This window comes from Aeromonas sp. HMWF016, assembly GCF_963878195.1.
Classification (GTDB): Bacteria; Pseudomonadota; Gammaproteobacteria; order Enterobacterales; family Aeromonadaceae; genus Aeromonas; species Aeromonas lacus.
Map to the genome: position 1 here is coordinate 1 of NZ_CAWNWX010000074.1, position 41,970 is coordinate 41,970.

Sequence of the window (41,970 nt, forward strand, 5' to 3'; positions counted from 1 at the left end):
ACGCTGCGCGTCACACCGTCAAGCACAACCGCGCCGAGATCGCCTTCTGGAACGACTACGTCAAGGGTCTCAACTACATGACCGATGACAAGGGTACCAAGGGTGGACTGGCCAAAAACGCCAAGTTCGTCATCGCAGGGGATCTCAATGCAGACCCACTCACCGGCGATGGCGATCTGAGAGCCATTCAGGATCTGCTAAACAACCCGCTGATGAATCAGGCCATCGCCAATGGCACCCTGATCCCGGTCAGCGAAGGGGGCCCGGAGTGTGTCAGCAAGGGGACCGGCTGCAAACGCAATCTGAATCGTCCCAACCCGGAGCGGATCACCAACACCAGCGTACTGCAGCTGGATCACGTCATCCCCTCCGCCAACCTCAACGCGGTGAAGAGCGGTGTCTACTGGCCGGCCAGCTTCGAGGCGGGTTACCACCTGGTCTATGATGCGAAACTCGGCATCGCCAAGGGAGTCAGTTCGGATCACCGCATGGTCTGGGTCGATCTCAAACTCGATTGAGCCACCCACTGACTGCCAATTCGGGGGCCTTCTGGCCCCCTTTTTGTGACCGAAATATCGCCATGTCTGCCACTGGCTCAGGCTCCATGCTGAGTAACCTGACAGTTAGCGCCCGCCACTGCGGCAGAGGATGCTGCAAATCGTGCGCTACGCCACCATTCCGATAACCCTGCCTTGCAAGGGGGTATGGGGTTTGCTAATACTCCGCGTCCATTAAATGACCAACCATTACCGGGGCAACGAGCCGTGGCGTTTGAACAATTCACTCTGGTGATCTCGCTGTTCCAGCAGCTCTGCGTCTATCTGGTAATCGCCTGGCTGCTCTCCAAGACGCCGCTGTTCATGCCGCTCACTCAGGTGACCCTGAGCTGGCCCCACAAGATCCTCTGCTATCTCATCTTCTCCGGCTTCTGCGTGATGGGTACCTACTTTGGCCTGAGGGTCGAGGATTCCATCGCCAATACCCGCGCCATCGGCGCCGTGCTGGGGGGTATAGTCGGCGGCCCGGTAGTGGGACTGCTGGTGGGGCTCACCGGCGGCATCCATCGCTACTCGCTGGGGGGCTTTACCGCGCTGGCCTGCACCTTCTCCACCATCGCCGAAGGGCTGCTCGGCGGACTGGTGCACCGCCACTTCGTCGCCCGTCACCGGCTCGATCTGCTGTTCAGCCCCTGGGTGGTGGGGTCGGTGGCGCTGGTCGCCGAGCTGATGCAGATGGGGATCATATTGCTGGTGGCCCGCCCTCTCGATGACGCCATCCACCTTATCGAGAACATCATCGCCCCCATGCTGGTGGCCAATACCCTGGGGGCTGCCATGTTCATGCGGATGATCCTCGATCACCGCGCCATGCTGGAGAAGTACTCGGTCGCCTTCTCTGCCCGCGCCCTCAAGATCGCCGAGCGGGCGATGCGGGTGCTGGACAAGGGGTTCACCCAGCAGGCGTGCCAGCAGATGGCGCGCATCCTCTACGAGGAGACCGGGGTGGGCGCGGTGGCCATCACCGATCGGGAGAAGCTGCTCGCCTTTATCGGCATCGGTGAGGATCACCACCTGCCGGGCACCGCCATCAACTCTCAGCACACCTTCAAGGCGATCCAGCACAACGAGGTGGTCTATGCCGACGGCAACCTCATCCCCTACAGCTGCACCATCCACCCGGGCTGCAGGCTCGGCTCCTCGCTGGTCATTCCGCTGCGGGGGGAAGAGGGCTCCGTGGTGGGCACCATCAAGCTCTACGAGCCCAAGCGCAAGTTCTTCTCCTCCATCAACCGCACGCTGGGAGAGGGGATCGCCCGGCTGCTCTCCGGCCAGATCCTGGCGGGCAAATATAACGAGCAGAAGCGGCTGCTGGCCCAGTCGGAGATCAAGCTGTTGCAGGCGCAGATCAACCCGCACTTCCTGTTCAACGCCCTCAACACCCTGTCAGCGGTGATCCGGCGCGATCCCGAAAGTGCCCGCACTCTGGTGCACAACCTCTCCACCTTCTTTCGCAAGAATCTCAAGCGCCAAGGGGACGAGGTGACCCTGGGCGACGAGCTGGAGCATGTGAACGCCTATCTGCACATCGAACAGGCCCGTTTCGCCGAACACCTGAGCGTGCAGATCCACATTCCCGAGTCGCTGCTGGAGTACCGGCTGCCCACCTTCTCCCTGCAGCCCATCGTCGAGAACGCGGTCAAGCACGGCATCTCCCAGATGTTCGAACCCGGCCTGCTGACCCTGACCGCCCGGGTTGAGGCACAGCAAGTGGTGCTGGAGGTGTGCGACAACGCCGGGCTCTATCAGACGAAACAGGAGGGGCGCGGCCTTGGCATGAACATAGTGGATCGGCGCATCAAGGCCCGTTACGGCGCCGAGTACGGGGTCGCCATCGACTGCGTCCCCCATCAATCAACCCGGGTGAGGATCACCCTTCCCCTGCAGGAGAGCCCATGCTGACCGCCCTGATCGTTGACGATGAACCTCTCGCCCGCGAGGAGCTGCGCCTGCTGCTGGAGCAGGCGGGCAATATCCGCCTGCTGGGAGAGTGCGCCCACGCCATGGAGGCGCTGCCCACCATCCATCGCCTGAAACCCGACCTGCTGTTTCTCGACATCCAGATGCCGCGCATCAACGGGCTGGAGCTGGTGAGCATGCTGGACCCGGACTTGCGCCCCCACATCGTCTTCATCACCGCCTACGACGAGTTTGCCCTACGTGCGTTCGAAGAGAACGCCCTCGACTACCTGCTCAAACCGGTCACGGCAGAGCGGATGAACCGGGCGCTGGAGCGCATCCACCGGCTGCTCTCTCCAAAAGGTGAGCTGGCAGGCCAACCGCTGCCGGACCCGACCCGCATCGCCCAGCCCCTGCGCAGCATTCCCTGCACCGGTCACAACCGTATTCTGCTGCTGCCCCTTGGTGAGGTGGAGTTCATCCACAGCGATCTCACCGGCAACCGGGTGATCAGCGGCCAGCAGCATGGCACCACCGAGCTGACCCTGCGCACTCTGGAAGAGAAGACCGGCTTCGTACGGTGTCACCGCCAGTACCTGCTCAACCCGGGCCAGATCCGCGAAATCCTGCTGCTGGACGGCGGGCTGGCGGAGGTGGTGACTCAGGGCGGCCACAAAGTGCCGGTGAGTCGCCGCTACCTCAAACCTCTCAAGGAGCTGCTCGATATCCCCTGATGGGGCGGGACGCATCACCCCGCACCTGCTCTGCCAGCGGCCACTCACCCGCTTACCACGCCCGTCGGCAAACCCGCCAAACCACTCGGGGCCGCTTTTCTGCCACTCGCGGGCAGAACCCGGCCACTGACCTTTTCTTCGCTCCCCTTTCCCCACCGCATGGGTAGAGTGCAGCCTGAGCCCGGCCAGACTGGCCACAGGAAAAGGAAACTCCCCCATGCAACACGCAATCACTTTTGTCATTGCGGCACTCTGCATCCTCGCCATCGCATATCGCCTCTACGGCGTGTTCTTTGTGCGCAAGGTGCTGCAGGCTGACGACAAACTGGTCACCCCCTCCCACCAGCTGGAAGATGGCAAGAACTACGTGCCGACCAACAAGTGGGTCAACTTCGGTCAACACTTTGCCGCCATCGCCGCCGCCGGCCCGCTGGTCGGCCCGGTACTGGCGGCCCAGTACGGCTACCTGCCGAGCTTTCTCTGGCTGCTGATCGGCTGCGTCATCGGCGGCGCGGTGCACGATACCGTGGTGCTGTTCGCCTCCATGAAACATCAGGGCAAGTCCCTCTCCGAGGTGGCGAAGGCCGAGCTCGGCCCCATCGCTGGCTGGTGTACCGGGCTCGCCATGCTGTTCATCATCACCATCACCATGGCGGGTCTCTCCATGGTGGTGGTACACGCGCTGGAGCGTAACGCCTGGGGCGTGTTCGCGGTGTTCATGACCATCCCCATCTCCATGGTGGTGGGAATTTGGCACAAGCTGACCGGCAACCTGCAAGCCGCCTCTTGGGTGGGCTTCATCGCCGTGCTGGCCTGCGTCTTCTTCGGCCCCTATGTGCAGGAGAGCGCCTTCGGTGCCTGGCTGACCCTGCGTGCCGAGACCATCAGTCTGGCGCTGCCTATCTACGCCTTCTTCGCCACCGCGCTGCCGGTCTGGCTGCTGCTCACCCCGCGCGGCTACATCTCCAGCTTTATGAAGATCGGTGTATTCGGCGCCCTGGTCATCGGCGTTATCTGCATCAACCCGGAGATCCAGTTCCCCGCCATGACCCAGTTTGTCCACGGCGGCGGCCCGGTACTGGGCGGCCCGGTATGGCCCTTCATCTCCATCACCATCGCCTGTGGCGCCATCTCAGGCTTCCACGCCTTTATCGGCTCAGGTACCACCCCGAAACTGGTGGACAAGTGGAACGACATCCTGCCGGTCGCCTTCGGTGCCATGCTGGCCGAATGCGTGGTGGGCGTGATGGCGCTGATCGCCGCCACGGCCCTGCACCCGGCTGACTACTTCGCCATCAACGCCACCCCGGAAGCTTTCGCCAAACTGGGGATGCAGGTGGTGGATCTGCCCTTCCTCTCCCAGGAGATCGGCATGGACCTGAACGGTCGCACCGGCGGCGCCGTCACCCTGGCGGTGGGCATGTCCTACATCTTCACCAAGGTGCCCTGGTTCAGTAACCTCGCCTCCTACTTCTTCCAGTTCGTAGTGATGTTCGAAGCTGTCTTTATCCTGACGGCTGTCGACTCCGGCACCCGGGTCTCCCGCTATCTCATTCAGGACTTCTTCGGCGAGTTCTACCCACCCCTCAAGCGCATCGACTGGATGCCGGGTGCCATCGGCGCCAGCGTGCTCGCCTGTGTGATGTGGGGTTACCTGCTGATGTCCGGTGATATCGGCTCGGTATGGGCGCTGTTCGGGGTATCGAACCAGCTGATGGCCTCGGTGGGCCTCATCATCGGTGCCACCATCATCTTGCGACTGGCCAGCAAGCGCCGTTACATGCTGACCTGCCTGATCCCGCTGGCCTACCTGTTCGTCACCGTCAACTACGCCGCCTACTGGATGATGAGCAACGTCTACTTCAACGCCGCGGCCAAGGGTTACAACCCGATGAATGGCATCATCTCCCTCATCATGCTGGTGCTGGGAATGCTGATCCTTCTCTCTGCCCTGCGCAAATGGAGCGAGCTGTGGAAGCTACGCCAACAGCCCTCCTACAAGGTGGTCGAGGCAACCGCCTCCTGATCATCACCACCATGAACAAGGCCCCGCACAAGCGGGGCCTCTGTTTATGTGGTGATTTTTATGCGGACTCATTGAGGGATGACTCATTAATGAGCCCCCCGATCACAGAACCGTCTATCCGAAAGTGGTAGTATGGCCGCTCCTGTCGCCCTGCTGTCCGACGGCAAACCGGGGTGGCCTCTCCTCCGCTTTCACTTTTTGAGGAACGATTTGATGGAACTGCTTCTGCTTAGCAACGGTAAAGCCAACGAATTTCCGGGTCTGCTCGGCTGGGCCCGGGATCGGGTTCAAAGCCTGCTCGCGCGCAAACAGGTCAAGCGCATTCTGCTCATCCCCTACGCGGTGATCCGCAGTGACTGGGATGCCCGCGCCAACGAGCTGCAGGAGAGTCTGGGAGTCGATGCCATCAGCATCCACCACTTCGATGATCCGGTCGATGCCATCAATCAGGCCGACGCCATCTTTATCAGCGGCGGCAACACCTGGCGCCTCAACCAGATGCTGCACGAAAACGGCCTGATCGTGCCAATCCAGCGTGCCGTGCGCGAGCGGGGCGTCCCCTATGTGGGCTGGAGCGCCGGTTGCAACGTGGCAACCCCGAGCATCCGCACCACCAACGATATGCCGGTCTGCAACGCCGCCGTGCTGCCTGCGCTGGGCCTGTTCCCGCTGCAGATCAACCCGCACTATCTGGACGCCAGCATCAGCGGCCACATGGGCGAAACCCGCGACGAACGTCTGGCCGAGTTCTGCGCCATCAACCCGAGCGAATATGTAGTGGCCCTGCGCGAAGCAAGTCTGCTGCAGGTAAGTGGTGAGCGTCTCGAGTACTGGAGCGCCCGCGATCAGGACTTCAAGATCTTCAAACACGGCCAGGAGCCGCAAGCCTTTATGGACGCAGCCCCGCTGGCCGAGCTGACCCCCTTCAAGGTCGGCTGAGCCACGCAGAGCCCGTGCCACTGGCAAGCGGGTAGCTCACCAAACCGTAAAAACAAAAGAGGGATGGCTCGGCGCCATCCCTCTTTTTATCTTGGTCTTTTTACTCAGCACCGACCTGACTACTCCCCCTGCAGGGTTACCAGCACCTTGCGGGCGCCGCCATCGACGCGATGCTCGCCAAGCCAGATCCCCTGCCAGGTGCCGAGCGCCAACTGACCATCGCGAACTGGCAGCAGCAGGCTCACCCCGAGCAGGGAGGATTTGATGTGGGCGGGCATATCATCCGCCCCCTCATAGGTGTGGCGATAGTAGGGGGCATCTTCCGGCGCCAGCCGGTGCAGATGAGCCTCCATATCGCTGCGCACGCTGGGGTCGCAGTTCTCGTTGAGAGTGAGTGAGGCGGAGGTGTGTTGCAGCAGCAGATGCACCATGCCGACCCGGTAATCCGCCAGCATCGGCAGTTTGGCCACCAGCTCGTCCGTCACCAGATGAAAGCCCCGCGAACGGGGCTTCAGAGTCAGCAGGCACTGCTGCCACATCAGACGTACTCCATAAAGACGCGGGAGGTGAGCTTGGTGATGAGCTCGTAGGGAATGGTACCAATCTCGTCGGCCACCCGCTCCACCGGCAACCCCTCGCCCCACAGCACCGCCTCGTCACCCGCCTTGTCGGTGGCGCCCGGCCCCAGATCGACGGTGCTCATATCCATGGAGACACGCCCCACCAGCGGCACGATGCGACCGTTGATCAGCACGGAAGTGCCGTTGGGCGCCATGCGCGGATAGCCGTCACCGTAGCCGATAGCAATCACCCCGAGCCGGGTATCGCGATCCGCCACCCAGTTGGCACCGTAGCCCACCGGCTCGCCCGCCTTGTGATCCCGTACCGCAATCAGCTGGGTCTTCAAGGTCATCACCGGCTGCAGGTCATAATCGGCCGCCACCGTATTGGGGAACGGAGAGACGCCATAGAGGATAACGCCGGGGCGCACCCAGTCGCAGTGGGAGTCCGGCCAGGCCAGAATGCCCGCCGAGTTGGCCATGGCCCGCTCGCCCAGAAGCGGCTCGGTCAACTTGCTGAACAAGTCGATCTGCTCGCGGGTGGTGGGCTGCTCCAGCTCATCGGAGCGGCTGAAGTGAGTCATGATGTTGAACGGCTGCACCACGTTCTTGCACTTGCCGAGTCGTTCGATAAAGGCGGGCATCTCGTCGGCACGTACCCCGAGGCGGTGCATGCCGGTGTCGAGCTTGAGCCATGCCACCACGGGGGCAGGCAGCTCGGCCTGCTCCAGCGCTTCGAGCTGCTCCCAGGTGTGAACCGCCGTCTGCAGGTTGTTGGCCGCCAGCACCGGCAGATCGTCGGCGGAGAAGAAGCCCTCCAGCAGCACGATGGGCTTGACCACGGCGCAGGAGCGCAGCATCAGCGCCTCTTCGATACGGGCCACCGCGTAGGCATCCGCATCCACCAGGGTGCGGGCGACCGGCAGCAGTCCGTGACCATAGGCGTTGGCCTTGACCACAGCGATGATCTTGCAAGCGGGAGCGTGGCGCTTGACCACGGCGAGGTTGTGGCGCAAGGCCGCAGTGTTGATTTGGGCAGTAGCCGCTTTCATGGTTTTCCCTTACGAGGGCACAAATGGTCTCCCCCTCATCGGGCCGAAGACCGCCACTCACTTATCGTCGTCGAAGGCCGGACCGGCATAATTGTCGAACCGGGAAAACAGGCCCTGAGCGGCAGCCAATGACTGGCTATCGATCAGGGCAGTCGTGGTGATGGCTAATCCCCCATCACCCTGGGTTTACATCAATAATCATCATCAAATGCAGGACCGGCATAGTTGTCGAACTGGGAGAACTGCCCCTGGAAGGTGAGGCGCACCCGGCCGACATTGGCACCGTTACGCTGCTTGTCGGAGACATCTGACATCTTTCAGGGCACTCTCGGCAATCACTATCCGGACGGCCTTATCCATTACTTATCAATAATCATCATCAAACGCCGGGCCAGCATAGTTGTCGAACCGCGAGAACTGACCCTGGAAGGTGAGGCGCACCCGGCCAATGGGGCCGTTACGCTGCTTGCCGATGATGATCTCGGCAATCCCCTTGTCCGGGCTGTCATCGTGATAAACCTCATCACGATAGATAAACATGATCAAATCCGCATCCTGCTCGATGGAGCCCGATTCACGAAGATCCGAGTTGACCGGACGCTTGTCGGCACGCTGTTCCAGGCTTCGGTTCAGCTGGGAGAGTGCCACTACCGGGCACTGCAGCTCTTTCGCCAGCGCCTTGAGGGAGCGGGAGATTTCACCGATCTCCAGGGTACGGTTGTCAGAGAGCGCCGGCACCCGCATCAGTTGCAGGTAGTCCACCATGATCATCGAGAGGCCGCCATGCTCGCGCGCCACCCGGCGGGCACGGGAGCGCACATCGGTCGGGGTGAGGCCGGAGGCGTCATCGATATACATCTTGCCCTTCTCCAACAGCAATCCCATGGTGGAGGAGAGGCGGGCCCAATCCTCGTCGTCGAGCTGACCGGTACGCACCTTGGTCTGGTCGATGCGACCGACCGAGGCGAGCATACGCATGATGATCTGCTCGGAGGGCATCTCCAGCGAGAAGATCAGCACCGGCTTGTCGGCAGTGAGGGCCGCGTGCTCACAGAGGTTCATGGCAAAGGTGGTCTTGCCCATGGAGGGACGGGCGGCGACGATGACCAGATCCGAGCGCTGCAGGCCGGCGGTCATCTTGTCCAGATCGTTGTAACCGCTGGAGACGCCGGTCACCCCGTTGTGGGGGGTCTTGAACAGCTCTTCAATCTTGTCGACGGTCTGCTCGAGGATCAGCTTGAGCGGCTGGGGCCCCTCGTTGGCGCTGGTGCGCTGCTCGGCAATCTTGAATACCTTGCTCTCGGCCAGGTCGAGCAGATCGCCGGAGGTACGGCCCTGTGGCTCGTAGCCCGCTTCGACGATCTCGTTGGCGACCGAGATCATCTCCCGCACCACCGCCCGCTCGCGCACGATTTCGGCGTAAGCGTTGATGTTGGCGGCACTCGGGGTGTTCTTGGCGATCTCAACCAGATAGGCGAAGCCACCTGCCTCTTCCAGCTGTTCGGAGCGCTCCAGCTCCTCCTGCAGGGTGATAAGGTCGATGGGGTTGCCCGCGTTGGAGAGGCGGGTCATGGCCTGGAAGATCAACCGGTGCGGACGGCTGTAGAAATCCTTGTCGATCACCCGCTCGGCGACCCGATCCCAGGCGTCGTTATCCAGCATCAGGCCGCCCAGTACGGACTGTTCGGCCTCAAAAGAGTGGGGGGGAACTTTCAGCTGTTGTGTCTTGGCGTCTTTTTTCGCCGTCACTTGCTCTGCCATACACATAAAAACCGCAGCGGGAAGGGGACGGGAATTTTACAAAAGAAAGCCAACTACGGCGAGCCCTATCTGGCGGCTCATATCATCATAAAGGGCCAGACCAGGGTTTGTTCGTTCTTGCTGCTTCTGGTTTTGCTGCGCATCTTGCGCTCTTTACGGCTCAATCGTCTGCTTTTCATGCTGCACACTCCTGACATCGAGACCCACGCGAGGTGGTAATTCGTTCATGAATAATTCATGCCTGTCATGGTACTTATCGGCACAAGCTGCGACACATTTAGGGACAGGCAGCCTGCCATGCGCCTTGCTGAGCTTGCCTAAGCAGAGCATGCCCCAACTACAGACGAGAGTGAAAGAGTCAAAATGAAAAAGATGCTGACCCTGTTTGCCATGATCCTGGCCATCGGCCTGGGGGCACCGCACGCCGAGGCCAAGAAGTTTGGTGGCGGCAAATCCTTCGGCAAAAGTTACAAGACAGCGCCGGCACAGCCTGCGGCCAAACCGGTCGACAACAAGAACCCGACCCTGGGTGCCCAGACCCCGCCGAAGAAGAGCGGCATGATGGGTGGTCTGCTGGGCGGTCTGCTGGCCGGTGGCCTGTTTGCCTACCTGCTGGGCAGCGGCGCCTTTGAAGGTCTGCAAGGGATGGACTTCCTGCTGATCGCCCTGCTGGCACTGGGTGCCGTCTTCCTGTTCCGGGCCATGCGTCGGGGCAAGATGGGAGCGCCACAACCGCAACAAACGGCCTATGCCGGCTATCAGCCGCCCCAGAGCGCGGCCCCGCAGCAGTTTGAGCAGAGCCACAGCGCCCCGCAAGCGACCGGCTTTGCCGACAGCGATGTGCCGTTCCGCCTGCCGCCGGGCTTTGACATGAACGGCTTCCTGGCCGGTGCCCGCGACCACTACCGCACCCTGCAAGAGGCGTGGAACAAGAACGATCTGGAAAAAGTGCGCGAGTACGTCAGCCCGGAGCTGTTCGAGCAGCTCAAAGCCGAGCGAGCCGAACTGACTGGCGACCAGCATACCGAAGTGATGTATGTGGATACCCAGCTGGTGCGCGCCGACTACGGCAGCGACTGGGCCCAGGTGAGCGTGCGCTTCAGCGGCCGCTACATGGACCGTCAGGAGCAGGTCGAGGAGGACATCAAGGAGGTGTGGCACCTCGAGCGCGATCTGGCCAAGAACAATGCCCCCTGGCATATCGTTGGTATCGAGCAGCTCTAATCGCAGCGCTCATAAAAAACCGCAGAGGCAGCCATCCGGCTGCCTCTTTTTTTGCCTCACGGTCTGGCCGCCCAAGTCGGAGGAAGGCTTGTCAGGGCAGGTAAACGGCTATGGCAAGGTCCCTCTCCTGAAACCGGCTTGGCATAAGTCAAAATGAGGCCATTTCAGCAAAACCTATAAATTAAATTTATAGTGGCAGGATGCGCATCTCCTTGTGCCTTTAGCGCTGCCAGCGGCCCCTCAAGGGGATATGGCCGATCCAGCCAAGAGGTCGCAGAGCGGAAAGCGACGAGTATGGACGGCAGGATAAAGGGAAAGAGCGGCTTATCGCCGGGATGCCAAGCGCCGGGCAGCAACAGCACAAGCGGCTCCAGTCATCGTCACAAGATAAAAAAATCCCCGGGCAAATCCCGGGGATTTTTTTGAATGGAGCCGCCAAATACGGCTCCTGTGATGGCTGTGCAAGGATGCTTAGTTGCACCCTTCAGTTGGAGTAGTGGTGTTCAGATAGCTCACCTCGTTGGCAGGCTGATAGCCAGCAACGTTGATGGTCTTATTGACCTCGATATACTCCTTCAGCACTGCAGCATCGACCAGGCCGGCGTTGATGGTATCGATCTTCGGATAGCCATCGCCACCGGAGGCACTGAAGCTCGGGATAGCGAAGCTGTAAGTAGCTGCCGGGTCAAACGCCTTGCCACCGATGCTGGTGATATTCACGCTCTTGGCCTGGCAATCCACCGCCATATTGATGCCGCCAAACTGGGCATAACCACCGGTGTTGCGGGTTTTGGTTGCAACCTGACCCAGATAGGTCGCCAGCTCGCTCCCCTTCATCACCGCCTTGTTGACCGTGTTGCCAAAGGGGTGCACCAGCAGCACGCTGCGATAGGTTATATCGCCAGCCGGGATGCTGTCACGCACACCGCCGGAGTTGACGATACCAAAGTCAACGCCCAGCTTGCCGGTGGTCGCCGTCGTGATCAGGCGGCCAAGGTTGGTCTGCTTGTTACGCACCGAGTTGCGATCCCCTACCAGCAAGCCATCTGCCGAGCCAATGACGACATTCAGCTCTTGCTGACCCTTCTCCTGATAGGTGAGCAGGGTGTTGTAGAGCTCGGGATCCTTCACGATCTCGTCCTGTACGAACTGCATCTTGGCCGGGTCTTTGGTCACGACACCGTTGGCATCGATCGCCTCGCCTTTGGCATTGCGCTTGATGAGGTTGACCGGGATCAGCTCATAGCTGGTCAGGGTCAGCTTGCCATTCTGGTAGTCAAACTGGGCACGACCCACATATTTGCCCCACTCATGGGCTTGCATGATCCAGGTGCCGTTCTGCTGATCCGGCAGGCAGGAATCACCCGGCTTGAAGTTGGCGTACTTGTTCGCACTGCCCGGCTCCATGCAGACCGGATTCTGGGAGTGACCGCCGATAATGGCATCCAGGGTACCGGCTGGCAGCTTGCGAGCCATCTCCACATCGCCCGGCGCGTTGCTGCCGTGCTGGCCATCGGCATAGTGGCCCATGTGGGTGATGGCGAAGACCAGATTGGCCTCCTTCTTGGCACGGATCTGCTTGCCCAGCTTGGCCGCTTCCGTGGTCGGATCGCGAAACTCCAGGGTTTTCACGTTGTCGGGATCCACCAGCTGGGCGGTATCCTCGGTGGTCAGGCCCAGCACGGCGACCTTGAGACCGTTCTCCAGCTTGAACACCTTGTAGGGGTCGAAGTAGTGCTTGCCGCTCGCCTTGTCATAGATGTTGGCGGAGAGCATGGGGAACCTGGCCCACTTGCGCTGCTTCTCGATCACGCTGAGGGGGTTGTCGAATTCGTGGTTGCCCACCGCCATGGCGTCGTAGCGGATGCTGTTCATCGCCATGAAATCAGGTTCGGCATCCTGCAGATCCGACTCGGGTACCCCGGTATTCACGTCACCGCCAGAGAGCACCAGCACAGTGCTGCCAGCCGCCTTGGCCTCGCTACGCAGCCGCTCGACCAGCGTCTTCTGGGCGGCCATGCCATATTCGTTTTCCGCGTTGTTCCAGAAACGGCCGTGGGTATCGTTGGTGTGCAGAATGGTCAGTTTGCAGACATTTTCGGTGCAGGGTGCAACGCTGTCGTTTTTGGAGATATTGCAACCCGTCAGTGCCGCCAGCACGGCCAGGGCCACGCCGCCTTTGATAACGTTATTATTCATTTCCATATCACCTTGATTGTTTTGTTATTTAGCGACCCCATCCAGCAGGTCGGGCCCAAATATAACAAACAACGAAGAGGAAATTTTCATCAGCGACTCACAAATGTTGTTAATTGTGATCGATGGCCAAACTTACCCTTTGCTACTGATTTTTAAATGCTTTTATTGAGGTGTTACTCATTTGCGGCCATGCCGGGCCAAGCCCCACGAAACGCGGTTTTGTGGCATACTCCCTCCCCCATGCCCGAGGAGTGTGTTGATGGCCAAGTACGACAAGATTTCCCCCGAGACCCAGCAGGAGGCGATGAAAATTGCCCGTGCCAACCAGAAGCCGGGGCAGACCAAGGAGCAGACCCAGCTTATCGCTCAGGGGATCCAGAAAGGGATCGACGAGTATAAAAAGCAGATGAAGGCGCGGGCTCGCGAAGCCAGTCGCCAGAAGAAGCTGCAGACCAAAGCGAAACAGAGCCAGCAAGCGCAGCAAGACGGCGAACAGGATGAAGCCCTTGAGGTCATCGAGGTCACTCGCCACCATCCGCTGCCATGGGCCCTGCTGGCCGCCAGCTGGCTCGGCTTTGTCGCCGTCTGGTTGTGGCTGCACTAAGAGGCCGCAAACCTTTGTCCGGGATCCGCTTCACAGAGCAGGGCCATCAGGCTGGCCAAGCTAATTGATGGCTGATTAAATCCCGCCTCTGTTTGCCCCAGCCCAAGCTGTTGCTAACCCAGCTATTGCCAACCCAGACTGTCTGGTCATCTGTTTTCAGGAAATTCGTTATGAACCCCGCTCCGCTCTACCTGCTGGCCCCCTTTGTGCTCTTTCTGGTGACTATGCTGCTCTATCGCATCTCACCGCTGCGGGCCGTTGCCGTCGGCACAGTGCGTTGGTTTATTCTGCCCGCCTTTACCCTCTTTATTCTGCTGATCATCATCAATGGCGCCGCCGATCCCGCCCTGCGCAATCCCGCCTTCCACTGGCTGATGCCGGGCCTTGGCTTTGCCCTGAGCCTGTTTCCGGGTCTACCCAAGGCACTGGTGCCACGTCTGGCCATCAAGGAGGGGGCCTTTGCCGCCCTCGGCCTGATGCTGATGAGCCTGGCCATGGTCTACTGACCGGCTGGCTAGTGACGTTGACATGACTCAAGGGGCGCTCTGTAACGAGCGCCCCTTGTGCAATCAATAACCTGCAGGCATCTTGGTGCAAGGATCGCCAGCCAGGAGGCCAGATGGAGAATCCGCCCGATTTCATGGCGCTATGGGACTATCAGGATCCCGTCGCCACTGCCCAGCGCTTCGATGCCCTGCTGCCCGCAGCGCGCGCCGACCACGATTTGCAGCTCGAGCTGGAGCTGCTGACCCAGATTGCCCGCACCCACGCCCTGCAACACCAGCCAGAACAAGCCAGACAGACCCTTGATGACGTAGAGAACCGACTCACCGGGGCAACCCCCAGAGCCCGAGTCAGGTTGCATATCGAGCGTGGTCGCCAGTTCCATGCCGCTGGCGATCAGAGTCAGGCCAAAGCGCAGTTTGAGCAGGCCTGGCAGCAAGGGCTCAAGAGCAAGGAGCTCTATCTCGCCATCGACGCGGCCCAGATGGTGGCCATGACGGTGCCGCCGCCAGAGCAGAGCCGCTGGCATCAGCTGGGGATGGAGCTGGCCGAGCGCAGCCCGGATGAGCGGGTGCGCAGCTGGCTACCCGCCATTTACCACAATCTGGGCTGGACCCTGTTCGAGCTGGGGCGATTTGACGAGGCGAAAGCGCTGCAACAGAAGTGCCTGAGCTGGCATGAAGCGCATCAGGAGCAGGGCAAGGCTTTTATCGCCCGCTGGAGTCTGGCCCGCCTGAGCCGGGCCATGGGTCTGCATCAACAGGCGATGGCCGAACTGACCCAGCTCAAGGCCGATATGAGCGAAGCTGGCGCTGCGGAAGATGGCGATCTGTTCGAGGAGCTGGGGGAGAATGCGCTGGCGCTGGATGATCCGGCGGCGGCCGAATACTTTGCCCGCGCCTGGTTTCTGCTCTCGCGCGATAGCTGGAGCAAGAGCCATGAGGCTGAGCGGCTGGCCCGGCTCAAACGCCTCGCCAAACTCTGAACGACTCAAAAGACAAGGGCGGCACTCTGGCCGCCCTTCTCTTTTGGTAAGCTGGTTCAGGCCAGATTGGCCTCTTCCCAACCCTGCTTCTTGCGATAGATGGTGGAGGGGCTGATCTCCAGCAACGCCGCCGCCTTGGGAATATTGCCATCACAGCTGGCGATGGCCTGCTCTATCACCTCTTTTTCTACCAGCCAGAGCGGCCGGATCGGCCCGCCAGCCAAGGGAGTGGCGGCTGTTGCAGCAGGTTGCTGGGCAGCTGCCGCTGTGACAGCCAGAGCCCGCAAGCCATTGAGGGGAGGCGGCAGGATATCCGGGCTGACCAGCTCCTTGTCATTAAGCACGACGATATTGCGCACCACGTTTTGCAACTCGCGCACGTTGCCGGGCCAGGGGTAGTCGAGCAGCACCCGCGCCGCGGCGGCATCGAAGTCGCGAAAGCGCTTGTTCTCCTCCTTCGCATAGTTCTGCAGCAGGCTGCGGGCCAGCAGCAGAATATCCTCGCCCCGCTCCCTGAGCGGCGGCAGATAGAGGGGGATGACGTGAAGCCGGTAGTAGAGATCCTCGCGAAAACGGCCTGCCTTCACCTCCAGCAGCGGATCCCGGTTGGTTGCACAAATAAAGCGCACATCCACGGTCTCCAGTTTGCCACTGCCGACCCGCTGCAGAGTGCCGGTCTGGATAAAGCGCAGCAGCTTGCTCTGCAGGTCGAGATCCATCTCGCAGATCTCGTCGAGAAACAGGGTGCCACCATCCGCCAGACTGGCTGCCCCTTTGCGATCGCCTTGGGCTCCGGTAAAGGAGCCCTTCACATGGCCGAAGATCTCGCTCTCCATCAGATCGTGGGGAATGGCGGCGCAGTTGAGGGCGATAAAGGGCTGCTCGCGGCGCGGGCTGCACTGGTGGATCGCCTCGGCGCACACCTCCTTGCCGGTACCGCTCTCGCCGGTGATAAAGACGGTCGCCTTGCTCGGCGCCGCGCTCTCGATGATGCGATAAACCGCCTGCATCGCCATGGAGGCACCGATAAAACCGAAGAAGGATTGCCGCTCGAAGTTCTCGCGATAGTGGGCAACCAGTGAGCTCAACTGCTGGTGTTTCAAGGCATTGCGGGCTGTGGCGCAGAGCCGCTTGCTGTCAAACGGCTTGGTCAGAAAATCGAAGGCACCGAGACGCATCGCCTCCACCGCCACATCCACCGAGCCATGGGCGGTGATCACTACCACGGCGCAGGGGAGCTGCTGTTCGGTGATCTGTTGCAGGATCTCCATGCCCGACATGTCGGGCAACTCCAGATCAAGCAGCACCACCGGAGGGGGGCTCGTCAGCAACACCTCCAGCGCCTGCTGTCCGCAATCGGCCAGCACCACCTCATAGCCATCCTGGCGCAGGTACTGCTCATAAACTACAGCCAGACTCCGGGTATCTTCCACCAACAGGACACGGGGTGCGTTCTCAGCCACAGGATTGATCCTTGTTAATTGATTTTGTTCTTTATTTTTAGCGCTACCGCTGATATCCACATGCGCAATGCTCTCAGTTTATCCCGCGAAACGAGAGGATGCGCAAGTAAAAACGGCTCCTTAAGGAGCCGTTTTCATCGATACAAAGGAATTACTTCTTGGCGTCTTCTGCAGCCGGCTTCTCGATAGCCAGCAGCTCGACGTCAAACACCAGCACGGCGTTAGCCGGGATGGAGCCAGCACCGTGCTCGCCGTAGGCCAGCTTGGACGGCAGGAAGAACTTGAACTTGGAGCCAACCGGCATCAGCTGTACGCCTTCGGTCCAGCCCGGGATAACCTGGTTGAGCGGGAAGGTCGCCGGCTCACCACGGTCAACGGAGCTGTCGAACTTGGTGCCATCGGTCAGAGTACCGGTGTAGTGAACCTTGACGATGTCGGTCGCCTTCGGCTTGGCGCCAGTGCCCATCTTCTCGACCTGATACTGCAGGCCGGATTCAGTGCTCTTCACGCCCTCTTTCTTGGCGTTGGCGGCCAGGAACTCTTCGCCTTTCTTCAGATTCTCAACGGCATCTTTCTCGGCTTTGGCCTTGGTCAGCTCGTTGATCTTGGCGTCGTACTGCTGCAGTACTTTCTGGATCTCTTCGTCGGTCATCTTGGCTTCTTTGCCCAGACCATCGGTGACCCCTTTCAGGATGACGGCGTTGTCCAGCTTGATACCCAGCTCCTGCTGGCGCTCCAGGGTGTTGGCAATGTAGCGACCCATGGAGAGGCCGATGGCGTAACCGGATTGCTCTTCAAAGCTCTGCGCCTTGGTAGACGCTGCCGGTTTGCTGGCCTCTGCCTTCACCTCGGCGCTATTGGCAGCCGGCTTCTCGTCTTTTTGGCAAGCAGTCAGACCTACGGCAACCGCCGCAGCCAACAGGGACACCTTCAGAAATTTGTTCATCAGTTTCTCCAAACTCCAAATACCGCTCTCGGTTCCATCGTGAAATGAGAGGTTTATCGTGATAAGCGCCTTATACTAACGCCGTGATTGCAGGTAACAAAAGCGTGAGACATCAAAAATGATAAAAAGTGCCATTTATCTGCTAGGGCTCTGCCTCATGCTCACCGGCTGCGAGCAGAGTGCCCGACCAGACCGGCAACTTTCCCTCGCCAGCTCCGGTCTGCTCGCCGCCGATCTGGCCAGTGACAGCAAGCAGGCCATCGTCTCCAGCCTCGGCCAGGGGGTCGTGGTCTGGGATCTGGAGCAGAACCGCCAGCGCTGGCGCTGGAAACAATCCGACTCCCCCGATGACCTAGTCTCCATCGTCCGTTTTGCGCAAGGGGATAGTCACGCCGTGACCGCCACAGCCACCACCTTTGCCATCTGGCAACTCCAGAACGGCCAATCGCAAGGCTACTACTCGCTTCCTGAATCCAGGCTGAGGGACATTGCTCTCTCGGCAGATGGACGCTATGTGCTGATCGGACGTGAAGATGGCAAAGCGGAGTGGGTCGACACCCAAACCGGACGGCGCTTGCAGTTTCTCGGTCACACCGAGCAGATCAATACGGTGGATCTCTCCGCCAACGGCCGTTATGCCCTGACCGGTGGCAACGACTACAGCGCCTATCTGTGGGATACCCGCAGCGGTCAGGTAGTCTGGCGCTTCAACCATGGCGGCCGGGTAGTGATGGCACGGCTGGAGCCGAGCGGTCGCTACGCCTTCACCGCGGACAGCAGCCGGGGCAGCATCTGGGATCTGAAAACCGGCAAAGAGGTGAGCCAGCTGCAATTCGGGCACAGGTTCGAGGTGTACACCAGCGCCCGCTTCGCCAACGACGGCAAGTGGCTCATCACCGGTGCCCCTTCCCGCCAGCTCTCGCTATGGCAGGTGAGCGATGGCGCCCTGTTGCAGAGCTGGCTGGTTTCGCCCCATCCCAAGGTAAAACCGCCCAGTGCAGTGGTCTACGGCGTGGCTTTGCGCGACAATAGCCACCTTGTCAGCGCCAGCTCCAGTGGCCTGGCCGAAATCTGGACCATCAAGTAAGGACCCGCAGGCCCATGAGTCAGCATTTAAACGAACGCATCGAAACCCTGGAAACCCGTCTCGCCTATGCGGAGTACACCATAGAGCTGCTCAACGACGAGGTGACCACCCAGGGACGCGAACTCGACCGGCTCAAGCACCAGATCCAGCTGCTGATCGACAAGCTCAAGAGCGTGCAACCGAGCCAGATCGCCAGCATGGCCGAAGAGACCCCGCCCCCTCACTACTGATGGGTGGTGCCTGTCCGGCAAATGTTGCCCAATAAAAAACCCGCGATAAATCGCGGGTTTTTTATCATCGGCGTGGCCGTGATCAGTGGTGATGGCCCTTGCCACCACAACCGCCACCACCGCAGCAACCGCCATGACCATGGTCGTCGCCGTGGTCATGATCGTGGCTGTGACCAGCACCGCCACAGCAACCGCCGTGAGCGTGCTCTTCGTCGTGGTCGTGACCGTGACCACCGCAGCAACCGCCATGGCCGTGATCGTGGTCATGACCATGGTCGTGACCGCAACCGCCGGCACCGTGAACGTGACCGTGAGCCAGCTCTTCGGCAGTGGCGGCACGCACGTCCTTGATCTCGACCTTGAAGCCCAGCGTCACGCCAGCCAGCGGATGGTTGCCATCTACCTTGACGAACTCTTCGGACACTTCAACCACGGTCACCGGACGATGACCGTCGTCGGTTTCAGCCACGAAAGTATCCCCTTCGGAGACTTCCATACCGTCGAACAGCTCACCCGGCACTTCCTGCACCAGAGACTCGTCGTATTCGCCGTAGGCCTGGCTCGGGGTCAGGGTCACTTCGAAGGCTTCACCTACCGCACGACCTTCCAGCTCGGCTTCGAGGCCGGAAACCAGATAACGGGTGCCGTGCAGATAGACCAGCGGCTCTTTGCCGACAGTGCTGTCGATGACTTCACCGTGCTCGTCGGTGACTGTGTATTCCAGCGTAACCACGCTCAGAGGAGCTACTTTCATGTCAGGATCCTGCGGATAGAAAAAAACGGGCCCAGAATAACCTAAAAAGCGGGCCGCGCATATGCCATGCCCCGTCAGCGGGCGATGAAAAAATCGGCGATGCCACCAGTTTGGGCAACAACTCCCTGCACTCTTTATGGCTATCAGGGACGAAATACGCCGATCACCTCTTCGGCTTCACGGGTTACCCGCTCCACCTCTTCCGGCGTCTGCACCTGGGTATCACCGCAGGCGACGCAGGTCACCTTCTCGACTCCATGCTCCATATACAGCATCATGTTGTCCAACTTGCCGCACGCCGGGCAAACCGCACCGGCAATAAAGCGTTTTTTACGTCTGGTTTCCATATTTGTTACCTCCAGGCAGCATCATATCAGGGTTTTTACATGCATCACGCCATCGAGTATCACCATTTTTCCTGTCACGGCCTGCAGGCTGGCAACCGCAAACGCACGCCGGTCGGACAACTGCTGCGGATCAACCGGGGCGCGGCGCTACTGAGACTTGGCCAGCATGAACTCCTGCTGCCGGCTGGCAGCTGCTTCTGGCTCTGTGCCGATGCGCTGGCCGCCTTCAGCCCGCTCAGCGGTTGTGATTACGATCAGCTGAACGTCTCTTTGCGCGTGACCCAGCCGCAGCAGGCAGGCTGGCTGCAAGCCACGCCCCTGCTCGATGCCCTGCTCGACTCCCTTGCCCTGTGGCAACGGCCGCAAGAGTGGCAAGGGGCCTATGGCCACCGCCTGCAGGTGATCCTCGATGAACTGCAGCAATGCACCATCCAGCCACAGGATAATGAAGCGCTGCAGCAATGCTGGCAGGCTTTGTCCCGCGGCGAAGCACAAGCCCTGACTCAGTGGCAGCGACTTGGCGACGTACCGCTGGCAGGGGAAGAACTGCAACAACAGTGGCAACTGCTGCAGGCGCTCAGACTGCTCAAGGGGGGCTGCAAAGCCGATCAGGTCGCCAACAAACTGGGTTATGGCGATGCAGCCACTCTGCAAGCTGCCTGCCAACGCTGGGGAGTGGTACAAGATAAGGGGGAATAGGGCCGTCCGGGGCCAATGAGCTAAAATCTTGGCTGATTGAGTCCAGCTTTTTGCCAGATGGCCGTTAACAAAGGGGCCATCGCCCCCGCAATCCTTTATGCTAGAGGCCAGAAATGACAGCCACCGTTTCGACCAACAGGACACCTGCCATGACGAGCAAAGCCAATCAATCACAGGGCATGTTGCTGTTTCATCTCTCTGCCAAGCAATCTTTTGCCATCGGCACTCTCAAGGTGAAGGAGATAGTGCCCTATACCCAGCTGACAGCCATGCCCCACTCTCACCCCACCGTGCTGGGGGCGGCCAACATGCGCGGTTCCACCATTCCGGTGATCGACATGGCGATGGCGGTGGGCTATCGCCCCATCAGCAAGGAGGAAATGCCGCACTGCTTTATCATCATCACCGATTGCCGCCGCACTCTGGTCGGTTTTCTGGTGCGCGGCATCGACAAGATCACCGAGTGCAACTGGCGCGATATCGAGCCACCTCCCACTTCGCTGGGTCACAACGTCTTTGTGACCGGGGTAACCCGGGTCAACGATCAGCTGATCCAGTTGCTGGACGTCGAACTCATCCTGTCGCGGGTCTACCCCGATGACCCGAGCCACCTCTATCCGGTGCTGACCGATGTGCAGCGCGAGCGGATCAAGCCGATGCGGATCCTGCTGGTGGATGACTCCTCCGTCGCCCGTCGCCAGCTGATGGCGGCGCTCGACTACATCAATATCCCCTATGAGGTGAGCACCAATGGCAAGGACGCGCTGGCCCTGATGCAGGAGCGGGCAAGCCAGAAAACACCGATCGACATTCTGGTGAGCGATATCGAGATGCCGGGGCTCGATGGCTACGAACTCGCCTTCGAGGTGCAAAGCGACAGCAAGCTGGCCGGCGCCTACATCATTCTGCATACCTCTCTTTCGAGCGAAATCAGCGTCGAACGTGCCCATCAGGTGGGCGCCCACGAGGCGTTGACCAAGTTTGAGGCCAACGAGCTGATCCAGGCCATGCTGCGCGGTGCCGAGCACCACGAAAAACTGCTGGTCTGATCCCCACCGGCGGGCAGCCCTGCTCGCCGGTTTGTCATCATATCTATCGCTGTAGCGGATCATCGCCATGCTCACAGAAAGCCACTTCCACGCCCCATGGTGGGCGCGCAATCCCCACCTGCAAACCATTCTGCCCAAATGGCTGCGCCGGACTCCGGCACGATTTGTGGCCGAGCGCTTCGAACTGACTGACAGGGATTTTGTCGATCTCGCATGGAGCGGCGAGATCACGGCTGATACGCAGCCGCTGGTGGTGGTATTTCATGGCCTGGAGGGGAGCATCCACTCCCACTACGCCAAGGGGCTGTTTGGTCATCTGCAACAACAGGGGATGGCGGCGGTACTGATGCACTTTCGCGGCTGCAGCGGCGAGCCAAATCGCCAGCTGCAAGCCTATCATTCCGGCGCCATCGACGATTCCCAAGAGGTGATTGCCGAGCTGAGCCGGCGTTTTCCGGACAAACCATTAATCGCCATCGGTTTCTCACTGGGGGGGAATATGCTGATCAATCTGCTGGCGCGCGCCTGCCCTGCGGTGCTGAAGGCGGCGGTGGTGGTCTCGGCCCCGCTGCAACTGGCCAGCTGTGCCGAACGGGTCAATCAGGGATTTTCCAAGGTTTATCAGAACTACCTGCTGCGCACCATGCGCCGCAATCTGTTGAACAAGATCAGTCAGCAGCAAAAAGCGGGCGAGCGCTGGCAACCAAAGCAAGTGGAACAAATTGCCACTCTGCGCGACTTTGACGAACAGGTGACCGCGCCGCTGCATGGCTTCAATAGCGCCAGCCACTACTACCAGAGCTGCTCGGGACTACCACTGCTGGGCCAGATCCCCATCCCTACCCTGATCCTGCACGCCGCCGACGATCCCTTTATGTCCGACGCCGTCATCCCGCGCCCCGAACAGCTCTCGCCCAATGTGCGCTATGAATTGAGCCGTCGTGGCGGTCATGTCGGCTTCCTGCACGGCACCCCGTGGCGCCCCCGCTTCTGGCTGGACGAGCGGATCAGCCACTGGATCGCCGAACAGAGTCAGGCCGCGACACAGAACTGATTGCGCCCCGACTCCTTGGCCCGATAGAGCGCCTGATCAGCCCGCTCCAGCAGCTGGCTTGCACTTTCACCGGGCAGTAGTGTGGCAATCCCCTGACTCACCGTCACCCAGGAGGCGATATCGGAAGCCTGATGCTCCAGCTGCAGGCTGGCCATCCCGTCCTGCAGCCGCCGCGCCACCTCACGAGCCCCCTGCTGATCCGCATCCGGCAGCAACAGGACAAACTCCTCACCGCCATAACGGGCAACCAAATCTGACGGGGTACGAACCGAATGGGTGAGCTCGGTTGCCACCTCCTTGAGACATATGTCCCCGGCCTGATGACCATAGCGGTCGTTGAAACGCTTGAAGTAGTCCACATCAATGAGAATGAGAGAGAGAGGCATGCCGCTCTCACTGCTATGGGCAAGCCCTCGCTCCAGTTCGACATTAAAGTGACGCCGATTGGCCACGCCAGTCAGCGGATCCTGCTTGGCCAGCCGGTCAAGGCGGCGCAGCAGAGCCAGATTCTCGTGTTCGCGCACGATCGCCAGCTCGAACCAGCGGTTGAGCATTCGTCGTCCCACTTCCAGTGCGATAATGCCGAACAGCACGCCAAGCAGGTAGACTTGGGGAAAATCGACCTGCAAAAAAAGCGCGAGTCCCACGCCAGCGGTCAGCGGCCCCAACAGATAGCCGTAAAACACCTTGCGATCAGGATAAAACGCGATGAGTGCCGCCAGCAGGTTGAGCCGCATGATCCCGTGGGCATAACTGAGGCCACCACGCAGCTCGACCTGACCAAGGGTGTAGATATGCAGGGTCCAGACCCCACCCCAGATCACCATCACCAGCGCCGCTATCCGCAACCAGGTGCGATCCTGCAGATGGTCACAAAACAGGCTGATAACAGGTAGCAACAACAACGCCACCATCACCAGGGCCAGCTCACTCTGAAAACTCCATGGCAGCATGTGATCACTGGCAAGGCCAGCCTGGCTGTAGACCTCATAACGAATCGCCAGAAACAGCACCACCAGCCAGTTCAGCAACCAGAACCACGCCATGCCGCGACCAATGGCCTGCCGGCGCGCCTGATCCAGATGATCCGCCAGGGTTAACGGCGCACTGCGCTGCTCTTCAGACAACATCTCTCGGACTCCGGCGAAAAAAGTAGAAATTGGTTGCACTCGCGCAATTCAACACAACAATAGCTCGGTGGTTATATCTTTTTGCATCGAGATCCCTTCATGATAATTCCCTGGCAAGAGTTGGATGCCGACACCCTGACCAACCTGATCGAACATTTCGTACTGCAGGAAGGAACCGAGTATGGCGAACAGGATGTATCACTGGGTACCAAGGTTGAGGAAGTGCGCAACCAATTACAGCAAGGCAAGGCGGTGATCGTCTACAGCGAGCTGCACGAGTCGGTCAATATTGTGCCCAAAGATCGCTTTGACGAGTCGGCTTGACCGAACCCAAAGCCTGCCTTTATAACGGAATTTCCAAGGAAGAGAGAATTCTATGTCGGCCAAGCACCCCATTATTGCCGTCACCGGTTCATCCGGTGCCGGCACCTCCACCTCCACTATCGCCTTTCGCTCCATGTTTCATCAGCTTGGTTACCAGGCGGCAGTGGTCGAGGGTGACAGTTTTCACCGCTACACCCGCCCCGAGATGGACGTAGCGATCCGCAAGGCCCGTGAACAGGGACGCCATATCAGCTATTTTGGCCCCGAGGCAAATGATTTCGGGCTGCTGGAGAGTTTCTTTCAGGGCTATGGCCAGGATGGCACCGGCCAGTACCGTCGCTATCTGCACAGCTTTGATGAAGCAGTGCCCTTCAACCAGATGCCCGGCACCTTCACCCCCTGGCAGCATCTGCCGAACGATACCGATCTGCTCTTCTATGAGGGGTTGCACGGCGGCGTGGTCACCGAAGATCATAATGTGGCACGCCACGTGGATTTTCTTATCGGCGTGGTACCCATCGTCAACCTGGAGTGGATCCAGAAGCTCATTCGCGACACCTCGGAGCGGGGCCACTCCCGTGAGGCGGTAACCGACTCCATTGTTCGTTCGATGGATGACTACATCAACTTCATTACCCCGCAGTTTTCCCGCACCCACATCAACTTCCAGCGGGTACCGACAGTGGATACCTCCAACCCTTTCAGCGCCAAGGTGATCCCGAGCCTGGACGAGAGTATGCTGGTGATCCGGTTTCGCGGCATCAAGCAGGTCGATTTCCCCTATCTACTTTCGATGATCGACGGCTCATTCATGTCGCGGATGAACACAATCGTTGTTCCGGGCGGCAAAATGGGCTTTGCGATGGAGCTGATCCTCAAGCCGCTGATCCAGCAACTGCTCGAAACGGGCAAAATCACCTGATACAAAGGAGCTTATGATGCGCTTTGCCTCTCTCTCTGTGGTGCTGCTCGCCCTGCTGGGTGGCTGCAGCAGCGGGCCGTCAGCACCAACGTTTGAACCCGGCACCATGGTGGCTCGCTCGCTCGGTGACTGGACCTTCGGCGCCACTCCGCGCTACGCCCTGGCCGAACAGTATCAGTTTGCCGGCGATCAGGCGGAAGGGTGGCTGGAACCGCTCCAGATTGCCGTCAGTAAAGAACTCAATGGCAAGGGGTGGCAGAGCGCTCCCCTTGATGAAGCGGACCTCTGGGTCGCTATCGGTGTGGCGGGTGACAAGGATATTAGCGATGGCCAGATTTTTGCCCGCCTGGGCATGACACCCGGGGTGCAGGCCGCACCGGATCAGCGCAAGGGCACCCTGGCCATAGTGCTGCTCGACCGCAAAACCCAGAAAGCCGTCTGGAGCAGCGCCATCTCGCTGGCCAGCGATGCCGCCATTGCCGATAACCAGCGCCAGGCTCTCAGCCAACAGCTCGCGGCCAAACTGCTGGCACCTGTACCAACCCACTGACGTCCTCATCATTTTCTGCCGATGATTTGAATAAAAAAGAGCGGCTTGTCAGATGACAAGCCGCTCTTTTTGCTGGCACGCGCCGGGATTACTTCAGCTTGCAGGTGAGCAGGGTCACCCCTTTCTGAGTCAACAGTGCCTGTTTGTCCTGATTCCAGAAGGTGGTCACGCCGTCGGAATATTTGGCACCGTTATCCGACTCGACTCGGCCCAGCTTGTGATACACCCCGGCATAGGGGAACTGCACCATGTCAGCCTGAGCATCATAAGTAATGGCCAGCAGCTCTTCCCCGCACTGGTACTGACTGTACTGATACTTGGTGGGTTGCGGGCTGGTGCACGCAGCCAGACCCAACAGGGGAAGCAGAGCGATCATTTTTTTCATTGCACTTTCCTTATGTCATGGCGTTATCGATGGAACAACGCTTCGGTTATCAAGCCTCAAGAATTTGATAACTATGGGTAATTTGTACCGCTTTTTCCAACATCAGGGAAACAGAACAATATTTCTCCATCGACAACTCGACCGCTCTGGCGACCTGCTTTTCTGCCAGCCCCTTGCCGGTCACCACAAAATGGAGATTAATCTTTTCAAAGACCCGGGGCACGCTGTCAACCCGCTCACCGTCCAGTTCAACATGGCAAGCCGTCACGACCTGACGCGCCTTCTCCAGAATGGATACCACGTCGATGGCGCTGCAACCACCCACGGCCAGCAACACCATCTCCAGCGGGCTGGCCCCCTCGCCCGGGTTGGCGCCATCCAGGATCACCTTGTGCCCGGATTCGCTCTCCCCGACAAACTTCATCCCTTCAACCCAGCTGACCTTGGCTTTCATCTCGCATCCTCTTTGGTTAAGCCTGTGCTCATGATGCTCCTAGCATACCCCAGCCATCACAGCTTCGGCATCTCTTCACCCGACCGGGTAACCACAGGGGCAAGATGATTGGGAGGTTAATAGATCAAAATCAACATATCCCCTCCCTATCTTCCCTAGAATGGCTGAAGCGGCGCAGCAGGCATTACTCAAAGGGCTCTATTCAAAAGGGCGCAAAGCCTTGTCAGCACAGACAAAGGCTCTTATCCTACTGCGACTAATACAAGGAATGGCAAGAGTTGGCTGCTTGCCTGGACGCTCGAGTCCATAAAAAGACACTACAGAGGAATTCTCATGGTTATTGGCAAACCGCAAAGCGATCCCACCCTGGAATGGTTCTTGTCGCACTGCCACATTCATAAGTACCCCGCCAAGAGCACCCTGATCCACGCGGGTGAAAAAGCGGAAACCCTCTACTACATCGTCAAGGGCACGGTTGCCGTGCTGATCAAGGACGACGAGGGCAAAGAGATGATCCTCTCCTATCTCAACCAGGGGGATTTCCTCGGTGAGATGGGTATGTTCGAAGAGAACGAAAATCCCGAGCGCTCTGCCTGGGTGCGCGCCAAGGGCTCCTGCGAAGTTGCCGAGATCTCCTACAAGAAGTTCCGTCAGCTGATCCAGGTCAACCCGGATATCCTGATGCGCCTCTCCGGCCAGATGGCCAAGCGCCTGCAGCACACCAGCCAGAAAGTGGGTAACCTCGCCTTCCTGGATGTAACCGGCCGGATTGCCCAAACCCTGCTGAACCTGGCCAAACAGCCGGATGCCATGACCCACCCGGATGGCATGCAGATCAAGATCACCCGTCAGGAGATCGGCCAGATCGTCGGCTGCTCCCGTGAAACCGTTGGCCGCATCCTCAAGATGCTGGAAGAGCAGGAGCTCATCTCTGCCCACGGTAAAACCATTGTGGTATTCGGTACTCGCTGATCCACTGGTCCCGGACCACTGGCTCCAAAAGGCTGCTACGGCAGCCTTTTTTGATCACCTCCCCTATAATCCCGAACGCCCGTTCCAGCTTTCGCCAAGAGAATCGCTATGCACCTTCAATGTCCCCGTTGCCGCAGCCAGCTTCATCTGCATGAAGCCTCCAATGGTCGCTACTGCGACAACAAGCACCACTTCGATCCCGCCCCGGAAGGTTATCTGGATCTCATCCCCGGCAAGAAAAAACCCAAGGACAGCGACAGCCGGGCGTTGATGCGCGCCAAGCGTCACTTTCTCGAGCAGGGCCACCAGCTGCCGCTGGTCGAAGCAATGGCCAGCCTGCTCGCCCCTCTCGAGCCGTGCGAGCTGATCCATCTGGGCTGTGGCGAGGGCTACTACTGCCGCGCGCTGGCCGAACGCCTGCCGGGCTGGCAGTTTGCCGGCGTCGATATCGCCAAGAATGCCATCTTTGCCGCCACCAAGGCGCAGCCTGACGGCAGTTTTGTTATTGCCGATCCAGCCAAAGCCCCGCTTATGCCAAACTCCGCTGATTTGCTGCTGGTCAACGACCTCAAGCTCAAAACCGAGCAGCTGGTCAACTGGCTGGCACCGGGCGGCTATCTGCTCTATCTGCAACCGGGCCCCCGCCACCAGTGGCAACTAAGAGTCAGCCTCAACCCGATCAGCATGGAACACCCGCTCAGCTGGCCAGCCCTCGCAGGCCTGACCAAGATTGCGCAGCAACGTGCTCAATTCTCCCAGACTCTCGATCAGGGACTGCGCAGCTTTATTCTGGAAACCAGCCGCCTCGGCTGGCGAGCCACGGGTGAGCAGCGCCACGCGTTCACCCATCAGGGCCCCGACGAACTGGAACAGGATCTGCTGCTGACCCTGTGGCAAAAACCGCTCTGATCACAGTGCGAGAGCAGTCCCCCTGCTCTCGCCGACCCCCTTTGAACATCAAAACGTGATTTGGTTCACACGCTCAATCATTGCTCTCCCCTTTGCCCTCCCCCCAGCCAAAGTCAGATTAAAAAACTAACAATTTGAATTAACTAGACTTTTAAACTGTGCAAACCTGACACACTCAACACATTCATCTCCTTATGGAGCCAATTAAACGCGGATAGATTCAGCGCCAGTCAAGGTTAGGGCGCCTACCGTGTGGCTATCGGACCATTTCCGATTTAACAGAACCGATTACAGGTTCGGAAGTGTTTACATCAGAGGAATAAGCATATGAAGAAGTCTGCACTGACTATGGCCATCTCCAGCCTGCTGCTGGCGAGCGGTGCCCATGCTGCTACTGTGTACAACCAGAACGACACCAAGCTGGACATCGGCGGCCGCGCTCAAGGTGCTTACTATGGCACTGACAACAACAGCGCCGAAGGTGACCAAAGCTATTTCCGTCTGCACGTTGCGGGCGAAACCAAAATTGCTCCGGAAATGAAAGCGTTCGGTTTTGCTGAATACAACCTGCCGACTTCCGGTTCTGACAACGATGAACTGCGTTATGCCTACGCCGGTATCCAGCACGACCGCTTCGGTGCCTTCAGCTACGGTCGTCAGGATGGTCTGTTCACCAAAGCCGTTAACAACTACACCGACGTACTGCCCGAGTGGGGCGGTGACGGCCTAGGTAAAAATACCGAAGTATTCGGTACCGGCCGTACCAATGGCCTGGCCCAGTACATCTACACCTATCAGGGTCTGACCCTGGGTGCCCAGTTCACCGGTAACAATGATCCGCAGAACTCCGGCCGCAGCGAAATCAGCGAATCCTTCAACGGTAACAACCCGTATGTTGCTGGCACCAACTGGAACAGCACCGGTTCCAAAGAAGGCTTTGCCTTCTCCGCCAACTATGACTTCAACATGGGTCTGAGCCTGGGTGCCGTATACAACCAGGCTGGCAAGACCGACGAGCAGGCCAAATACGCAGCCTTCGGTGGCGAGAAAGATGCCAAGCTGATGGGCTTTGGTGCCAAGTATGCTGCTGATAACCTCTACCTGGCCGCTACCTACTCCCACGGTGAAGATCACCTGTTCGTCAAGAACGGCTACGCCGAGAAGATGGATGGTTACGAAGCCGTTGCCCAGTACACCATCGGCAAGTTCAAGCCTTCTCTGGCCTACCTGCGCACTGACGTGAAAGATGGCGCTCACGGTATCGATGATACCTACACCGAGTACGTATCTATCGGTGCCTGGTACAACTTCACCGACAACTTCAACGCTTACATCGACTACAAGCTGAACCTGCTGGATTCCGTGGATGGCAAGTCCATCAACTCCCTGGGTCAGAACACCGATGACGTTGTTGCTGTAGCCCTGCAGTACAACTTCTAAGTTTTTAGAAGTCAGTTATACCTGTGAAATCAATGTCTACTGTTTGAATTTCTTCCGGCCGCTTGCGGCCGGTTTTTTTATTGCGCCTTTTCAGCACCTTGCATATAACTATCGAGCGGAGAGTCGCCAAGTGCCGATCTCTGCATACAAAAATGGTGCACAGAAGGACATTCACGGATGAAACGACTGTTCTGGAACAAGATCTGGTGGCAGATGTGGTTGATACTGTCGCTGCTGTTGGGAAGTCTTGGTTTGGCCGCCCCCGCGCAGGCAAGCTGGGACAAGAGCCTCTACCGTCAGCTCGGCCTCGCCGGCAAACTCGATCAGCAAACCTTTCGCAAAGCGCTCAATAGCTACCAGAGCGTGCGCCATAAAAACAAATCCATTCTGACCATCATCGATTACAGCAAACCATCCACTCTGCGTCGGCTGCTGGTTATCGATATGAAACGCTACAAACTGCTCTACTACACCTGGGTCAGCCACGGTCGCAACTCTGGCGAACTGGCCGCCCATCAATTCTCCAACCAGCCCAACTCGATGAAAAGCTCGCTCGGTGTCTATCGCACCGCCGAAACCTATCTTGGCAAGCATGGCTACTCATTGCGGCTGGATGGTCTGACTCCGGGTCTGAACAGCAATGCCCGCAAGCGAGCCATCGTGGTGCACGGAGCAGACTATGCCAGCCCGCGCCATCTGCTCAAATATGACAAGCTGGGCAGAAGCTGGGGTTGCCCTGCCCTTCCCCAAGAGCAGGCCAGAGCCATCATAGATACCATCAAGGGAGGGAGCGTGATCTACGCTCACGGATAAAGAAAAGGGCCAGCAATCGCTGGCCCTCTTCTTGAACATCTGTTTTTAAATAACGGTACTGCTCGTTTCATTGGCGAACGACCAGCACCGGACAGGGGGCATGGCGCACCACAGATTCGGCAACGCTGCCCACCAGCAGGTGGCTGATGCCGGAACGGCCATGGCTCCCCATCACGATGAGATCCGCCTCATCATCATTGGCCTGAATGACGATCTCATCAGCCGCGCGGCCAAAACGGATGTCAAACGTTGCGGGAATAGGCAAGGTAGCCACCAGCTCCTTGAGCTGGGCCCTAGCCTGACGCTCCATCTCGTGAGTAATCTCGACAGCAGTCATGTGCAGGATCTTGTAGCTGTCAAAACCATGCAGTTGATCGACGACGTGAACCAGCTTTAACCGGGCGTCATGGCTTTGCGCCATGAATACGGCATAGTCGAGAACCGCTTTGGACATTTGAGAAAAGTCGACGGGACAAAGCAGTGTCTTGATCGATGGCATAAGCAGTCTCCTCTACTGATTGGGGTGCTATTGAATCTCAACGAGATCATATCAACCCGATTGCAAATAACTCTCGACCCTGTCGCAAAACGAGCATTCGAAGGGATGGTTACCGCACCTTCCGGAGAGAGCATGGTGTAAAATAGGGTATCAACTCCTCCTTTTTAGCTGCCCTCGAGAGGCCGATTGTGACCATACTGCGTATCGGTTGTCTGTTGGTCTGTTATCTCTGCGCATCTCTCTTCTGCCGCGCAGAATCACTCCACGTCTATTGCGACAACTGGCCCGGTTTCTGTCAAACCGATGGACAAGGACTCTACCTTGATTTGGTCAATAGCATCTATCAACCCCATGGTTACACCATCGTCCCCCATATTGTTCCCTACAAGCGGGCCCTCGCCATGGTGACCCGTAACAAGGGGGACATGGCACTGGGAGTCTATCAACATGAACTGGACGATGTGCGTATGCCGGAATACCCAGATTCAGCTGACGATCTCTCTGTCATCATGCTCAAGCAGTGGCAACCGAAATGGCAGGGGGAGCAGAGTCTGGCTGGCCAGCAGGTGTTATGGCAGCGGGGCTGGGCACTGGACAAATACATATCAGTACCCATGAACTGGCATGAAGTGGACAGCTACGAGATGGCCATCCAGCTGCTTGAGAAGGAGCGCTATCGCTATTACATGACCGTCGGTGTGTTGCATGTCGCCAATCCGCCCCCCACCAGCATGAGCCGCATATTTTTGCGCTGGATCCCCACCTACCCTGTTTTTAGCGACAGCGAGCGAGGGGAAACACTGCAGCAGCTTTGGGATAGGGAGATGGTCAATCTGATCCGCAGCGGCGAGCTGGTCAATATCTATCGACGCCATCAGCTCTACGACTATTACCAGGGCTTTATCAAGGAGATGGAGCAGAAGGCAAAAGTAGCCCCCATCCGTTAAATCTTCCTACTCTTCCTGGCTGTTATGGCAATACCCCTTGGCCAGTCGGTCATAGAGGATCACGTTGACCGATGCAGCCAGATTCATGCAGCCCTGAGTCGGTACATAAACCACATCTTTCACCGCTCCATAGAGCTTGGGATCCAGGGTGCCATCCTCCGGCCCGAAGATATAAAAAGCGCGTTCCGGATGGACATAGTCGGGAAGCGGCGTGGCGCCATCGATCAGATCGACCACCACGGGCACGCATCCCTGCGGGATAAACGCCATCAGGTCATCCACCCCGAGCAGCGGGATCTTCTCCACCATCTGCTTGGTATCGGTGGCAAAGCGGCGCGCCAGCTCGAAGCGGTTGCCGGTGTAGTAGACCTCATCCACCCCGTAGCAACCCGCAGCACGCATCACGGCACCAACATTTTCCGGGGATTTGGGATTAACCAGCCCTACGCAGCAGAATGCTCTCTTTTCCATCATCTCTCCTCATCTTGCGGCGACCATTATAAGCCGCAGCGGAGTCACCGACCCGTTAAAAGTACCTCGCCAGGCTCAACGACTCGTCGCGCCATCACGGATGCCGATTTTTTGTGCGCAAACCGACAAATTTTGTACAAGTTGATAGTCAGCAAACGTTTCCCAGCAATAATGGACAAACGTTTGCAAATGGATGTTTGTCTATGACTGAGCGTGAACAAGAGATCCTCGCCCTGCTGCGTCAGGATCCCATGATTGCCCAGCAGGAGCTGGCCGATCGCCTCGGCATCAGCCGCTCTGCGCTGGCCAGCCACATCTCAAGCCTGATCCGGCAGGGGTATGTGCAAGGCAGAGGCTATGTACTGCGAGAGGGTCCCTACGTGGTGGTGATCGGCGGTGCCAATATGGATATTTGCGGCACCAGCCACGACAACCTGCTGCTCGGCGACTCCAATCCGGGCAAGGTGCGCACCTCGGCGGGTGGTGTTGGTCGCAATATCGCCGAGAATCTGGCGCGGCTCGGCAGTGATACCCGACTGCTGACTGCAGTCGGCAACGACCAGTATGGTCACCATCTGCTGGAGGTAAGCCAGCGGGCCGGCGTCGATGTGCGCCAGACTCTGGTGCTCGATGGCCACACCACCTCCTGTTATCTCAGCCTGCATGATGGCAGCGGCGAAATGAGCTGCGCCATCAACGACATGGCCATCATAGAGCAGCTCACTCCTGCCCGCCTGACCCCACTCGGTGGCTTTCTCGGCGGTGCCCGGCTCTGGGTGCTCGATACCAATCTGGCTATCCATACCCTCGACTGGCTGTTCGAGCGGCAAGGTGAGCACGCCATCTTTGTCGATACCGTTTCGGTGGCCAAGGTGGAGAAGATCCGCCCCTGGCTCGGCAAGATCCACACCCTCAAGCCCAATCGCAGCGAGGCAGAACAACTGTGTGGCATGACCATCGCCGGGCCCGAAACCTGGCCCATGGTGGCCGCCTGGTTCCACCGCGCCGGGGTCAAGCGACTGTTCCTCAGTCTGGGTGAACAGGGGATCTTCTACAGCGATGGCGAGCAGCAGGGCCACCTGCCGGTGCTGGGCAGTCCGGTGCTCAACGTGACCGGCGGCGGGGATGCCTTTATGGCTGGTCTCGCACACGCCTGGCTGCAAGAGCTCGACATTGCCCAGACCACCCGCTTTGCCCTGGGCTGCGCCGCCCTCACCGTCAATTGTTCCGATACCGTTTTTTCCGGTCTGAGCAAGACCGCCGTTGACCGCATACTGGAGGAGTACTCATGCTGAACGCTTACCTCGATATCCAACCGGAAGTTGCCGCCGCGCTGGCCGCGGGCAAACCGGTCGTCGCCCTCGAATCCACCATCATCTCCCACGGCATGCCCTATCCGCAGAACGTGGAGACGGCCCGTCAGGTGGAGCAGGTGGTGCGCGATAACGGCGCCACTCCAGCGACCATCGCCATCCTCGACGGCCGTCTCAAGGTGGGTCTCGATGCGGGTGCGCTGGAAGCGCTGGGCCAGGCAGGCCACAGCGTGACCAAGTGCAGCCGCCGCGACATTCCGTTCGTACTGGCGCGCAAGGGGATGGGGGCCACCACGGTCGCCTCCACCATGATCATCGCTGCCATGGCGGGGATCCGGGTATTTGCCACCGGCGGTATCGGCGGGGTACATCGCGGCGCGCAGGAGACCTTCGATATCTCGGCCGATCTGCAGGAGCTGGCACAAACGCCAGTAGCAGTGGTCTGTGCGGGGGCCAAATCGATCCTCGATATCGGGCTGACCCTGGAGTATCTGGAGACGCAAGGGGTGCCGGTGATCGGCTATCAAACCGAAGAGTTGCCCGCCTTCTACACCCGCGAGAGCGGCTTCAAGGTCGATTATCGCCTCGATACCCCGGCAGCCATCGCCGAGGCGCTGCGCCTCAAGTGGGAGCTTGGACTAGCGGGCGGCGCCGTGGTGGCCAATCCCATCCCGACCGCACACGCCATGCCTAAAGCCGATATCGACGCAGCCATTGCCAGGGCGCTCCATGAAGCGGACGAGCAGGAGATCAAGGGCAAGGCGTCGACCCCCTTCCTGCTGGCACGCGTCTGCGAGCTGACTGGCGGCAACTCGCTGGCGGCCAACATCCAGCTGGTACTGAACAACGCGGCGCTCGGTGCCCGCATCGCCGCCGCACTGTAATCAAGCTCAAATGAAAGGAGGGCCTGTTGGCCCTCCTGCTATCACATGTTTTTGATCTCGTTGCCGATGCCCTTGACGGTATCGCGCGTGCCGTGGCCTATCTCCTTGGTCACATCACGGGTCGTATGACCGATCTCCCGGGTGACATCACGAGAGGTATGGCCAATCGTTCGACCAACCCCCTTCATCTCGGCACATCCCGTCAGCAGCACGCCCGCAATAAGCAGAACGCATTTCATCTGTACTGTGCTCATGTCACTTCTCCCGGCGTTATCACAATGGCTTGGCAACCAGCAGGGTATGGCCCGGCCCCGGAATGTCGTGATCCTCTTCGACATGGAACTCGGCCTCGCGCAGACACTGGTACAACTCCTTGGAGTGGTAGAAGCGGCTGTTGCCATTGGCCAGACAGGTAAAGTAGAGAGAGGTGGCATTGAGGCTGAAACTCGCTGCCTCGAACGGCTGCCGATCCCAGAACAGCTCCAGAATGCACAACCTGGCCCCCTCCTTCATGCTGCTTCTGATCCGCCGCAGCATGGCCACAATCTCGTCATGGCTGAAGCAGTCGAGAAACTGGCTCATCCACCAGATGTCCGCCTCACCGGGCAACGCTTGCTCCGACAGCAGGTTGACAGGATAACCCTGAACCCGCTCGGCAAGCCCCGCGGCCCGGATCTGCTCGCTGGCCATGGCAATCTGCTCGGGCAGATCGAGAATGGTCACCTGCAGTTCGGGACTGCGCCGGGCGCACGAGATGGCCCACTTGCCGGTATTGCCCCCCAGATCGTAGAGGTGACGCGGCTCGTATCCAAGCACCAGGTCCTGCGCCTGCTTGAACGCCCAGTCCGAATAGAAGTGATCGAAACGAAACCAGCTGCTTCGCGCAGGCTCCGGCAGATCCTTCAGATGGGCATAGAGATTTGACCAGTCGCCAAACTCCTTGAGCCCGGCAGGCGTGCCACTTTCGATGGCTTGCTGCAGGTGGGCAAGGGGCTTGTAACAGACGTGCTGGACAAAATCCATGTTGACCCGGGTCATGGGGTCGCTCAGCAGATAGTGACCCACCTTGTCCAGCAGGTAGCACTCCCCGTTGAGGTGGCAGATGCCGCCCCCCAGCCCCATGTCGAGCAGTACGCTGACCGCATACTCGGTCAAGCCGGTCGCCTCGGCGATCTGTGCAGCGGTCGCCCCCTGCCGCTCTTTGGCAAGAAACGCCAGAATGCCGAACTCGCGCAAGCTCCAGGCAGCCTGAAACAGCATGGGAGCAAAAGCGATCCGCTGGGCCTGGCTGATGGCATCCAGAGCGTTATGACGATCCGACTGATAATGATTCAAGAGACACCGACCTTACTTGTTGCTGCTGGCGCGATTCAATTCGAGTTGAATGGCCTGGTTCAGACCGTTAATCCAGCGGTTATAAGTACGGTGAATTTTTCCTTTACCCTTATCATTTAAATTGACACTACTCACATAATTAATGGAATAGTTAGTTGTGTTATAGGGAATGCTGATATTGGCCTGATGTTGACGAACCTGAATATGCCCCGTAATTAACCCTGGACGCTCTTCACGCATTACCCAAGTCTTGCTAACACCGGCATTAATAATGGCGCGAGAAACATCCTGTTCGCTGAGGTTGGACGGAACCAGACTATTGGTCATATTCATGACCGGCTGGGAAGTTGAACAACCGGTAACCAACAGCAGTGTTAATGCGCTGATAATAATTTTGAGCATTTTCATTTTTGTAACCCTTTGTAATTGGAACCTGTCAAAGCCGACCCAATGAGACAATAAAATGTGTGTCCTTTCAATAAATAAAGGTGAGGGTGAATACTTTCTTCATACTTGTAACTTGCGTCACTGCTTGCCCCTGTTCTTGATTTGAAATGGTGGTAATATGCACGTCCTATTCAAATCCTTAACTGGAGCTGAACCACTGGTGGAGCCCGTGGTCGAGTCTCCCTGTTAGCATCACCCGGTCAAGGTTGTTTCGTGTACAAGAATTCCTCTTTTTCCATCGTTGAAAGCTGCGCGCTGGCGCCGGGTCTCACCACCCGGGAGCAGTGGCAAGAGTGGGCGAAAGAGGGTATCTGGCAAACGCAATCGCCTCTGGCAACGCCCCATATCCCCATGATGGTGGCGCGCCGTATGAGCCTGGGTAGCCGCCTTGCGGTAGAAGTGGCACTCGATATGATGTCGCGCCATACGGTAGAGGGTGCCGTGTTTGCCAGCCGCCACGGAGAGCTGGATCGCTCCATTGGCTTGCTGACAGCACTGGCACAAGCGCGCAGCCTCTCCCCCACTGATTTCTCCCAGTCAGTACACAACACGGCAGCCGGGCTCACCTCCATTCAGGGCAAGCAGCCCATCCCCATGAGTTCGCTGGCGGCCGGTAGCGGCACGTTTGCCGCCGCCCTGCAGGAGGCCATCGGTATGCTCGCCGACGATATGGAACGGGTACTGGTGGTGACCTTTGAGGGGACGCTGCCGGCATTTAGCCAACCCTGGCTCGGTGATGAACCGCCGCCCCATGCGGTGGCGCTGTTGCTGAGCCGGGGCGATGAGTGGCAGGGGAGTGCGCTGGCGACGGACACTGGCGCAACCGGCAAGGGCGATGCACTCGCGTGCTGGCGCGCCTTGCTGGACGGCATGCCACAATTTAGGATCACCGACGGTCGCAGGGGGTGGCTATGGCAGCGCAATTGAACCGGCTCTGGCGCCTGATTGGTACCATGCTGGGATTTACCCTGTTCGGAATTGGCTGCCTGCTGCTGACGCTTGTCTGGTTTCCAGTGCTCTGGTTATTTGTACGCGGTGAAACGCGTCGCCACCTTGCCCAGAGCACCATCAGAATAAGTTTTCGTTTTTTCCTCAATGTGCTCAGGCAATTAAAGGTGCTTGATTATCGCTTTAACAATATGCCCCAACAACTGAGTGGCGTATTGGTATTGGCCAACCACCCCAGCCTGCTCGATTATGTATTGCTGGCGGCCTACATGCCGGAGTGCGACTGTATTGTTAAAGAGGCGCTCTGGCATAATCCGTTTGTCGCCGGCATTGTGCGGGCAGCCGGTTATATTCCCAATGCCGCGGCCGAAACACTATTGCCGGTATGTTGTGAACGCCTGCAACAAGGTGCTGTGCTGCTGGTCTTTCCGGAAGGCACCCGCACAACCCCCGGCGAGCCTCTGCAACTGCAGCGCGGCGCAGCCCATCTGGCCGTCCGTTGTCAGGCAAGGCTGCAACCGGTTCGCATTCACTGCTCGGCCCCGTTTCTGACCAAACAGCACAAATGGTTCCATGTTCCCGCGCACAAGCCACTCTTTACGGTAGAGTTTCTGCCCCAGTGTCAGGCTCGGGATCTGATGCCGCACGAAGAGGCCCCCTCGCTGGCCGCGCGGCATCTCACTCACTATTTCAAACGGGTATTGAGCCCGGCCCAATCCGCCTCTGTATGGACTCAAGATGCAACAAACACTAACTGAAGAAATCAAACAACTGATCATCGACAGCCTCAACCTCGAAGGCATGACGACTGCCGATATCGACACCGACGCCCCGCTCTTCAATGACGGTCTCGGGCTCGACTCCATCGATGCGCTGGAGCTGGGACTGGCGATCAAGGGACGCTACGGCATCGTGCTCTCGGCTGATGACGAGAATACCCGTCGTCACTTTGCCTCTGTTGCAGCCCTGGCTGCCCTCGTCAACCAGCAGCGGGGATAATCGCCATGACCAGAGATGAGATCTTCAACGAAATTCGCCGCGCCCTGGTTGAGCTGTTCGAAATCGACCCCGAAGACGTCACCATGGATGCCAAACTCTACCAGCAGCTCGAGCTCGACAGCATCGACGCCATCGATCTGGTAGTGCACCTGCAAAAACTGACCGGCAAGAAGATCAAGCCGGAAGAGTTCAAGTCAGTGCGCACCGTCGCCGACGTGGTTGACGCCGTCGAACGCCTGCTCGCCGAGTAATGCGTCGCATCAACCTGCTGGCGGGTGCCCTGCTGCTGCTCTATCCCCTGCTGGTCTATCTTGGCCTGTCGCACGGGGAGAGAGGCCTGCTGGCTCTGCTGCTGTTGCCTCTGTTTGCCATTCGCCTGTTTGCCGGCGTGGCCCTGCCGGGCGCGTGGCGCTGGGCGACCCGCTGGCTCGGGGCCATTGGCCTCTTGCTGATCGGCCTCAACCTCTGGTTTCGCGAGCACGACTGGCTGCTGTACTACCCGATTGCCGTCAACGCGACCCTGCTGGGAGTGTTTGGCTGGAGCCTCGGTCAACCTATGACGCTGGTTGAGCGGCTGGCCCGCCTCACCACGCCGGATCTGCCGGAGCGGGGAGTTCGCTACACCCGCAAGGTGACCCGGGTCTGGTGCCTCTTTTTTATCGGCAACGGCCTATTTTCTGGCTGGACAGTCTGGCACGGCGATCTGGCGCTCTGGAGCCTCTACAACGGTCTTATCAGCTATCTGCTGATGGGCGTTCTGATGGGCGGCGAATGGCTGGTGCGCCAGCGCGTGATGAAACGGGATAGCGCATGACCCTGCTCGATGAACTGCTGCAGGCAGATGGCAACCGCGTCGTCACCTTCGATGGCCAACGAGCGTGGACGCTGGCACAGCTGCGCCAGAGCGCCTTGCTGCTCGCCCGCCAGCTCGCCGTAATGCCGGCGCAACGCTGGGCTATTTGCACCGGCGACAGCTACCACTTTTGTCAGGCTCTGCTCGCCTGCGCCATGGCTGGGCAAGCCGTAGTGCTGCCCGGCCACCTGCGCCTCGCCGGCTTGCAGGAGCTGCTGGATCAAGATGCCTTCGATGGGCTGCTTTGCGACGAGCAGCTACCGCTCCCCTGCGCCGTGCTGCGCATCGATGCTGACGAAACAGGCAAGGCCTTGCCAGCCATCAATCCGTTGGCCACGCTGGCACCCGAGATCACCCTCTACACCTCCGGCTCGACCGGCCAGCCCAAGGGGATCACCAAACCCTGGCCACTGCTTGAGGTCGAGGTCCGAACCCAGATCGCCCTGTGGCATCAGCACCTTGAAGGAGCTCGGCTCTTCTCCAGCGTCAGCCATCAGCACATCTACGGCCTGCTCTTTCGCATCCTGCTGCCACTGGCGCTCGGCATTCCGTTTGCCCGCAGCCAGACCGACTACCCGGAGCAACTGAGCGGCCAAAAGGAGCCATGGGCGCTGGTCAGCTCGCCCGCCTTCCTGTCACGACTCGATCCCGCCCTTGCGGGTAGCAGCAGCCGGCTGATCTTCTCCTCCGGCGGCCCGCTCGCCTATGAAGATGCTCGCCAGTGCGCGGCGCTACTCGGCTCCTTGCCGGTGGAGATATACGGTAGCAGCGAGACCGGCGGCATCGGCTGGCGCCAGAGCTCTGCGCCCGATATCCCCTGGACCCCTTTTGCCGGTGTCTCCGTCAGCTGTGACGAAGAGCAGACCCTACTGCTGCGCTCACCCTTTATGGATGAGCCTGAGCCCTGGGTCGGCAGCGATCGCATCGCCCTGTGTGATGATGGTGACAAAGGCGCGGCAGGCCGCTTTCACCTGCTTGGCAGGCGCGATCGCATCGTCAAGCTCGAGGAGAAACGCATCTCGCTCGACGATGTCGAGCTGCGCATCAAGGCGCTGGAGGGGATTCTCGATGCTGCCGTCTTGCCCCTTGAGCAGGGCGGACGTCAGGTGCTTGGCGTCGCACTGGTGCTCAGCCAGCAGGGAGTTCAGAGCTTTACCCGCCTTGGCCACGGAGCCTTCTTGCAACAGCTGCGCCGCCAGCTGCGCCCCTGGCTCGAGCCGGTGGCGCTGCCGCGCAGCATCAGACTTTTTCAGACGTTGCCCCTGACCGGTGCGGGTAAACGCGACGGTGTGGCGCTGCGTCAGGCATTTGACCAGACGCCACTGCAACAACCTGGAGTACCCACCTGATGAATAGTTCACTGCTGCCCGCCCTGCAGGCACGTCAGGCCACCTCCGATAGCGTGCAGCTACTGCTGCACCTGAGTGCCGATCTGCCCTGGTTTGCGGGCCACTTTCCCGGCGCGCCCCTGCTGCCCGGGGTCACCCAGCTGCAACTGGCCATTCACTTCGCCCGCGCAGAGAACCTGCTCACCGGCGAGTTTCAGGGAATGGATCAACTCAAGTTCCAACGCCCATTGCGCCCTGACGATCGCTGCTGGCTGATCTTGCGCGCTCATGGCGACGGCCAGCTGCGCTTTGAATATCGTCTCGGCAGCGCAGAGGATGTCGATACGCTGCCGCTCGCCAGCAGCGGACGGGTCAAGCTATCGTGACGCCCTGCATCATCATCCCCTGCTACAACCACGCAGCCCCCCTCGCAGGCGTGCTGCGTGAACTCGCGCCGCTGGAACTTCCCTGCCTGCTGGTCGATGATGGCAGCGAACCGGCGGCGGCGGCCCTGCTCGATCAACTGGCGGCCGAACATGCCGGTTGGGTCACGTTGCTTCGCCATCCGCACAACCGTGGCAAGGGGGGGGCCGTCAAGACGGCGCTGCTGGCTGCCAGAGCGCGCGGCTTCAGCCATGCCCTGCAGGTCGATGCGGATGGCCAGCACGATCTCTCCCGCCTGCCAGAGCTGCTGGCGGAGTCAGAGCGCTTCCCGCAGGCGCTCATCTCCGGCGCCCCCCAATACGATGAATCTGTGCCAAAGGGGCGCCTCTACGGCCGCTACCTGACTCACGTCTGGGTCTGGATCGAGACACTCTCCTTCGCGATCAAAGACAGCATGTGCGGCCTTCGCGTCTATCCGGTCGAGTCGAGCTGCACGCTGCTTGAGCAGTGCACTCTCGGCGAGCGGATGGATTTCGACATCGAGATCATGGTGCGCCTGCACTGGCGCGGCGTGGCGATACGCTTTATTCCGGTCAAGGTGCACTACCCCGAGAACGGCCTCTCCCATTTCAACCCGCTGCGCGACAACCTGCGCATCTCCTGGATGCACACCCGTCTGGTGCTGACCCTGCTGCTTGACGGAGCAACCAGCCTGCTGCGCGTCCCCGGCCAGCTGTTAACACGCGGACGGGAACACTGGTCGCGTACCCCGGAGCGCGGCACCCTGCTCGGCATCCGCACCATGCTCTGGAGCTACCGGTTGCTCGGCCGCCCGGGCTTCAGGGCCCTGCTGCTGCCGGTCATCAGCTACTTCTGGCTGACCGGGCGCAGCCAGCGCGAGGCTTCCCGCGACTATCTTGCGCGCCTCACCGCCCGCGCAGCCGAGCTCAACCAGCCGCTGCCCGAGCCGGTGGGGAGCCTGCGCCACTT

Annotated in this window: 49 protein-coding genes; 32 read left to right on the top strand and 17 right to left on the bottom strand. The window is 59.4% G+C overall.

From position 1 onward, the window contains the following. The 5 genes from AACS24_RS10490 to pepE form a co-directional block, all read left to right on the top strand. Nucleotides 1-518 (top strand): endonuclease/exonuclease/phosphatase family protein (locus tag AACS24_RS10490; RefSeq protein WP_146181413.1); only part of this gene is annotated, 518 nt, incomplete at its 5' end. A 246-nt stretch (nt 519-764) separates the two neighbouring features. Next, nucleotides 765-2,459 carry a sensor histidine kinase gene (locus tag AACS24_RS10495; protein WP_108570627.1) on the top strand — a complete coding sequence of 565 codons (1,695 nt, stop codon included), beginning with the start codon at nt 765-767 and terminating at the stop codon, nt 2,457-2,459. Continuing rightward, nucleotides 2,453-3,190, top strand: coding sequence for a two-component system response regulator BtsR (gene btsR / locus AACS24_RS10500; RefSeq protein ID WP_108570628.1), 738 nt, complete (start codon nt 2,453-2,455; stop codon nt 3,188-3,190). Before AACS24_RS10495 ends, btsR begins: the two co-directional genes overlap by 7 nt. Nucleotides 3,191-3,407: 217 nt before the next feature. Continuing rightward, nucleotides 3,408-5,216, top strand: coding sequence for a carbon starvation CstA family protein (locus AACS24_RS10505; protein WP_041210547.1), 1,809 nt, complete (start codon nt 3,408-3,410; stop codon nt 5,214-5,216). 213 nt (nt 5,217-5,429) lie between these two features. Next, nucleotides 5,430-6,155, top strand: a complete 726-nt coding sequence (gene pepE, locus AACS24_RS10510) for a dipeptidase PepE (protein WP_108570629.1) — start codon at nt 5,430-5,432, stop codon at nt 6,153-6,155. 119 nt (nt 6,156-6,274) lie between these two features. Here pepE and AACS24_RS10515 read toward each other — a convergent pair whose 3' ends face one another. From AACS24_RS10515 to dnaB, 4 genes are all read right to left on the bottom strand, one after another. Continuing rightward, entirely contained in the window at nt 6,275-6,694 is a 420-nt protein-coding gene (locus tag AACS24_RS10515; protein WP_108570630.1) for a secondary thiamine-phosphate synthase enzyme YjbQ, read from the bottom strand. Further along, on the bottom strand, nt 6,694-7,767 hold the full coding sequence (gene alr, locus AACS24_RS10520) for an alanine racemase (RefSeq protein WP_108570631.1): 1,074 nt from the start codon (nt 7,765-7,767) through the stop codon (nt 6,694-6,696). The genes AACS24_RS10515 and alr overlap by 1 nt, the downstream gene beginning before the upstream one ends. A 191-nt stretch (nt 7,768-7,958) precedes the next feature. Next, the gene (locus AACS24_RS10525; protein ID WP_258222899.1) at nt 7,959-8,081 is read right to left on the bottom strand and encodes a hypothetical protein; all 123 of its coding nucleotides are present in this window, start codon (nt 8,079-8,081) and stop codon (nt 7,959-7,961) included. 52 nt (nt 8,082-8,133) lie between these two features. Next, nucleotides 8,134-9,528, bottom strand: coding sequence for a replicative DNA helicase (dnaB, locus tag AACS24_RS10530; protein WP_033114622.1), 1,395 nt, complete (start codon nt 9,526-9,528; stop codon nt 8,134-8,136). Nucleotides 9,529-9,891: 363 nt separating this feature from the next. Between dnaB and AACS24_RS10535 the strand changes: the two genes are divergently transcribed. After that, a complete protein-coding gene (locus tag AACS24_RS10535; RefSeq protein WP_041210542.1) occupies nt 9,892-10,752 on the top strand; it encodes a Tim44 domain-containing protein in 861 nt (286 codons plus the stop codon). 471 nt (nt 10,753-11,223) lie between these two features. On the opposite strand, the gene ushA is transcribed toward AACS24_RS10535, so the two are convergent. Further along, complete coding sequence (gene ushA / locus AACS24_RS10540) at nt 11,224-12,951, bottom strand: bifunctional UDP-sugar hydrolase/5'-nucleotidase UshA (protein ID WP_108570632.1); 1,728 nt, start codon at nt 12,949-12,951, stop codon at nt 11,224-11,226. 259 nt (nt 12,952-13,210) lie between these two features. On the opposite strand from ushA, the gene AACS24_RS10545 reads away from it, so the two are divergent. The 3 genes from AACS24_RS10545 (at nt 13,211) to AACS24_RS10555 (ending at nt 15,044) form a co-directional block, all read left to right on the top strand. Then, on the top strand, nt 13,211-13,555 hold the full coding sequence (locus AACS24_RS10545; RefSeq protein ID WP_108570633.1) for a DUF2956 domain-containing protein: 345 nt from the start codon (nt 13,211-13,213) through the stop codon (nt 13,553-13,555). Between the two features lie 170 nt (nt 13,556-13,725). Further along, nucleotides 13,726-14,061: a hypothetical protein gene (locus tag AACS24_RS10550; protein WP_033114617.1), complete on the top strand. Its 336-nt coding sequence runs from the start codon at nt 13,726-13,728 to the stop codon at nt 14,059-14,061. A 113-nt stretch (nt 14,062-14,174) separates the two neighbouring features. After that, nucleotides 14,175-15,044, top strand: coding sequence for a tetratricopeptide repeat protein (locus tag AACS24_RS10555; RefSeq protein ID WP_108570634.1), 870 nt, complete (start codon nt 14,175-14,177; stop codon nt 15,042-15,044). A gap of 56 nt (nt 15,045-15,100) precedes the next feature. Here the strand turns inward: AACS24_RS10555 and AACS24_RS10560 are convergent, their stop codons facing one another. Together AACS24_RS10560 and fkpA are read right to left on the bottom strand one after the other, a co-directional pair. Continuing rightward, nucleotides 15,101-16,507, bottom strand: coding sequence for a sigma-54-dependent transcriptional regulator (locus AACS24_RS10560; protein ID WP_108570635.1), 1,407 nt, complete (start codon nt 16,505-16,507; stop codon nt 15,101-15,103). Between the two features lie 151 nt (nt 16,508-16,658). Beyond that, nucleotides 16,659-17,453, bottom strand: a complete 795-nt coding sequence (gene fkpA, locus AACS24_RS10565) for an FKBP-type peptidyl-prolyl cis-trans isomerase (protein WP_033114614.1) — start codon at nt 17,451-17,453, stop codon at nt 16,659-16,661. Between the two features lie 118 nt (nt 17,454-17,571). Between fkpA and AACS24_RS10570 the strand changes: the two genes are divergently transcribed. Beyond that, nucleotides 17,572-18,540 carry a WD40 repeat domain-containing protein gene (locus AACS24_RS10570; RefSeq protein WP_108570636.1) on the top strand — a complete coding sequence of 323 codons (969 nt, stop codon included), beginning with the start codon at nt 17,572-17,574 and terminating at the stop codon, nt 18,538-18,540. 14 nt (nt 18,541-18,554) lie between these two features. After that, entirely contained in the window at nt 18,555-18,770 is a 216-nt protein-coding gene (locus tag AACS24_RS10575; protein WP_033114612.1) for a SlyX family protein, read from the top strand. 82 nt (nt 18,771-18,852) lie between these two features. On the opposite strand, the gene slyD is transcribed toward AACS24_RS10575, so the two are convergent. Beyond that, nucleotides 18,853-19,524 carry a peptidylprolyl isomerase gene (gene slyD / locus AACS24_RS10580; protein WP_108570637.1) on the bottom strand — a complete coding sequence of 224 codons (672 nt, stop codon included), beginning with the start codon at nt 19,522-19,524 and terminating at the stop codon, nt 18,853-18,855. Nucleotides 19,525-19,667: 143 nt separating this feature from the next. Then, the gene (locus AACS24_RS10585) at nt 19,668-19,871 is read right to left on the bottom strand and encodes a YheV family putative zinc ribbon protein (RefSeq protein ID WP_033114610.1); all 204 of its coding nucleotides are present in this window, start codon (nt 19,869-19,871) and stop codon (nt 19,668-19,670) included. 39 nt (nt 19,872-19,910) lie between these two features. Here AACS24_RS10585 and AACS24_RS10590 point away from each other — a divergent pair, with 39 nt between their 5' ends. From AACS24_RS10590 to AACS24_RS10600, 3 genes are all read left to right on the top strand, one after another. After that, nucleotides 19,911-20,570 carry a hypothetical protein gene (locus AACS24_RS10590; protein WP_108570638.1) on the top strand — a complete coding sequence of 220 codons (660 nt, stop codon included), beginning with the start codon at nt 19,911-19,913 and terminating at the stop codon, nt 20,568-20,570. 149 nt (nt 20,571-20,719) lie between these two features. Then, entirely contained in the window at nt 20,720-21,619 is a 900-nt protein-coding gene (locus AACS24_RS10595) for a chemotaxis protein (RefSeq protein ID WP_108570639.1), read from the top strand. Nucleotides 21,620-21,686: 67 nt separating this feature from the next. Beyond that, nucleotides 21,687-22,673, top strand: coding sequence for a hydrolase (locus AACS24_RS10600; RefSeq protein WP_108570640.1), 987 nt, complete (start codon nt 21,687-21,689; stop codon nt 22,671-22,673). Here AACS24_RS10600 and AACS24_RS10605 read toward each other — a convergent pair. After that, on the bottom strand, nt 22,652-23,803 hold the full coding sequence (locus tag AACS24_RS10605) for a GGDEF domain-containing protein (protein ID WP_108570641.1): 1,152 nt from the start codon (nt 23,801-23,803) through the stop codon (nt 22,652-22,654). The genes AACS24_RS10600 and AACS24_RS10605 overlap by 22 nt on opposite strands. 99 nt (nt 23,804-23,902) lie before the next feature. Between AACS24_RS10605 and AACS24_RS10610 the strand changes: the two genes are divergently transcribed. Genes AACS24_RS10610 through AACS24_RS10620 form a run of 3 tightly spaced genes read left to right on the top strand, consistent with a single transcriptional unit; the run spans nt 23,903 to nt 25,599 of the window. After that, nucleotides 23,903-24,127, top strand: a complete 225-nt coding sequence (locus AACS24_RS10610; RefSeq protein WP_033114605.1) for a YheU family protein — start codon at nt 23,903-23,905, stop codon at nt 24,125-24,127. Between the two features lie 52 nt (nt 24,128-24,179). Further along, complete coding sequence (locus tag AACS24_RS10615; protein ID WP_041210528.1) at nt 24,180-25,049, top strand: phosphoribulokinase; 870 nt, start codon at nt 24,180-24,182, stop codon at nt 25,047-25,049. A gap of 16 nt (nt 25,050-25,065) precedes the next feature. Continuing rightward, on the top strand, nt 25,066-25,599 hold the full coding sequence (locus AACS24_RS10620) for a DUF4136 domain-containing protein (RefSeq protein WP_108570642.1): 534 nt from the start codon (nt 25,066-25,068) through the stop codon (nt 25,597-25,599). Between the two features lie 88 nt (nt 25,600-25,687). Here AACS24_RS10620 and AACS24_RS10625 read toward each other — a convergent pair whose 3' ends face one another. Both AACS24_RS10625 and AACS24_RS10630 read right to left on the bottom strand, forming a co-directional pair. Then, on the bottom strand, nt 25,688-25,984 hold the full coding sequence (locus tag AACS24_RS10625) for an MliC family protein (RefSeq protein ID WP_033114602.1): 297 nt from the start codon (nt 25,982-25,984) through the stop codon (nt 25,688-25,690). Nucleotides 25,985-26,033: 49 nt separating this feature from the next. Then, on the bottom strand, nt 26,034-26,438 hold the full coding sequence (locus AACS24_RS10630; protein ID WP_108570643.1) for an OsmC family protein: 405 nt from the start codon (nt 26,436-26,438) through the stop codon (nt 26,034-26,036). 333 nt (nt 26,439-26,771) lie between these two features. On the opposite strand from AACS24_RS10630, the gene crp reads away from it, so the two are divergent. The 4 genes from crp to AACS24_RS10650 all read left to right on the top strand — a co-directional run bounded on the left by crp (nt 26,772) and on the right by AACS24_RS10650 (nt 30,572). After that, entirely contained in the window at nt 26,772-27,410 is a 639-nt protein-coding gene (gene crp, locus AACS24_RS10635; protein ID WP_005335304.1) for a cAMP-activated global transcriptional regulator CRP, read from the top strand. Between the two features lie 108 nt (nt 27,411-27,518). After that, the gene (locus tag AACS24_RS10640; RefSeq protein ID WP_108570644.1) at nt 27,519-28,319 is read left to right on the top strand and encodes a putative RNA methyltransferase; all 801 of its coding nucleotides are present in this window, start codon (nt 27,519-27,521) and stop codon (nt 28,317-28,319) included. 327 nt (nt 28,320-28,646) lie between these two features. After that, nucleotides 28,647-29,759 (top strand): porin, encoded by a 1,113-nt coding sequence (locus AACS24_RS10645; RefSeq protein ID WP_108570645.1) that lies wholly within the window; start codon nt 28,647-28,649, stop codon nt 29,757-29,759. Between the two features lie 177 nt (nt 29,760-29,936). Continuing rightward, complete coding sequence (locus tag AACS24_RS10650; RefSeq protein WP_108570646.1) at nt 29,937-30,572, top strand: murein L,D-transpeptidase catalytic domain family protein; 636 nt, start codon at nt 29,937-29,939, stop codon at nt 30,570-30,572. A gap of 67 nt (nt 30,573-30,639) precedes the next feature. Here AACS24_RS10650 and AACS24_RS10655 read toward each other — a convergent pair whose 3' ends face one another. Next, complete coding sequence (locus AACS24_RS10655; protein ID WP_108570647.1) at nt 30,640-31,071, bottom strand: universal stress protein; 432 nt, start codon at nt 31,069-31,071, stop codon at nt 30,640-30,642. Nucleotides 31,072-31,265: 194 nt separating this feature from the next. On the opposite strand from AACS24_RS10655, the gene AACS24_RS10660 reads away from it, so the two are divergent. Beyond that, on the top strand, nt 31,266-32,018 hold the full coding sequence (locus AACS24_RS10660) for a hypothetical protein (RefSeq protein WP_108570665.1): 753 nt from the start codon (nt 31,266-31,268) through the stop codon (nt 32,016-32,018). Nucleotides 32,019-32,024: 6 nt separating this feature from the next. Here AACS24_RS10660 and AACS24_RS10665 read toward each other — a convergent pair whose 3' ends face one another. After that, nucleotides 32,025-32,489, bottom strand: coding sequence for an RNA methyltransferase (locus AACS24_RS10665; RefSeq protein WP_033114596.1), 465 nt, complete (start codon nt 32,487-32,489; stop codon nt 32,025-32,027). A 203-nt stretch (nt 32,490-32,692) separates the two neighbouring features. Here AACS24_RS10665 and AACS24_RS10670 point away from each other — a divergent pair, with 203 nt between their 5' ends. Then, nucleotides 32,693-33,784 (top strand): PfkB family carbohydrate kinase, encoded by a 1,092-nt coding sequence (locus AACS24_RS10670; protein WP_043850319.1) that lies wholly within the window; start codon nt 32,693-32,695, stop codon nt 33,782-33,784. Beyond that, the gene (locus AACS24_RS10675; RefSeq protein ID WP_108570648.1) at nt 33,778-34,686 is read left to right on the top strand and encodes a pseudouridine-5'-phosphate glycosidase; all 909 of its coding nucleotides are present in this window, start codon (nt 33,778-33,780) and stop codon (nt 34,684-34,686) included. The genes AACS24_RS10670 and AACS24_RS10675 overlap by 7 nt, the downstream gene beginning before the upstream one ends. A gap of 41 nt (nt 34,687-34,727) precedes the next feature. Here AACS24_RS10675 and AACS24_RS10680 read toward each other — a convergent pair whose 3' ends face one another. From AACS24_RS10680 to AACS24_RS10690, 3 genes are read right to left on the bottom strand one after another with little or no spacing between them, the layout of a single operon-like run. Then, entirely contained in the window at nt 34,728-34,940 is a 213-nt protein-coding gene (locus AACS24_RS10680; protein WP_050513450.1) for a hypothetical protein, read from the bottom strand. 19 nt (nt 34,941-34,959) lie between these two features. Then, nucleotides 34,960-36,021: a methyltransferase gene (locus AACS24_RS10685; RefSeq protein ID WP_108570649.1), complete on the bottom strand. Its 1,062-nt coding sequence runs from the start codon at nt 36,019-36,021 to the stop codon at nt 34,960-34,962. A 12-nt stretch (nt 36,022-36,033) separates the two neighbouring features. After that, nucleotides 36,034-36,429 (bottom strand): hypothetical protein, encoded by a 396-nt coding sequence (locus AACS24_RS10690; protein WP_033114592.1) that lies wholly within the window; start codon nt 36,427-36,429, stop codon nt 36,034-36,036. Between the two features lie 252 nt (nt 36,430-36,681). Between AACS24_RS10690 and AACS24_RS10695 the strand changes: the two genes are divergently transcribed. From AACS24_RS10695 to AACS24_RS21935, 8 genes are all read left to right on the top strand, one after another. Then, the gene (locus tag AACS24_RS10695; RefSeq protein WP_108570650.1) at nt 36,682-37,395 is read left to right on the top strand and encodes a beta-ketoacyl synthase chain length factor; all 714 of its coding nucleotides are present in this window, start codon (nt 36,682-36,684) and stop codon (nt 37,393-37,395) included. After that, nucleotides 37,380-38,174 (top strand): lysophospholipid acyltransferase family protein, encoded by a 795-nt coding sequence (locus AACS24_RS10700; RefSeq protein WP_108570666.1) that lies wholly within the window; start codon nt 37,380-37,382, stop codon nt 38,172-38,174. Before AACS24_RS10695 ends, AACS24_RS10700 begins: the two co-directional genes overlap by 16 nt. After that, the gene (locus tag AACS24_RS10705; RefSeq protein ID WP_033114590.1) at nt 38,155-38,415 is read left to right on the top strand and encodes a phosphopantetheine-binding protein; all 261 of its coding nucleotides are present in this window, start codon (nt 38,155-38,157) and stop codon (nt 38,413-38,415) included. Before AACS24_RS10700 ends, AACS24_RS10705 begins: the two co-directional genes overlap by 20 nt. 5 nt (nt 38,416-38,420) lie before the next feature. Further along, a complete protein-coding gene (locus AACS24_RS10710) occupies nt 38,421-38,666 on the top strand; it encodes an acyl carrier protein (RefSeq protein WP_033114589.1) in 246 nt (81 codons plus the stop codon). Continuing rightward, on the top strand, nt 38,666-39,229 hold the full coding sequence (locus AACS24_RS10715) for a hypothetical protein (protein WP_108570651.1): 564 nt from the start codon (nt 38,666-38,668) through the stop codon (nt 39,227-39,229). The genes AACS24_RS10710 and AACS24_RS10715 overlap by 1 nt, the downstream gene beginning before the upstream one ends. Continuing rightward, nucleotides 39,226-40,617: an AMP-binding protein gene (locus AACS24_RS10720; protein ID WP_108570652.1), complete on the top strand. Its 1,392-nt coding sequence runs from the start codon at nt 39,226-39,228 to the stop codon at nt 40,615-40,617. Before AACS24_RS10715 ends, AACS24_RS10720 begins: the two co-directional genes overlap by 4 nt. After that, entirely contained in the window at nt 40,617-40,982 is a 366-nt protein-coding gene (locus AACS24_RS10725; RefSeq protein ID WP_108570653.1) for an ApeI family dehydratase, read from the top strand. Before AACS24_RS10720 ends, AACS24_RS10725 begins: the two co-directional genes overlap by 1 nt. Further along, nucleotides 40,979-41,970: glycosyltransferase family 2 protein (locus AACS24_RS21935; RefSeq protein ID WP_258222901.1), on the top strand; the 992-nt coding region annotated here is incomplete at its 3' end. The genes AACS24_RS10725 and AACS24_RS21935, both read left to right, overlap by 4 nt.

Bases quoted from the DNA above. Each gene is read 5' to 3' on its own strand.
- btsR (WP_108570628.1), top strand. From the start codon at position 2,453: ATGCTGACCGCCCTGATCGTTGACGATGAACCTCTCGCCCGCGAGGAG.
- AACS24_RS10505 (WP_041210547.1), top strand. From the start codon at position 3,408: ATGCAACACGCAATCACTTTTGTCATTGCGGCACTCTGCATCCTCGCC.
- pepE (WP_108570629.1), top strand. From the start codon at position 5,430: ATGGAACTGCTTCTGCTTAGCAACGGTAAAGCCAACGAATTTCCGGGT.
- AACS24_RS10515 (WP_108570630.1), bottom strand. From the start codon at position 6,694: ATGTGGCAGCAGTGCCTGCTGACTCTGAAGCCCCGTTCGCGGGGCTTT.
- alr (WP_108570631.1), bottom strand. From the start codon at position 7,767: ATGAAAGCGGCTACTGCCCAAATCAACACTGCGGCCTTGCGCCACAAC.
- AACS24_RS10525 (WP_258222899.1), bottom strand. From the start codon at position 8,081: ATGTCAGATGTCTCCGACAAGCAGCGTAACGGTGCCAATGTCGGCCGG.
- dnaB (WP_033114622.1), bottom strand. From the start codon at position 9,528: ATGGCAGAGCAAGTGACGGCGAAAAAAGACGCCAAGACACAACAGCTG.
- AACS24_RS10535 (WP_041210542.1), top strand. From the start codon at position 9,892: ATGAAAAAGATGCTGACCCTGTTTGCCATGATCCTGGCCATCGGCCTG.
- ushA (WP_108570632.1), bottom strand. From the start codon at position 12,951: ATGAATAATAACGTTATCAAAGGCGGCGTGGCCCTGGCCGTGCTGGCG.
- AACS24_RS10545 (WP_108570633.1), top strand. From the start codon at position 13,211: ATGGCCAAGTACGACAAGATTTCCCCCGAGACCCAGCAGGAGGCGATG.
- AACS24_RS10550 (WP_033114617.1), top strand. From the start codon at position 13,726: ATGAACCCCGCTCCGCTCTACCTGCTGGCCCCCTTTGTGCTCTTTCTG.
- AACS24_RS10555 (WP_108570634.1), top strand. From the start codon at position 14,175: ATGGAGAATCCGCCCGATTTCATGGCGCTATGGGACTATCAGGATCCC.
- fkpA (WP_033114614.1), bottom strand. From the start codon at position 17,453: ATGAACAAATTTCTGAAGGTGTCCCTGTTGGCTGCGGCGGTTGCCGTA.
- AACS24_RS10570 (WP_108570636.1), top strand. From the start codon at position 17,572: ATGATAAAAAGTGCCATTTATCTGCTAGGGCTCTGCCTCATGCTCACC.
- AACS24_RS10575 (WP_033114612.1), top strand. From the start codon at position 18,555: ATGAGTCAGCATTTAAACGAACGCATCGAAACCCTGGAAACCCGTCTC.
- slyD (WP_108570637.1), bottom strand. From the start codon at position 19,524: ATGAAAGTAGCTCCTCTGAGCGTGGTTACGCTGGAATACACAGTCACC.
- AACS24_RS10585 (WP_033114610.1), bottom strand. From the start codon at position 19,871: ATGGAAACCAGACGTAAAAAACGCTTTATTGCCGGTGCGGTTTGCCCG.
- AACS24_RS10590 (WP_108570638.1), top strand. From the start codon at position 19,911: ATGCATCACGCCATCGAGTATCACCATTTTTCCTGTCACGGCCTGCAG.
- AACS24_RS10595 (WP_108570639.1), top strand. From the start codon at position 20,720: ATGACGAGCAAAGCCAATCAATCACAGGGCATGTTGCTGTTTCATCTC.
- AACS24_RS10600 (WP_108570640.1), top strand. From the start codon at position 21,687: ATGCTCACAGAAAGCCACTTCCACGCCCCATGGTGGGCGCGCAATCCC.
- AACS24_RS10605 (WP_108570641.1), bottom strand. From the start codon at position 23,803: ATGTTGTCTGAAGAGCAGCGCAGTGCGCCGTTAACCCTGGCGGATCAT.
- AACS24_RS10610 (WP_033114605.1), top strand. From the start codon at position 23,903: ATGATAATTCCCTGGCAAGAGTTGGATGCCGACACCCTGACCAACCTG.
- AACS24_RS10615 (WP_041210528.1), top strand. From the start codon at position 24,180: ATGTCGGCCAAGCACCCCATTATTGCCGTCACCGGTTCATCCGGTGCC.
- AACS24_RS10620 (WP_108570642.1), top strand. From the start codon at position 25,066: ATGCGCTTTGCCTCTCTCTCTGTGGTGCTGCTCGCCCTGCTGGGTGGC.
- AACS24_RS10625 (WP_033114602.1), bottom strand. From the start codon at position 25,984: ATGAAAAAAATGATCGCTCTGCTTCCCCTGTTGGGTCTGGCTGCGTGC.
- AACS24_RS10630 (WP_108570643.1), bottom strand. From the start codon at position 26,438: ATGAAAGCCAAGGTCAGCTGGGTTGAAGGGATGAAGTTTGTCGGGGAG.
- crp (WP_005335304.1), top strand. From the start codon at position 26,772: ATGGTTATTGGCAAACCGCAAAGCGATCCCACCCTGGAATGGTTCTTG.
- AACS24_RS10640 (WP_108570644.1), top strand. From the start codon at position 27,519: ATGCACCTTCAATGTCCCCGTTGCCGCAGCCAGCTTCATCTGCATGAA.
- AACS24_RS10645 (WP_108570645.1), top strand. From the start codon at position 28,647: ATGAAGAAGTCTGCACTGACTATGGCCATCTCCAGCCTGCTGCTGGCG.
- AACS24_RS10650 (WP_108570646.1), top strand. From the start codon at position 29,937: ATGAAACGACTGTTCTGGAACAAGATCTGGTGGCAGATGTGGTTGATA.
- AACS24_RS10655 (WP_108570647.1), bottom strand. From the start codon at position 31,071: ATGCCATCGATCAAGACACTGCTTTGTCCCGTCGACTTTTCTCAAATG.
- AACS24_RS10665 (WP_033114596.1), bottom strand. From the start codon at position 32,489: ATGGAAAAGAGAGCATTCTGCTGCGTAGGGCTGGTTAATCCCAAATCC.
- AACS24_RS10670 (WP_043850319.1), top strand. From the start codon at position 32,693: ATGACTGAGCGTGAACAAGAGATCCTCGCCCTGCTGCGTCAGGATCCC.
- AACS24_RS10675 (WP_108570648.1), top strand. From the start codon at position 33,778: ATGCTGAACGCTTACCTCGATATCCAACCGGAAGTTGCCGCCGCGCTG.
- AACS24_RS10680 (WP_050513450.1), bottom strand. From the start codon at position 34,940: ATGAGCACAGTACAGATGAAATGCGTTCTGCTTATTGCGGGCGTGCTG.
- AACS24_RS10690 (WP_033114592.1), bottom strand. From the start codon at position 36,429: ATGAAAATGCTCAAAATTATTATCAGCGCATTAACACTGCTGTTGGTT.
- AACS24_RS10700 (WP_108570666.1), top strand. From the start codon at position 37,380: ATGGCAGCGCAATTGAACCGGCTCTGGCGCCTGATTGGTACCATGCTG.
- AACS24_RS10705 (WP_033114590.1), top strand. From the start codon at position 38,155: ATGCAACAAACACTAACTGAAGAAATCAAACAACTGATCATCGACAGC.
- AACS24_RS10710 (WP_033114589.1), top strand. From the start codon at position 38,421: ATGACCAGAGATGAGATCTTCAACGAAATTCGCCGCGCCCTGGTTGAG.
- AACS24_RS10715 (WP_108570651.1), top strand. From the start codon at position 38,666: ATGCGTCGCATCAACCTGCTGGCGGGTGCCCTGCTGCTGCTCTATCCC.
- AACS24_RS10720 (WP_108570652.1), top strand. From the start codon at position 39,226: ATGACCCTGCTCGATGAACTGCTGCAGGCAGATGGCAACCGCGTCGTC.
- AACS24_RS10725 (WP_108570653.1), top strand. From the start codon at position 40,617: ATGAATAGTTCACTGCTGCCCGCCCTGCAGGCACGTCAGGCCACCTCC.